The organism is Kitasatospora sp. NPDC033851, assembly GCF_055576085.1.
Genome location: NZ_JBVIRL010000024.1, coordinates 1 through 57,671 on the forward strand (window position 1 = coordinate 1; position 57,671 = coordinate 57,671).

A 57,671-nucleotide genomic window follows, 5' to 3' on the forward strand; every position below is an offset into this window, starting at 1 on the left:
CTCGACCGCGCGGGCCATCGCGGCCAGGGCCGCCTCCTGGCTCGCCTGCGGGGGGACGACGAGCAGGCTGAAGTGATCGCGGTCGCCCCGCGTGACGATCACGGTGTCGTCGCCGACCGGATACCGGTCGATGTGCACCGACCGGCCGTCGACGACCAGCCGGGCCGGCGCGTCGTCCCAGGCTTCCGCGTCCAGCCCGACGCTCGCCACGGGCCGGAGTGTTCAGTTAACGCCCTGACCAGACCGGGGAGTTCGGCGCCGACGTCCCGTGACCGCGGCCACCATGCGCCGTCGAGCACACCCTCGCGCGACTGTGTGGTCTCCAGACGCAGCAGCACGGTCCCCGGCTTCGCGGCCTGCCGGAACCGGTCCGGCAGAAGTCCCGGGAACACGGCACCGGTTTCGTCCGACATGGCGCGCCACCTGTCCGTGGACGCACGCCGGCCCCGCCGAGCGAGGGCCGACCAAGGGGAACGGCGGCCGGGCCGCCCCATGTCCCCACGGTACCCCGCCCGTACCCCGCCGACCCGGCCGGTGGGGACAGCCCGCGCGGGGTGCCGGCCTCTCAACGCCATTCGATCGCGAACAGGGCGGCATCGTCGCTCGTGCGACCCGCTGCTCGATGAGCGGTCCCGGAGACGTGAGCCCATATCCACGGCGAGGAGCGGAGCCCCGGCGTCTAGGAAGCAGGCTCGCCCCAGTTGACGCGTTCTACGGCATGAGGCGGGAACGACACCCGAGATCCGTCCGCCTGAGTGACGTGCACCCATCCGCGCTCGTCGATGCGAACTATGCCCTTGACCGACTCGCCCAGCGCGACGCCGGGGCTGACATATCCCGCCTCGTGGGCCAGATGCACCGTCCCGGGGTTCGCTTCGAGGCTTGCCATGACCCGATTGTCCAGGTCCGATCCCGGGTCCGCCACCGGAGCCCTGTCGTGCCGCGCACCCGTCCGACCCTCACGGCCCGCCCCCAGGGGACCCGGTGCCCACCCCCGTGCCCTGGTCAGGCCGGGCCGCCGTCCGGTGCGCCCGACCGCATCCGAGCGGAGCGCTGCGGATGCGTCGGTGCCGGTGCGGGCATTGGCCGGGTCGGGCGCCGCGGTCATCAGCCACTCGGCGGCGGCCGAGGCCTCGGCCTCGGGGGAATTACCAGGAGCTCCAGGCGGAGCGGGACGAAGGAGCACACCATCACCTCGTCCGCGTCCTGCTCCTGCTCGAACCATCCGACGTGGATGACGTGGCCTTCGACGGGACCCGCCGGGGGATGACCAGCCGATGTGTCGGATTCACGGTGACAGGTGTGATCTCCCCCCGTGTGGGGCCAGTGCTGCCGCCAGCGGGGGGAGTTCGTGCAGGAGGTCGTGCGAGCGGGGCCGCCGGGCGCCGTCCAGTCGTCCCGGGGTGGCTCCTTCCGGTGTCAGTGAGAGGCGCACCGGCGGTTCCGGCCCCGGTGGCTGGGCAGCGGTGGGATCGGAGGCCGCCCGGTCATACCGAACACCCGTCCTGGACTCGTTGTTGTGGACGGCCTGGTGCGGGCGCCTGGCACCGCAGGAATCCCGCAGGTCGTGGACGGTGAGTCCTTCCACCGTCGGCTCCCTGCCTTGCCTCAAGATGGACCGGCGAACGTCTCACCAGCACCTCCCCTGTCCCGGCATGGCGCCGGCCCTGACCCGCGGCACTTCAGCCAGGCAGGATCTTGCCGCTGTCGGGTGCGGCCCAAGGTATTTATCGGATGACGGTCAAACATGAGCGTGCGGTAATTTTTGAAAAAGAATTCATGTGCAAGAGGTGCTCGGATTCCAGCAGCGCGGAGTATTCTGGAAAGTGCCGGGAGAAGTAACCGGTGGGACGATCGCGAGGAGGCGAATATGTGGATCAATGAGGCAGGATTCCTGGATCCGCGACTCGTGATCTCGCGAGTGTCTGCCCTTTCGGCGGGAAGATCATAGGGTTGCGGGGGCGTGGATTCAGATCCTGTTGTCCCGGTCGGTGTTACGTTTGCGCAGGCCGGAAAGGTCACCTCCGCAGCAATGCGGGGGCGGCCTTTTTTGTGGGGCGGTCGAGTGTAGTGGTCTGCGTGGGAGGCCGGTGGCTCCCGTCACTACTGCCTGTCGGTGGACGATGCAGAATTCCTTGACCTGGAGGCCGACCGTCGCGGCCGCGCTGTTCCGAAGAGCGACATCGGGGGCTCTGGAGCGGAGGAAGTCTCATTGTCCTGGGTGAGCGGATCACTTTCGATCTCCCGCTCGCGTGCTGGCTCTCACGCGCTTCTCACGGATTGGGTGTCATGGGGTGGCATCAGGCGTAATTGAGGTTGGACGTGAAGGGCCCTGACCTGCGAGGCTTGGACTGGTGGACATTGGTCGGACATCCGTCCGACCGCTGGGGGTCAAGGGGTCGCAGGTTCAAATCCTGTCGTCCCGACTGTAAAGTCGCAGGTCAGAGGCGGTTTACTCGCGTAGAGTAAGCCGCCTTTTGGTGGTTTTCGGACGCGGCATATCGGGCAATTGCCGCTATTGCTATCCTTCGATTGCTGGGATGTATCGCTGTTTTTCCTGTGATGCGAAGGTGTCAATCCCTTTCTGGAACGAATGCATGAACTCGGGCGCTGTGGCGCACTTGACCGCCCGAAAAGCGGGGTCAAGTGGGTAACGCACCCCTGAATTGGGCACGTTGACGGTTGATCAGCTGGGGGTGCTTTGGCGAGCGAAGGCGTCTTCCCGAGGGACTTGGATGCGCTCCGTTACCAGTGGCCGGGGATCTTCCCGGCGGCGCCGAGCTGCTCGGCGAGGTGCTTGGTGAACGCTTCGCCAGCCTTGGTGAGTTCGCGGAGGTCGGGGTGGAGGTAGCGCTGGGTGGTGGTGCTGTCCTTGTGGCCGGCGATCTGCTGGAGCATCGAAGGCAGGATCCCGGCGTCGGCCATCCAGGTCAGGCCGGTGTGGCGCAGGTCGTGGCGGCTCAGGTGCTCGTAGCCGAGGTTGCGGGTGACGTCGTCCCGGTGGGTGGCGTCGCGCAGGACGGCGGTGCTGATGCGGCCACCGCGGGGGCCGGTGTAGAGGCGGGCGTTCGGATTGCCGGGTCGCTTCGAGGCGGCAGATGATCAGTGGGCGCAGTGGTTCGATGATCGGGATGTAGCGGGCGGTCTTGCCTTTGGTGTGTTTGTCGACGAGGCCGCCGGGTGCGGGGGTGGTCTGCCGTCGGCAGGTGAGGAGCCAGGTGCGGACGTTGATGTCGCAGGCTCGGACTCCTGAGACCTCGCCGATGCGGGTGGCGGTGCAGGCGCCGTGGATGACGACGTCGCCCCAGCCGCGGTAGTCGCCCCAGCCGCGGTAGTGGTTGTAGGAGGCGTCGATCAGGGCTTCGGCGAGTTCGGTGAGGGCATCCCAGTCCCGCAGGGCGAGAAGGCGGGGGTCCAGCAGTTCGTCCTCGGCCTGCTGGTACTTCTGCTGCCAGCCTTTGACGTGGGCGGGCGCGTGCTCGATGAGGCCGTCCATGACGGCCTGCCCGAGGATGCGGTAGAGCATGGCGAGGGTGTTCTTGATCGTTGAGCGGCCGCAGCCCTCCGAAATCCAGCTGTCGACCGCGTTGGCGATCGTGCTGGTGGTGACCAGGCTGACCGGAAGGTGCCCGAGGTCGGGCTCGATCCGGTGGTGCCATCCGGCCAGGTAGGGGATATGGGTCGTGGTCTCAAGGTCGGCCAGGATGGCCGGGAGGCGGCGGTCGACGTACTCCGCCAGCGGCATCGAGGACAGGGATGGGAGCAGCGGGCTGCCGGTGGCGTCGGCCAGAATGGTCAGCCATTGGGTGACCAGCGCCGGGTCGAGCCCGTTGCGGACGGCCTGCGCCAGGAAGTCGGCCCAGGCGTGCGTCTGGGCCGGGGCGACCGATGGCGGGGGCGTTGGCATCGGCCGGGGCATGGGTGCCTGGGTGAGGCGCGCGGTGCGCGACGGCCGGGCGGACTGCGGGGTCGGTTCTCGGGCGGGCGCCTTCGGTGGTGATGTCGATGTACTCATATGGCATAGTCGCGCTGAACCTGGCTTGACTGCTTGATGCCGTCATGGTGTCATCGCGGCATGCTGTACCAGACACCGGCGCTGCAGGAAGCCGATCAAGCCGTTCTGGACGAGATCGCGCAGATGCGCGACCGTCTGCGCCTGCACCTGCGCACACCCCGGCGCTGGGAAGGCCAGCTGAGGCGTAACCTCACGGCGCGGGCCATCGCCGGGTCGAACACGATCGAGGGCTACGCGGCGAGCGTGTCGGACGTCGAGGACATCATTGTCGGCGAGGCACCGATCGATGCGAACGACACCGTCGCGGTCGAGATCGAGGGCTGCCGCCAGGCGATGACCTACATCCAACGCCTGGCCGACGCCAGCGAGGACTTCGAGTACAGCAAGGGGTTGCTGAACGCGCTGCACTTCATGATGCAGGGCCACCACCTGCTCAAGCGGCCCGGCTGGTGGCGCACCGGCCCGGTCTACGTGACCTCGGCCGAGGACCCGACCATCGCCGCCTACACCGCACCTGGCGCCGATCAGGTGCCGGAGCTGACCGCCGAACTGGTGGACTGGCTCAACGAGGGCGACCTTGAGACCCCTGGTCTCGTGCGAGCGTCGATGGCACACCTGAACCTGGTCGCGATCCACCCATGGCCGGACGGCAACGGGCGGATGTCCCGCGCCCTGCACACCCTGGTCCTCGCCAGAGAAGGGATCATGGCGCCCGAGTTCTCCAGCATCGAGGAATGGCTCGGCCGCGCCCGCAACACCTACCGCTACTACGACGTCCTCGCTGAGGTCGGCGGCCCCGTCTGGACCCCCGACCGCGACACCCTGCCCTGGGTCAGGTTCTGCCTGCGCGCCCACCACCAGCAGGCCCAGAGCGTCGAGCGGCAGGTCAACACCACCCGAGACGTCTGGACCGCCCTCGACGAAGCGATCGAGCAGCGCGGCTGGCCCGACCGCATGCTCTACGCCCTCTACCCCGCTGCCATGGGCAACCGCCTGCGCCGCGCCACATACCAGGCCGATGCCGAAATCAGCGAACAGCAGGCCCAACGCGACATCCGTGAACTCGTCCGCGCCAGCTGGCTCACCGCCAAGGGCGAGGCCCAGGGCCGCTACTACACCGCCGGCCCGGACCTGCCCGAGGAAATCACGCGCGGAGTTCGTGAGCCCAGGCCGCTGCGTGACCCCTACGCGTGACTCAGCAGGTGCGGGGGACGCTCGAGCTCACCAGCGTCGGCCTCGGATCTTTCCGTTGCCGGGCCGGTACGCATCCTTAACGATCTGTGCGAGGTCGTCCTCGCTGAACATGCGGTGGCTGCCGATCTGCCGGTGAGGGATGCGGCCGGCGGCGGACTCCGAACGAAGCCAGGCGACGCCCACGCCCAGGCGCTTCGCGGCTTCCGTGACGGAGTGCAGCAGGGGTTCGTCGCTCTTGGGCGTGTCGTTGGCTGAGGGACCTGTGGGCTTGTGCTTGGGCTCGGGCAGTCCGGTGTGCACGTTGAGCGCGGCAGCCTCCGCGGCGGCGAGGAGCACGCCGAGTCCGCGCAGGCGAGCCGCGTCGCCGATTCCGTCGTTGGGCCCGGGCAGGCCCAGGGCGCGGCGGGCCTGTGTGGCCGGATCGTCGGAGGGCAGCAGAAGGGAGGCGAGTCGATAGTCCTCCTCGGTCATCGGAGCGTTGGCCTCGAATGCCTTGAAGAGTCGTAGTCGTTCGGTCTGCAGCGCGCCCTTGTCCAGGCTTCGGATACTCTCGCGCAGTTCTTCCCAGCCCGTGTGGGCCTGTACGGCGGCCAGAGCGTAAGAGGTCACATCCGTGCCCGGGTTGGCCTTCACCCGGCGGTGCTGGTAACAGACGTCCATCCCTGACTCGACCGGGACCTTGCATGGGAAGCCGTAGAACGAAGCGACCGGTTCGGGACAGCGCGGCCTGTCACGGGCGAGTGAACGGTCTGTTCCTGCCCGGATCTGGCGGATCTGCTCCGCCGCGTTCTTCAACGCCGGATTGGGGACACCCCACGCCTTCGCGGCCTCCAAGGGGCTGAGGTGATCCAGCCTGCGCATGCGCTCCATCGGCGTTCCTGCATCGCCCATGGGCCGTCCTCCGTGGTTGTCAGAGGTCGTATCGTTCCCGTCGCGTGATGCTGCCGTCCGGAGCTGACCGAGCTTGGTCGGCATATGCGTGAGGGCGCCTGCTCATAGTTCGTGTTGGTTCGTTCTCCAGCGAACCCTGCTCGTGGCGTGGGCAGCGGTGCACCGGCAACGACGCACTGGCCGAGCGATCACGTTCTGTGGCTGATGGGTGGTTGACCGTCGATGGCGTTGCGATAGCTCAGACGCATAGAGGGCCCCGCCTCCGCTTCCACGCTCAGGGCGCTACGGGTTCGGCCCACGCGCCCGTCGCCCAGCGCGCCGACGGCAACCACCGGTCGGTGACCGTCCATGTCTCGGACAACCAGGTCGACAGGCCGGTCCATGGTCCAGTTGTCGAGACCGATCCAGCGTTCGAAGCAGCGGACGCGAGTGCTGCCGTCGGGTACGGTGATCGGCAGAGCCGGGTCCGGGCCGCCGACAGCATTGGCGGAACCAGCCACGGTAGATACTTTCCCCGCCTTCCGGGGGCGCGTCAGTAGCGTGCCCACCAGCGGAACTCCACACCTGCCGCGAGCCCAAACGACCTTCTCCACTCCACGCTCAGGGTTCTCGCCAATGAGGCGCTGGCTCATGACCCGCCGACTCATCGGCGAGAGCACACCGACCTGGCACGGAAGATGAACCTCGGAATCAGGGTGAAACGCCCAGTGAGCCTCGCCGCCGTCGACGGTCCCACCACGTCGGCATCCGGCCCGGGGATGCTGCCGTTCATCACCAGAGGCTCTGCAGATCGGCCTGGAGCGACCCGCGTGCCGTTGTCCGGCGGGTGCCCGAGTGCGCCCGGAAAGCGACCCGAAGCCGCCCGGGCGGGGTGGTTGGATGGGAGGGCGGATCCAGCTTGTCGCCGCCGTCGGCGCGGTGCGATCCTCTCCGACATGCTGCACAGCGACCTGCCGGACCACGCGTCAGTTCTCAGGGAGGTGCGGGAATTGCGGCGAGTCGGCCTGGTGCGGCTGCGTGAGCTGGAGCTCCCGGCGCTGGCCCGGGCCGCAGACATGATTGACCTGCCGGCCGGGCGGGAGTCGCGGCCCGCCTCTGTGGAGCGGCTGCTGCGGCTGGCGGTGACGCGAATCGATCCCGGCAACCTTCACACGGCCGCCGAGTACAGCCTCGGCCTGGCCCAGGGCACTCGCGACTGGCCGCCCGCCGACCGTCGGAAGCATGCCGCGGGCGTGTACGGGGTGAGCGTGGAGCGATTCCGCAAGCACCACGAGGCGCTGGTGCTGGGTGAGGTCGCCGAGCAGGTGATTCGGATGGCCGCACGGGCGGGGCAGCCGGGTCGGGCAGCGCTGTCGCGCCAGGCGGACCAGGCGGGGGAGGCGGTGGACGTTGGGCCGCTCTCGCCCGCGTCGTCGGGTCACCGGTCGCTGCGGGTCCGGGTGGGCGATCGGACCGCGCTGGTGACGGTGCACGTCCACCCCGTCGATCTGTTGCGCGATGTGGACGTCGTTGTCTCGCCGACCAACACCTATCTGGCGCTGCCGGAGCCGTACAAGTCGTCGGTGTCGGCGTCGCTTCGGCGGGTGGGAGCGCTGCGCGGGTCGACCGGGGAGCTCGTCGAGGACCTGGTGCACGAGGAGTTGCGGAGGTGGGCCGTCCGGCACGGGGCGCCGGGCCGGGCGGTCCTGCCGGGAACCGTGGCGGCGGTCGGGGCGGGGGCGCTGGTGGAGCAGGGTGTTCGGCGGATCTATCACGCCGCGGTGGCGGTCCCGCGCCTCGGGACGAACGACTACGATGTGCTGCCGGCGGACGTGACCCGGGCGGTCGCCCGGGCGCTCGCCGTGCTTGCCGAGGAACACCGGCAGTTCGATCCTCCGCTGCGCTCGATCTGTCTTCCGTTGCTCGGTTCCGGCCGAGGCGGGCTGCCGTACGAGGTCAGTCTCGGCATGCTCTGGGCCGCGGTGGAGGCCGAACTGATCCGCGGTGCGAAGTGGGAGGTGCACCTCGTGGTGCGGCGGGCTGTCGCCGCAGATCTGATCGAACGTCAACTCATGGCCGTGAAGGCGGTCGACGGAAGGATCCGATGAACCCGTACCAGGTGCTTGCGGCCGCCGCCGCCGACTGGGACCGGTTGGCCGGCCTGCTGGAACCCGCGCCGGGCCGCCAACTGGAGTTGCGGCTGCAGGCGTTGAGATTTGCCGAGCAGAACGGGCCGGCCCGGCTGCAGGCGGCCGAGGAGGCGGCACGGCTGCTGCTGGAAGCGCTGCCGGACGCCGAGTCCGGACGGCTCGACGATGTGTCCGGTGCCCGGTTTGCCGGGGACCCGCAGGACCGGTCGTACCTCGGCTTCCATGCGGACGACCTAGCCGTGCTGGTGCTCGACGGCCACCGCATGGTCGGCCCGGTGCTCGGTCCGATCCGGGTGAGGATCCTGGCCGTACCGGCGCTCGACCCCGACGAGGTGCGGCTGCTGGGCGGTGATCCAGGCGCTGCCGGGCTGCTGAGGTTGACCGGGCCCGGCGGGAGGCTGCGGCTGCCCGGCTTCCAGTTCGGCGTCGCGGGCACGCCGTTGCCGACGGTGGTGGAGGTCAACACCGTTCTGGACGCCGAACGCGACCCGTGGGGCGTCGCGGACTGGTGGCTGTCGGCCAATGCGTGGCTGGGCGGCAACCCCGCCGACCTGCTCGGCGCCGGGCGGGACGGCCAGCTCGTGGACGCGGCACGGTACCTGTCGGAGGAGGAGTAACCGGATGGCGAACACCAGGCCCCCGCGGGTGCTGCCGGGTACGCCCGCCAAGCTGACCCTGCCGGCCGGCACCCCGCTGTACCGGCTGCACGCGGCCCGCCACCCGGCGACCGCGTTCAATCCCGTACCCGCCCACTGCCTCTACGGCGGCGGCCGTTTCGACGCGACCAGGTGCGACCCGTTCGGCTATCTCTACGCCGGGCTCACCGCGGAGTCGGCGGTGTGCGAGTCGCTGCTGCGGTCGGTTCCGTTCGATCCGGGCGGGACGCCGCGGCTGGTGCCGAGGGTCGCGATGCGCGGCCGCCGGCTGTCCTTCCTGCGGCTGGCCGCAGAGCTGGACGTGGTGTCCCTGGTGACCGGCCGGGAGCTGGCGAGTGTCGCCCAGGACTCCTGGCTTGTCCAGGCGGAGGCCAACGAGTACCCGTTCACCCGTGACTGGGGTCATTGGATCCGTGAGCACACCGACCTGTGGGCGCAGGGCTTCCTCTGGCCGTCCAAGCGTGAGCCCGGCGACCGGGTGGTGGTCCTGTTCGGTGACCGCTGCGTGCCGGACGTGATCGAGGAGACGGGCGTCCCGCCGGTCGACTTCGACACCGCCGAGGGGGAGAGGCGGCTCAACTCCTTGCTGGAGCCCTACCACGCGAGGATCGCCCCGTGACGCCGGAGCGGGCGATGGACCCGGACCCGGACCCGGACCCAGACGAGGTCTCCGACGACGAACTGCGCGCCGAGCGGGACGAGTTGCTGGAGCAGCTGGCAGGTCTGCGGGCGGACGACCCACAGGTGCCGACGGCGTGGGCGGTCGCCGGGGACTTCAGCTACCAGCTCTTCCTGCGGCAGGCACGCCCGGAGGACCTGGACCTGGCGGACGAGGCGTTCGAGCGGGCCTTCGCCCGGCCCGGCGACGAGGGGATCGACGACGAGGAGATCTGGGACGCCTGGCGGATCCTCCGCGCTCGCGTGCTGCTGTTCCGGTACGACGGCTGGCCGCAACCCGAACTGCTCGACCGGGCCTGGGCGTTGCTGGTCGACGGCCTGGCCGAACCGGTCGCCGGGTCGTCGTTCGAGCACCTCAGGATGCTCGGCAGGTACCTGGTGGCCCGGCTCGCCCGGTTGCGGTGGGTGCAGGCCGACGACCGGCCCGCCCCGCAACGGGCGGCTCTGCTCTCCGAGGCGCTGCGCCGGTACGACGCCGCGCTCGACGACCACGCACCCGGCAGCCCGGAGGCCGCCGAACTGCACGGGGAGGCCGGTGCACTGCACCACGAGCGGTACCGGACCGGCGGTGACCTGCCCGACGCGCAGGCCTCCGTCCGGCATTTCCGCGCGGCTCTCGAGGCGGCCACGCCGGACAGCGACGTCCCGCTGCTGCGCTACGGACTCGCCACCGCCCAGATGGTGCACGGCCAGCGCGCCCGGGACCGGGAAATGCTGACGGAGGCCCGGACCCAGTTCGGCCGAGCGCTGGTCGAGGCGGGCGAGCGATCCGCGGAGCGATCGTGGTGGGGCCGCGAGGCGATGGCCCGGATGGTCTACATCCGGGCGATGCTGTGGTGGCACTGGGACGACAGTACCCAGGTCGGGCCCGCCGAGGCGGAGTTGGCGCCACTGCTCGCCGAGCCCGATGCCGTCGACGAACTGCTGCCCACGTACCTGGACTGCTTCGGACGGCTGCTCTACCAGCGTGCCACCGAGCGCGACGACGACGCCGGACGAGACCGAGCGCTCCACCTGCTGCAGCGGGCTCTCGACTGCTGGCAGCCCGAACGCGACGGCGGCTCGGCCGCACCGCTGGGCCTGCTGGTGGCGTCTCTCCAGTGGGCCCGCTACCGGGCGGACGGCGACCCGGCGCGCCTGCCGGTGCTCGCCGCGGCCAGCGGGCGTGCCCTCGAAGACGAGAGTCAGGGCGCCGAGTTCCGGCGGATGGCCATCATGTGCCACGGCTGGGTCAGACACGAGCTGGTGCGCCAGGGCCTTGCCGAGGCGGGCCCCGAGGTCGACGCCCTCTTCCAGGAGGCCCACCGCGCCACCATGGGGACATTGGCGGATGCCAGACACGGCGGGGCCTTCCTGAACCTCAGCGATCAGGACTTCAACGGTCTCGCCAACGACATCGGCGGCGTCGACCGGCTGCCCGCGGAATTCGACCGGCTGTACCGGACCTGGCACGAGATGGACCCGGACAGCCGCGAGTCGGGTGAGTCGGCCGCGTTCTTGTACGGCCTGGTGCCGTTGCTCGATCCGCACGGCACGCACGTCACCGCCGAGCAGAAGACCGCGCTCCTGCAGGCCGCACTGCAGCACCGGAAGGGGGATGCCGCCGGGCTGAGCAACGTCCACGCCATCGCCGGCTTGATCGGCCTGAACGAGGCGACAGCCGGAGACGGGTCGGGCCTGGAAGGGGCGCTGGAGCACATCGATGCGGCCCGCGACCTGCGCACCGGCCAGGACGGGCGGGTGACCGACGGCATCGAGCTGCTGCGCTCGGCCGTCCAGGGCCAGCGAGGTCAACTGCGCGGCGGTCTCGACGAGGTGGAGACGGCCGCGAGCGCCATCGCCCGGTTGCGCGATCGGCCCGGCACCACCCCCTACCTCCGGTCGCTCATCGACGGCCAGGTCGCGGGTATCGAGGCCATTCGGTACGCGCGGCAGGGTGACCTGGCCGGCACCGACCGGGCCATCGCGCGGCTCGCCGAGGTCCACGGCGCGCTCGACCCGGACGACCCCGCCCGCGGGGAGCTGTGGACGCTGCTGGAGAACGCCCGGATGGGCCGCGACCAGCTCGCCAGGAGCCTGGGCCTGCCGACCGCCTCCATGGCGACCCACGGTGGTGCCACTCTCGACGAACTGCGCCGCCAAGCTGCACGGTTGCCGCGCGACCACCGTGCATGGGTGCTGGGGGACGCGGGTATCGCCCGCATCGCACGGGGGGTGGACCGGCCCGACCGCCGGCTTCTCGACGAAGGAATGACCCTGCTCCGGGAGGCCTTGGACCTGTCCGACGAGGGAAGCGACGACTGGCTGCGCTACGCCTTCGTGCTGGGCAGCACCCACTGCGCCAAGGCCTCCCGGAGCGGCGACCGCCGTGAGCTGGGGACCGGCATTGACCTGCTGGAGCGGGCCGCCCAGCTGGCCGGCGGCCCCGAGCACCGGCTCTGGGCGGTGTGCAGCCTGACCCTCGGCCGGGCCTACCGGCTGCGCGCCGACCCGGCCCGCGACGACCGCCGCCGGGGACGCCTCGCCGGGCTCGAGTCCCTGCGCGGACACTCCTGGATGGCGCTGCTCCAGTCCGGCACCGGGCACGCCGCCGAGGGCGCACCCGAGGCCACCGCCGCGGCCCTGGAGGTGGCCGCCTGGTGCCTGGCCGACGACGCCCCCGAGGCCGCCGTCCAGGCACTGGACGCCTGCCGCGGACTGGTGCTGCACGCCGCGAACACCGCGATGACGGTGCCCCAGCTGCTGACCGCCACCGGTCGGCCCGACCTGGCCGAGGAGTGGCGGGCCGCGGGCGGCGCCGAACCGCCTGGCGGAGCGGACGGCTCGACCGGGCCCGGCGGCGTCCCGAGCGAACTGCGCCGCCGCGTCCTGACCGCGCTGACCGCCGACGGCCCGTACGGCGGGCCGTCGGCCCGGCTGCTCGGCACCCCGGCCCCCGCGGAGATCGGTGCGGCGCTGCGCAGCTGCCGGGCGGACGCCCTGGTGTACCTGATGCCGGCCTCCGACGACCGCGGCGGGGCGGCGGTCCTGGTCACCGCGGATGGTGGCGCGCACTGGCTGCCGCTGCCGCTGCTGAAGGAGGACGCCGGGCCCCTGCGGGACTACACCCCGGCCGGCCGGTCCGTCCGGGACATGGGGCCGGCTCCGCACGCCGCCGCACCCGACTCGCCCTCGCTGCGCCGGCAACTGGACCGGCTGTGCTCCTGGGCCTGGTACGCGGCGGTCAAGCCACTGCTGGACATGCTCGTGCCGCCACCCGGCCGGACCCGCCCGCCGTCGCTGATCCTGGTGCCCATGGGCGCCCTCGGCGTGGTGCCGTGGCATGCGGCCTGGTCGGAGCCGGACGCCACCGGACGACGCCGGTACGCCGTCGAGCAGGCCGAGATCTCGTACGCCGCCTCGGCCCGGCTGCTGTGCGACGTGGCCGCCCGGCCGTCCACACCGCACACCGACGCCGCCCTGGTGGTCGGCAATCCGACCGGGGACCTGCGCTACGCCGGCGAGGAGGCGGACGCGGTGCAGCGGGCCTTCTACCCGCGGGGCACCTTCCTCGGGCGGCGCGCGGCGGGCGAGGCCGACGGCCCGGGCACGCCGGCCGAGGTGCTCGCCTGGCTGCGCCGCGGCGGTGGTGGCGTCCTGCACCTGGCCTGCCACGCCACCGTGGCCGCCAACCAGCGCTACAGCTCGTACCTCTCCTTCAGCGGCGGTGAGCTGGCCGCCGAGGAGCTGACCGAGGCGGCCGGGCGGGGCGGCGACGGGCTGGAGCTGGTGGTCCTGGCGGCCTGCTGGAGCCACGTGTCCGGGCGCGGCCACAACGAGGCGTACAGCCTTGCCACGGCGTTCCTGGTGGCCGGAGCCAGATCGGTGATCGGCTCGCTGTGGCCGGTGCCTGACGACGCCACCTCGGTCCTGATGTTCATGACGCACCATTTCCTGCGCCGGGAGCAGGAACAGGCGGGCCGGGCGCTGCGCAGGGCCCAGCTGTGGATGCTCGACCCGGACCGCCGGCTGCCGCCCGGTATGCCCGGCGCGCTGGCCGCCCGCGCCGCCGCGGTGGAGCCGGACGACCTCTCGGCCTGGGCCGGTTTCACCCACCTGGGGCAGTGACGGCGGATCAGTCCGGGACGACCGTGCAGAGCGGAAGAGTGAGCGCCGCCCAGCGGCCGGGGGAGGCCGCCGGGCGGCCGGGCAGCATGTCCCGGCTGCCGCCCGGGGCGAGCGGGCGGAACACGCCGTCCGTCGACCGGCCGGTCTGCCGGTCCGCGGGCAGCGTCGGATCCCAGGGCCCGAACTGGTAGGGCACGGTGTTCAGTTCGCCCTCCGCCACGATCAGCTTGAGCCAGTCGCGGACGTAGGCGCCGGGCCGGACCGGTCGGGTGGACGGGAGGCTGAGGTGAACCGGATCGCCGTCCAGCGCGTAGCCGGTGCAGCCGGAGGCGATGAAGGCCCCGGGGAAGAGGACCGATCGGCTGGCGTAGCTGTCCGTGAGGTTCAGCAGGACGCACCAGAGGGCCCTGCCCGTCGAACGATTGTGGATGCGCACGGACACTCTCGGCTCCTGCCAGCCGCCCGGCCCGCGACCGTAGCTGCAGACGATCTCACCGGAGCCCTCGGGCAGGATCGGGTCATCGCCGCCCCAGGGCGTCACCTCGACCCGGACGTGGGATCCGAGCGAGGGATCGGGGTTGGCGAGGTCGCGCAGCTGGTGCCAACCGGCCAGGTGGACAAGGCAGTCGACGATCCGCCGGGCGTCAGCCGAACCCGCCCACGGCAGCGCCGGGACGGCGGGGGACCCGTCCCGGAACAGCACCCGGGCCTCCGCCCGGTCCAGGACGACCCGCAGCAGTGTCCCGGGCGCGTCCCGCGGATCGTCCACGAGGCGAAGCAGCGGCGAGCGGGCGGTGCGCAGGGCGTCGGTCAACTCGGCATCTACCGCAGGACGTTCTAGTGCCTCGACCAGCACCGACACCGGCGGCAGGGCCAACGCGGAGAGCGTCACCGGGTAGCTGAGCGCCGGATCGGGTGACCAGCCGGACGGCTCCACCAGGGTCCGGTCGACCCGGACCTCCCAGGCGGTCAGCAGGTGTCGGTCCTGGCTGCCGGGCCCGGGCTCGACGCTGAACTCGGTACCGCCGGCGTCCGGGCCGCCGCGCAGCCCGTGGACGGTTCCACAGTCCACCTCCCAGCCCGAAGCACCGTGGCGGAGCAGGTGAGGGCTCGGGGCGCGAACGGCCCCGCCGAGGAACGGCCGGTCGGCAGGGCCACCGGCCTCCAGGGGGAGCAGGACCGGGTGCTGGCGTTCACCCGAGCCCTGCACCCGGCACTGCACGGCCGCCATCAACCGGCGGTAGCTCAGCTCCGGGCCGCCCTGCTCGCCGAGCGCGCCGAGGAGTGCGTGCGTGAACACGCCGTGCCTGCGTCCGTCGAACCAGTCCTCGAACGCGGGCTGGTTCAGCCGACTCGCGGCCAGCAGGACGTGACCCGGCTCGGCCGCGGGACCGGTGACGTCGCGGGCCGTCGCGAGCGCCCCCCAGGACGGATCCGGTGGAAGGAGGCGCGCGCTGCCCTCGGCGTCCCGGGTCGCGCCGCCCGAGAAACAGCAGTCGAGGACCGCGACGACATGGGCGCCGCGGGCGGCGACCTCGTCCAGCAGGGCCCCCAGCTCCTTGTCCAGCAATGGCCCGTCGGCGCAGACCAGGGCCTGGCAGCGGCCGGTGGATTCGACCTTCAGCTGCTCGGCCGTGGCGTCGAACTCGGTCCCGTGGCCGGAGAACCAGAGCAGTGCGGTGTCCTGCGGCCCCGCCTGCCCGAGATGCCCGCGGATGCCGTCGATGACCGCACGCACGGTGGCGTCGGTGTCGAGCAGCGTCCGCACAACCGGCTCCGTCACCTTCGCGTCCAGCCAATGCTCAGCAGCAGCCGTGTCATTGACGCACCCCCGGAGCGAAGCGCGGCCGAGCGCCGAGTAGTCGTTGATCCCCACCAGGAGTGCAAAAACCGTCCTCATGGTCAGAAGTGTTCCAGGCGGACACCGCCCCGGCGGTCCGGTCGACCGGGCGAATGGTGGGTGGAAACAGGTCGTCATCCGGCCATGCGCGTGCGATCACCTGCACGGCTTCGCAATATGGCAGTGCGATCACTATCCTTCCCTTCTCGACCGCGCGGTGTGAGCGCGGTGTCACTCCATGGTCATCGGGGGATTCATGGGTTTCATTGAGCAGCCCCGCCGCGTCGTGCGACCGGGCCAGGCGACCGGGCCCGGTCGGGCTGCGGCGAGCGGTCCGGCCACCGGCGGGCGACCGCCACAGACCCGCGTCGGGGCGGACCGGCTGCGCGAGAGGCCGGTGGGCTTCCTGAACGCCGTACGCCGACTCGACGCCGGACTCGACCCGGCCGCCTGCAACGAGCTGGCCGACTGGCTCAAGGAGCACTACACCACCGAGTTCGGCGACGTCCCACTCGGCTTCCTCGCCACCTGCTACCTCGGTGCACCGTACGTCGACCATCAGCTGAACCTCTTCCACTCGATCGTGGACCACTTCGCACCCGGGGATCCGATGCCCCACCCCTTCGCGGCCGCCCGGATGCTGGTGCGCACCGGCGCCTACGCCTTCGTCGAGGTGTACGACGGCGGCCTGGTGCTGCCGGTACTCCCGGACGGCAGCGTGGTACGCCCGTGAACCCGTCCCGCCGACTGCTCCACCGTGAACGGAGACCCGCATGACAGAGGTGGACTACGTCCTGCGCAACCAGGTGGCGCAGGTCGACAGACTCGTGAACCGGCTCTCCGAGCAGGTCGGCCAGGTGTCCGGTCAGGTCTCCGCCGTCGGCATCGCGCAGCAGCAGACCCAGAGCGAACTGCAGCAACTGCGCGCCGACTTCCTGGCCTTCGTCCACCAGTCCCAGCTGACCGCCAACGTGCAGCGGGCCGAGACCCGCATCGGTGTCATCCAGGACAAGGTCGACCACGAGTTCGGCCACCACAAGGTGGTCCGGCGCACCGCCGTCGGCATGTTGCAGGCATTCGACCTCGGCCTGGTGTCCGAGGCGACGGTGACCTCGGTGAGTGAGCAGCTGATGATCCAGACGCCGCGCTACTGGCTCGCGCCCGCCCTGGTCGCCCTCGCGGCCTGGTCCGCCGACGACCCGGCGCTGTGCGAGCGGGCGGTGGACGAGGCGTTCCGGCGCTCACCGGAGCGCACCTCGCTCCTCTTCGCGCTGGTGCTGCGCCGCCAGGGCCGCCAGCAGTCCGCGGTGCGGTGGCTGCGGCACTACCTGATCGCCCAGGACCCGGCCGCGCTCGGTCGGGAGTTCGCGGTCATCCTGGAGTCCATCTCGCAGGGGGCCTTCGGCGCGGGCGGCCGCGAGATGCTGCACGAGACGCTCGGGCGGTGGCGCGAGACCCTGCTCGGCGACGACGAGGCCCGGGCCGCCCAGGTACGCCGGTGGCGTGCGGAGCTCGACAGCCTGCGCGCGCCGTCGGCCGCCGGCGAGTTCCCCCGGCTCTCGCAGGTGTCCCCGCAGTGGCCGCAGTTGGACGCCGTACTCGCCTCGGCCCGGGCCCAGCAGGCGATCTTCGCCAAGTACACCGCGATGATGGCGGGCGAGTCCGTCCCGTCCGAGCGGCTCGAGGACGCCATCGACGACATCCTGGACCGGTTGGTCTCGGAGTACGACAACGAGGAGCTGCCGCTCCGCCGCGACCTGGCGTTCAACCAGGCGGTGGTGGCGTGCGACGGCGACCTGGACGCCGCGAGGCACGCCGTGGACGTGGACTCCGCTTCGCTGGAGGAGACGCTCGACTACCTCACCATCCAGTCCACCGCGGCGCTCAACCCCTCGGCCATTGGTGCTTCGGCCTCCACCCAGCGGCTCGCCGTCGCCGCCTGCCACGAGTGGTTCGCGCAGGCCCACGCCGGCTTCAGCCGGGACTACCGGATGGCCGAACCGCCGGACGTCCACGCGGTGTTCGCCACCAGCCACACCTTCGGGGCCCAGGTCTTCAACCTGCCGCAGTGGGCGGGTTCGTTCAACACCCCGCTCCCAGCCCTGGAACAGTCGCTCGCCCAGCACTGGGACCAGCACACTGCCCCCTTCCTGGCCTCGCTGGCCTACCCGCTGACGCGCCAACTGGTCATGCTCGGCGGCGCGATCGCGCTGCTGCTGTTCGTCGTCGGCCCGATGAGCATCGCGGTCGCCCTCGGCCTGGCCGTCCTGGCCGGCAGTATCTGCGGACTGGTGCTGTACACCCGCTCCCAGGCCGCCCGGAAGGCCATGGAATCGGCCAAGCAGCTGCTGGCGCGCGCCAAGAACGACTCCATCCACCAACTGCGCGGCGCCTGCGCCGAGTACACGGACTGGAAGACCGCCTACCGGAACGCGGACCAGGTGGAGACCCGGACCCGCGAGTTCATCGGCTCACTGGCCGCCGCCGGCCACGCCCACAGCCCGTTCGACGGGCGCACCGTCCGACCCGCCGCCGCCACGCCGCAGTCCGGAGGAACGCCATGACCACGCCCTACCCCGCCCCGCCACCACCGCGTCGCCCCGCCGCCTCCCCGTGGGCGGCCAGCTCCAAGCCCACCACGGAGCGGGCCACCAGTCGGCTGCGCCGGATCGTCGAGGGCCTGCCGGACTGGGAACCGCTGCCGCCCGGCGAGGTGACGGTGCGTCGCCCCGGAAGCGGGCTGTGACACCGGCCTGGCGGCGGCGCGTGACACTGGCCAGGCAGCAGGCAGTGCGAACACCCGGACCACTCGGCGGCCCGTACCACGCCTGGGCCGAGTTCCTGGAACGCTGGTCGGCGGGCGAGCCGGTCGACGACACCGGCCTGCCCGCACTCACGCCCACCGACTTCCCCGAGGACACCTGGCAGCGGCTCGGGGCGCGGATCAGGGAAGCGCTCCAACAGCGCCTCCAGGCATGGGCGGACGCGCTCGTCGCGGCTGTCAACGCGGCCGACGACGAGTTCGCCGCGGGCCGCGCCCTCACCCAGGCACGCACCGGGCTGCACCGGATCCGGGTGCTCGCCGGCCACCCGCAGCTCCCGGCCGACCTGAAGGAGAAGCTGACCGCGATCATCGACGAGCAGACCCGCCGGGCCCAGCAGGACTTGGAACGCGAGCTGGAGCGCCGGGCGTCGCGCGAGCACGACCGACAGGCCGTCGACGCCCGCCGCCGCACCCTGCGCGACAACCCGCTCACCGCCGTCATCACCGCCACGCCCCCGGCCGACCCGGGCGGCTGGTCCTACGACCCCGCCGACGGGCCGCGCCGCCGCATCGTGCCGGGCTGACCGCGTCTTCGACCCGCCGTCCTACCGCCGTCCCGCCGAACCGAGACCCGAGGCCCAGATGTCCAACTACGCCGAGAGCCGAGACGACCTCGACAACTACCTCACTGCCCGAGTACCGGTGATCGGCCTGCGTACCATCGAGCAGCAGCGGGCGCTGCGGCTGGTGAAGGAGGTGGCGACCCGGTCGCGCCGTAGCAGCCAGCCGTTCTGGATCTACACCAGGGCCACCGGCCTGCGCGACCTGCGCTCCAACGCCACCGTCCAGGACGACCGCTCCCTGACCGGTGCCATGGAGTTCGCCGCCGCCCAGTTCACCAGCCGCCCGCAGGCCACCCTGATCCTGGTCGACCCGGACGGGCTGGAGACCGACACCCACTTCACCCGGCACGTCGCCGAACTCGCCCGGCTGGCCGACGCCAACGCCGGCAGCATCGTCTTGATCACCGACAGCCCGATCTGGAGCGGACTGCAACGGCTCGGCATGAGCCTGCAGCTCGAACTGCCGGACGCAGACGAGATGTACGGCACCATCAAGAGCTTCCTCGACGACCACCACGGCGTGGTGCCGATCGAATGGAACGAGGACGACGCGCGCCGCGCCTCGGAGTTTCTGCTCGGCGTGACCGAGGCCGAAGCGGTCAACCTGATGGCCACCATCGTCGCCAAGGGATCGGTCCAGCGCGACGACGTCCTCGCGCTGGCCCGGGCCAAGGACCGGATCTTCAGCGACCTCGCCGGCCTCGAGCGGGTCCAGCTCAAGGCATCGGACTACTCCGTCGGGGGCCTGAGCAGCCTGCGGGGATGGCTCCAGCGCAAGCACGAACTGATGCACGCTGATCTGCGCGGCACCGACCTGCGGCCGCCGCGCGGCGTGCTGCTGGTCGGCGTGCCCGGCTGCGGCAAGTCGCTGTCCGCCAAGGCCATCGCCTCGCAGTGGCAACTTCCGCTCTACCGACTCGACATGGCGAGCATCCACGGCAAGTACCTCGGCGAGTCCGAGGGCCGGATGCGGGAAGCGCTGGAGACCGCCGACCGGGTGGCGCCGTGCATCCTGTGGATCGACGAGATCGAGAAGGGGCTGGCCGGCAGCCACGACATGTCCGGCGTGCCGCAGCGCATCATCGGCCAGTTCCTTTTCTGGCTCCAGGAGTCGGACTCCCGCGCGTTCGTCGTCGCCACCGCAAACGACGTCCGCAGCCTCCCGCCCGAGCTCCTCCGCAAGGGTCGCTTCGACGAACTCTTCTTCGTCGACCTCCCCGACGCAAAGGACCGCAAGGAGATCATCGATCTCTACTACCGCAAGTACGTCAAGGTCGAGCCCGACCCGAACCAGGTGGACCGCCTCGTCGACCTCTCCGAGGGATTCGCCGGCTCCGACATCGAAGCCGCCCTCCACGAGGTCGGCGCCGAGGTACACCTCAACGGCGGAGCCGCCAAGCTGCTCCCGTCGTTCGTGCTCGACACCTTCGCCAACACCACGCCGCTCAGCCGGACCAACCCCGAACAGATCGAGGAGATCCGCACCTGGGGCCGCGACCGAGCCGTCCCGGCCGGCCGCACCACGACCACCACGACGTCCGGCACCTCCGGTACACCCCGCCGCGTCGTCTTCATGGGCGAGTAACCGACCGCCCATGCGTGCGCCAGGGGTCTGTACTTTGAAAGGCTCCGTCTCGTAATCGGTGGTAACCGTTTGTGATTCAGGCGAGGAGGATGCGGTGTCATAGCCAGGAAGTGGCCTTGTCGCTGCGCACCGCCCGCAGCGTGCCGATGAAGGCACCGGCGCCGGCTGCGAGGAACTTCTGGGCCCATCCCGTCATCTGGGGTGAAGTCCGGGGAGGCTCCCGAGGAACGGCAGGCGGCGAGCAAGGCCAGCGGGTTGCTGCGGGCCAGACTGCGCTGGGCGCCTGCACCGTTGAGCAACTTTACGGACCGACGCTCCTCGGCCCCGGCTTGGTTTCCGTCAGCCGTCGGGGCCCGACGGGAACGGCGGGGGCGCGACCCGCTGTACAGGTCCATGTAGAACATGTACTGCATCAGCTGTTGGAGCGTGTGGAAGGTACGGGCGAAGACGCCCTCACCGACCGTGACGGGCGGGGTGCATGACCTCGAACAGGTCGCTCAGCCAGTCGGCCGAAGGCGAGGATGAGATCCCGCTCGACGCAGTCCTCGTACCCGGCGTGGGTCGTCAGCGCGAGCTCCTCCTTCCTCGCCACCAGCCACTCCCGCAGGAACTCGCCACCGTGATGCGCCGGTCTTCGTACACCCCGCGCGGCTCACCGTCCAGCACCGCCTTCATCTCCCGGGCCGCCTCGGCGCGGGTGGCGACCCCCGCGCCGGCGGGTCTTCCGGTTCCCGTCCTCGGGGGCAAGTTCGGCACAGTACGTCCACTTGCCGTGCTTCAGATCCCCGGCCAGCCTCGGACACCACGGCCTCAACTGCCTCCCGGATCCGCCCGTACAACCACACCGCTGGTACACCCGACCACGCTGCGCACGCTGTCCCATGAGTTTCCCCTTCTCTCGGACTGAGTGGTGCCTCCGGGCAACAGCGGCTGTCGTGTCGGGTGTGGCGGCAGAGCGCGTTGGGCGGTGCGCGAAGCACATCAGAATCAACCGGCGAAGACACGCTCAAGACGCGCTCGGAAGATCACCATCCATGACCAGTGGGCAGGCGACCATGATCCGCCCGCAGGCCCGGCCCCGTGGGCCAGTGGGCGGCACCGGCGCAGGGGCAGTCGGGCTGGCGTGACGCCGCCTTCTGAAAGCCCGACAGATTTCGGTTACAGGCAGTACCTGCGGCGGGGTGGGCGGCCTGGGGACCATTTTGGGACCACGCCAGATGAGCGCCCATGGACGCTGATGATCCGAAACGGACACTTATGCGCAAAGTAAACGCTGAGCCACGGTCAGCAGCTCGCGGCGCCGCTTCCATTGAGAAGTCACAACTCACATGTATCTCATGGTAGTTGAATAACAAGAAAGACCGACACCTCAGGGTCTCGGCTTTCGAAGCTAAGTCGACCCCTTGGCTTGGGGGTCAAGGGGTCGCAGGTTCAAATCCTGTCGTCCCGACAGTGATGTCGGAGCCCCGCTGACTGGACGAAGGTCCAGGCCAGCGGGGCTTTTGCCGTTTCTGAGAGCAGGTCAGCGCACGACCCTCAGGTGGCGACCGGGGGTCTCCGGCGGGTGCGGGGGCCGATAGATCATCCGGCCTGCTCACGCGGCATGTTGGTACTCCTGCAGGGTTCCTCCGGGTCGGTCTCGTCGGCGGATTTCAAGGTGCCTGATCTGCGCTGGCACGTCGATCGGGTCGGGTAGGGGACGGAGCGGCGCGGCTTGCTTCAGTGCTCGGTGGGGCCGGTGCTCGTTGTCGTGGGTCTCGAACTCGCGGAGCGCGTGGAGGAGGTGGCGTTGGTGCCAGATCGAAGTGCGGTCCAGGAGCTCCCTGCGGCAGGTCTGTATCCGGCGCTCCATGACGGAGTTCATTCGCGGTATCCGGATGCCGGTGGTGACAACAGTGAGTCCGGCGTCGGTCAGCAGGGCGTCGAAGGCGGCGGTGAACTTGACGTCGCGGTCGCGGATCAGGAATCTGGCCCTGGCGCGGATGGAGCGGACGGTGGGCGGGCGCCCGCGACGCCTCGGTGCGCAGGTCGCGGCATGGCGTCGCTTGAGCAGGTCGCGGTGCCACCGCGGGACCGTGTCCGGGCGGACCAGCAGTAAGAGGCGCCGTAGCTGGCCAGACGCGGCAGCACGACAGATCATGATGCCGCTGGTGCCCTGTGCAGGTGAAGATGCCGGGGAAGCGCCGAGCGGATCCGAACATCGACGATCAAGGCCGCGACCTGCGCGGATGATGTGTCGGCACCCGCAGTGTCGGGCGTGATGACCAGCGGACGTCGTGTCAGATGAGGTCTCCGGCAGGGCGATACCGCTCGTGATGTCCAGTCAACTCCGGTGCTGCGGCGGATGCCGGCGGTGGGCTCCGGGCCCCTGGCGGGCGCCGTCGGCGCGGTGGGGGCCGGTGCGAAGACTTTCGGACAGTTCCCGGTGGCGCGATGCCCCTCCGCGGGGGGCGTTTGGGGCGGAATCGGGGGTGTGATCCACCGGATTTCCGCCGATTTTCCGGGAATTTCGCGCACTTTCTCGGCAAGGGAATGTTTGGCATGCCGGATTTCTGGGTAATGGCGATCTTGTCGCGTGTGTCTGAAACCCTCCCCCCTGGCTCAAAGTCGCGTAAGGCGCATCATGATCAGGCGTGATTGGTCTTGATCGATTGATGTGGACAGGATGATCAGCTGGATCTAGTATCCGGGGTGGCCCGGGCCGGTGAGGCCTCGTCAGGCCCGTGAAAATTACCCGGCAACTCATCGTTGACAATCGGGGGAGTCAATATGCCCAACCCTGCCGTGTGGAACGTCGTCTTCGACGCCGGAAGTGACGCCGATATCGTGCTCGCCGCCGATTTCCCGGTGACCGGCCGCAACGAGGGCGGGTTCGCCGAGCTGGCGCCCGGTCTGAATCCGGACTTCTCGCTCTGGCAGACGGTCGCGCCGGTCCGCGCCCCCGAGACCGGCGCCTCGCCGGACGAGTACCTGGAGGGCTGGCTCTCCGAGATCGAGGCGTCCGGACGGACGGTCCGGGCGGTCATGGGCTACTGCGCGGGCTCGGTGTTCGCGGGCGCCCTGGCCGAGAAGGTCGCCGAGCGCCAGGCCGTCGCCCCCGCGGTGATCGTGTTCGACCCCGAGCTGGTCGACGTGCCCACCGCCCACCTCCAGTTCGGGCGGGTGGTCGGCAACATGACGACCATCCTGACCGAGGAGGAGATCGCCAACCTGTCCGGGACGGCGGAACTGCTCGCCGCCAAGCCCGGCATCGAGCCGGCCGAGTTCGCGGCTGAGCTGTACTCGGTGTTCACGCCGATCGGCCGGGGCGCCCTGCTCCGGGCCGGGCTGGCCGAGGACTACGCCGACGAACTGGTCGCCATGGTCGGCTCGTTCATGGCCTACCTGTGCGCCGCCTCCGGCCTCGACCCGCGGCCGGGCTGGGCTCGCGCCACGGTGGTCACCTCCGGCAGCGAGCGCAGCGGCCTGAACCGGATGCGCACCACGCCGGGCGTGGCGCCCATCGTCATCGCGGACGAGCACCGCTTCGAGGTCGAGCACCGCGACCTCCTGCGCACCCCCGCCGTCGCCGAGACCGTGGCCGGCCTGCTGGCCGCCCGGCCGGAGGGCGGCGCGTGAGCCCCGACATACCGGGCGGGGCCGTTCGCGCGTCCCGCAAGGAGACCACCCTGTGGCTGCTCGACGAGCTGGTCCCGGGCAGTGGTGCCAACAACCTGTCGCTCGGCCTGCGGGTGCACGGCCGCCTCGACGCCGCCGCGGCGGCGAAGGCCACCCAGCTCCTGCTGGAGCGCTTCGAGGTGCTGCGGACGGTCTTCCACCGCAAGGACGCCGAGCTCACCAGGTCCGTCCCGGCCTCCCTGGCCGTCGACCTGGAGGAGGCCGACCTCGGTGAGGGCGAGGAACTCGCCGCCCTGACCGCCTTCGTCGCCCGCCCCTTCCTCGCGGACGGCAGCCCGCTGGTGCGGGCCCTGCTGCTGCACGGCCCGGACCACGACGTGTACTGCCTGGCCCTGCACCACGCCGTGTCGGACGTCCAGTCCACGGCGATCCTGCGCGCCGAGTTCGTCACCCTGTACGAGGCGGTGCTCGCCGGCGGGCACCCCGAGCCCGTCGAGGTGCCCGCCTGGCACGAGCCCGAGGCGTCGGAGAAGAGCCGCCGCTACTGGGCGCAGACCATGGCCGGGTTCCGGTCCTCCGGGCTGGAGCTGTGGTGCGAGCGTGCCGAGCAGCCGGTCACCACGCTGCGGGGCGACGAGGTCACCCACGTGCTGTCGCCCGAGGCCCACGCGGTGGTGCGCCGCCTGCAGCGGGAGCTGCGGGCCCCGGAGTCGGTGGTCCTGCTCACCGCCTACGCGGTGCTCCTCGCCGCGCACGGCGCCGGCCCGGACCTGACCATCGGTTCGCCGGTGAACTCCCGCACCCGGGAGGCGATGGACGCGATCGGCTACCACAGCAACCTGGTCACGCTGCGCCTGATGCTCGACCGGGAGGCGAGTTTCCGGGATCTCGCGGCACTGGCCCGTCGCACCTTCCTGGAGGCGATGGCCCACCAGGACGTGTCCGCCGACGATCTGCTCGACGTCGTCGAACGGGACGGTTCCGGTTGGCGCAACGTGCTGTTCAAGCACGTTTTCAACTACGTTCCCTACGTCGAGGACCAGCGCGCTTTCACGATTGCCGGAACCGACGCCGAGCTCGTCGTCGTGGAGAACGGCTTCAGCCAGTTCGACCTCGAATTCTTCGTTTCCGCCAGCAAGGACAAGGCCACCGTGCGCGCGGTGTTCTACACCGGTGTGCTGGATCGATCCGACGTCGAACTGATGGTCAGCCGGTACGACGCCCTGCTGGTCGCGGTGGGCGCCGAACCGGACGCGCCGATCGCCTCGCTGCCGACCTGGTCGGAGCGGGACCACGCGGTCATCGACGCCGCCAACGCGACCGACCGCGCCGTCGAACCGCCGTCGGTGCTCGCGGGCTTCGCCCGGCGCGCCGCCGCCGAGCCGAAGGCCCTGGCCGTCCGGGACGGCGACAGCGCGGTGACGTACGGCGCGCTGTGGTCGGCCGCCGTCGACACGGCCGCCCGGCTGACCGAGGCCGGCGTGCGGCGCGGCGACGTCGTCGCCCTGCTGCTGCCGCGCGGCGCGGCCCTCGCGGCCGCGGTGTTCGGCACCTGGCTCGCGGGCGCGGCCTACCTGCCGCTCGACCCGAACCACCCCGAGGAGCGGCTGGCCCACCAGCTCGACGACGCGGGCGCCCGCACCGTGATCGTCGGCGCGGGGATCACCGCGCCGGACGGCCCCCGCGCGGTGGCCGCGCCCGACTGCGCCACGGCCCCCGAGGTGCCGGTCGACCCGGCCGCGGTGACCGTCGGGCCCGACGACCTGGCCTACCTGATCTACACCTCGGGCTCGACCGGCCGCCCCAAGGGCATCCCGATCCCGCACCGCAGCCTGGTCAACCACATCGTCGACTACGCCGAGCGGTTCGGCGTGGCCGGATCCCCCCGGCCGACCGGCTGGCTGAGCACGTACAGCTTCGACACGTCCTCGCTGGAACTGATGATGCCGCTGCTGCACGGCGGCCACACCGTGGTGCTCCCCGACGAGGCGCGCACCGACGGCGCCCTCCTCGCGGCGGCCGTCACCGCCCACGACATCGGCTTCCTCCAGGCCACCCCGACCACCTGGCGGCTGGTCGTACGGGAGGACGCCGACCTGACGGCCGGCCGGACCATCCTGACCGGCGGCGAGCCGCTGCCCGCCGAACTGGCCGACACGCTGCTCGCGGCCGGCGCCGACCTCTGGAACGTCTACGGCCCGACCGAGAGCACGATCTGGGCGACGGCCGGCCGGATGACCGCCGACCGCACCGGCCGGGTGGACGTCGGCGCGCCCGTCGCCAACACCCGGATCTTCATCGCCGACCCGCACGGCCGCCCGCTGCCGATCGGTCTGCGTGGCGAGCTCTGCGTGGCCGGGATCGGCGTCGCCGAGGGCTACCACCGGCGGTCCGAGCTGACCGGCGAGCGCTTCGGCGAGAACGCCGAGTACGGCCGCTTCCACCGCTCCGGGGACGTCGGCCGCTGGCGCCCGGACGGCCGGATCGACCTGTACGGCCGGACCGACCGCCAGGTCAAGCTGCGCGGCAACCGCGTGGAACTGGCCGAGGTGGAGGCCGTGCTGGTCGGCCATCCCGACGTCGAGGCGGCGGCCGTGGTCGTCGTCGGAGACCCCGGGGCGGACGGCTCGCTGGCGGCGTTCGTCCGGGTGCCCAACCGGCCCGAGGCCGTCGACGAACTCTGGGACCACGCACACAAGTTGCTCCCGCGCTCGGTGATCCCGCACCGGTTCGTCGCGGTGGACGCCTTCCCGCGCACCGGCAGCGACAAGGTCGACTACCTGGCCCTCGCGGCCCTCGCGGCGCAGGACCAGGGCCCGGCCGCCGCCGGCCCCGCCGCGGCCACGGACGACGAGCTGACCGGGACGATCACCGCGCTCTTCGCCGAGCTGCTGGAGCGTCAGGACCTGCACGCCGGGGCGAACTTCTTCGCCAACGGCGGGCACTCGCTGCTGGCGGTCGTGCTCGCCCAGCGGATCCGGGACCTCACCGGCGTCCGGCTCGCCCTCACCGACATGTTCGAAAACCCGACCCCCTCCGCGCTGGTCGACCGGCTGCGCCGGACCGCCTGACCGGACCTCGAAGGAGCCACAAACCCATGGAGATCCTCAAGCTGGCCGTCAGCGGCTGGTTCGCCCGCGCGCTGGCCGTCGCCGCCCGACTGGAGATCGCGGACATCCTCGCCGACGGGTCGATGACCGCGGCCGAGCTGGCCGAGCGCACCGAGACCGACCCCGACGTGCTGTACCGCCTGCTGCAGATGCTCACCGTGCCGGGCATCCTGGAGCGCGACGGCGAGAAGTTCAGGCTCGCCGAGGCCTACGCGCCGCTGCGGGCCGACCACCCGTTCACCCAGCGCCACTTCGCGATCCTCTCCGCCGAGCTGTACGACGACGCCTTCGCCGGCCTGATGCACACCGTCAAGACCGGCCGCTCCGGCTTCCAGGAGGTGTTCGGGGAGTCGCTGTACGAGTACCTGGAGACCCACCCGGAGACCGCCGAGCTGTTCGACCAGGGCATGATCGACCTGGCCGCGCCGGTCGCCCACTGCCTGGTCCAGCAGCACGACTTCACCGGTGCCAAGACCGTCGTCGACGTCGGCGGCGGCAGCGGCGGCCTGCTCCCGGGCATCCTCGCCGCCAACCCCGGGCTCAACGGCGTCGTCGCCGACCGGGCCAGCGTCTGCAGCCGCGGCACGGCCGCCCTCGGCCGGGTCCGCGACCAGGAGGTGCTCGACCGGATCAGCTACGTGCCGAGCGACTTCTTCGCGTCCGTCCCCGCCGGGGCCGACCGCTACCTGCTGAAGAACGTGCTGCACGACTGGACGTACGACAACTGCGTGCGCATCCTGCGGACCATCGCCACCGCGATGGCCGAGAGCCCGGCCGACGCCCGGCTGCTCGTGCTGGAGCCGCTGGTGGAGAACGACATCGACGGCTGGCGCGCGATGTTCCAGGCGGTGGCGTGCGACGAGGGCACCCTCGGCCTGGACGAGCCGGCGATGCGCCGGGCCCTGGAGGAGGGCGGCTTCACCGTCGAGTCGGTGACCCAGCTGCCCACCGGTCACAAGGTCCTCGAAGCCGCCCTGCGCGCCTCCTGACCATGCTCACACCGGTCTTCCTCTTCGCGGGTCAGGGCTCCCAGTACCACGGCATGGGCAAGTGGCTCTACGGGGCCGACGCCGTGTTCCGGGACACCCTCGACTCCCTGGACGCCGTCGTCCGCGACACCCGGGGCGACTCCGTGGTCGCCGCCATCCACGGCGGCGACCACGGGCCCGAGCGGCCGATGACGCGGCTGTCGCTGACCCAGCCGGCCATCTTCATGGTCGAGTACGCCCTGGCGCGGATGCTGCGCTCGTACGGCTTCGAGCCGGCGGCGGTGCTAGGCGCCAGTCTGGGCGAGGTCGCGGCGGCCGCGGTGGCCGGCATCGTCGACCCCGAGGAGTGCCTGACCTCCCTGCTGCGGCAGGTGGAGCTCTTCGAGGCGGAGTGCCCCCGCGGGGGCATGCTCGCGGTGCTCGCCGACGTCGGCCTCGCCCGACGGGACCCCGTCCTCGCCCGGGCGCACGTGGCCGCGGTGAACTCGCCGGAGAACTTCGTCCTCGCCTCGACGGCCGGGGAGCTGGACCGGATCGAGCGCCACCTCCAGGCCTCCGGCACGCTCTGCCAGCGGCTGCCCGTGCTCTACCCCTTCCACTCACCGCTGATCGACCCGATGGAGGGCGCCTTCAAGGACCTGGTCGGCTCGCTGACCACCAGGCCCGCGACGACGCCGCTGATCTCCGGAACCACCGGGACGGCCGTGCAGATGATCGACCCGACCCACCTGTGGCGGGTGCTGCGCGACCCGTTCGACCTGACGAGGGCGCTCGGCCCGCTGCTGGCCCGGGACGACCTGCTCTTCCTGGACCTCGGTCCGTCCGGCTCGATGGCCAACCTGGTGCGCGCGGCCCTGCCGAAGGGCAGCTCGTCCCGGGTCATGCCGCTGCTGTCCCCGTACGCCCGCGAGGAGGTGCTCCACCGGGCCGTGCTCGACACACGCCCCGCGCTCGCCACCCCCGCACGACGAACCGAGGTGACACCCGTGACCGCTCCGACGGCAGTGCCCGCCCGACCCGCCGGCGACGCGAAGCCGCTCGACGCCGACCCGGGGACACTCGACGTCTGGGTCTTCCCCGGACAGGGAGCGCAGGCCAAGGGCATGGGCCGGGAGGTGTTCGACCGGTTCCCCGACCTGGTGGCCCGGGCCGACGCCGTGCTCGGCTACTCCGTCCGTGAACTGTGCCTGGAGGACCCGGGCCGCAACCTGCGCGACACCCGCTACACCCAGCCCGCGCTGTACGTCGTCAACGCGCTCACCTGGCTGGCGGCCGTGCAGGAGGGCGGCCGGCTGCCCGACTACGTCCTCGGCCACAGCCTCGGGGAGTTCGTCGCCCTGTTCGCCGCGGGGGTGTACGACTTCGAGACCGGGCTGCGACTGGTCGCCGAGCGCGGCCGGCTGATGGGCGAGGTCACCGGCGGCACGATGGCCGCGGTCTCCGGCGTCGACGCCGGGCTCGTCCGGCAGGTGCTCCGGGACCACGCCCTCGACGAACTCGACCTCGCCAACGACAACGCGCCCACCCAGACGGTGATCGCCGGCCCGGTGGAGGCCGTCAACCGGGCGCTGCCGCTGCTGAAGGAGGCGGGCGCCCGCTGCGCACCGCTCAACGTCAGCGCGCCGTTCCACAGCCGCTACATGGCGCGGGCCGCCGAGGAGTTCGGACGGCTGCTGGACGCCACCACCTTCGCCGCGCCCAAGATCCCGGTGATCGGCAACGTCGAGGCCAGGCCCTACCGGGCGGGCGAGGTGGCCGCCACGCTCCGCCGGCAGATCGTCTCGCCGGTCCGCTGGACGGACAGCATCCGGCTGCTCATGGCTCTGGGCGGGTTCCGGGTGCGGGAGCTCGGCCCCGGGCAGGTGCTGACCAAGCTGATCGACCGGATCCGGACCGAGGCCACCCCGCTCCCGGCCGCGGAGCTCTCGGCCGCGGGGTTCCCGGCGGCAGGGCTCCCGAGCACGGGGTTCCCGGCCGCGGGGCTTCCGACCGCGGACGACCGGGCCGCAGGGCTGCCGGCCGCGACGGCGCAGGCCGTCCGGGGCCCCGGGGAGCTGGGGTCGGCGGCCTTCCGCCGTGACTACGGGGTCCGCCTCGCCTACGCCGCGGGCGGGATGCGCCTCGGCATCGGCTCGGTGGACCTGGTCGCCCGGATGGCGCGGGCCGGCCTGCTCTCCTTCTTCGGCGCCGCCGGACTCCCCGCGGCCGAGGTGGGCGCGGCGGTGGCCCGGATCCGGGACCTCACCCCGGCCGGCGCGCCGTTCGGCGTCAACGTCACGCACGACCCCTTCGACCCGGGAGCGGAGGACGAGCTGGTCGACGTGCTGATCCGGCACGACGTCCGGTTCGTGGAGGCCGCGACGCACGTCGAGGTGACGCCCGCCCTGGTGCGGCACCGCCTCACCGGCGCCCGGGTGCTGCCGGACGGCACCGTCCACGTGCCCCGCAAGCTACTGGCCAAGGTGACCCGCCCGGACGCGGCGCGCCTGTTCCTCTCGCCGCCGCCCGCCGCGCTCGCGCGGCAGCTGGTGGCCGAGGGGCTGCTCACCGCCGAGGAGGCGGCGGCCGGCGAGCGCGTCGCGCTGGCGGACGACGTCTGCGCGGTCGGCGACGCCGGCGACCACTCCGACCTGGCGGCGCTGTGGGCGCTGCTGCCCTCGCTGCGCCGACTGCGCTCGGAACTCGGGGGAGTCGCGCGGGCCGTGCGGATCGGCGCCGGCGGCGGCATCGGCGCACCGGAGTCGGCGGCCGCGGCCTTCGTCCTCGGCGCCGACTTCGTCCTCACCGGCTCGGTCAACCTGTGCACGGCCGAGAGCGGGATCAGCCCGGCGGCCAAGGACCTGCTGCAGCAGGCCGACGTGCACGACACGGCGTTCGCGCCGTACGGCGGCCTGTTCGAACTCGGCGGCCGTGCCCGGGTGTTCCGCCGCGGCGTGCTGTTCCACGCCAGGGCGACCAAGCTCTACGACCTGTGGCGCAACCACGACTCCTGGGACGCCGTGCCCGCCGCGGTGCGCGCCAAGGTGGAGCGCGACTACCTCGGCGCCCCGTTCGACGAGGTGTACGCGCGGCTCGGCCGCGCCGCCGAACCCGGGACCGACCCCAAGCGGCGGATGGCGCTGGTCTTCCGCTGGTACTGCGCGCAGGCCAGTGCCTGGGCCATCGAGGGCGCACCGGACCGGGTCGCCGACTACCAGATCCCCTGCGGCCCGGCGCTGGGCGCGTGCAACCGCTGGCTGGAGCACACCCCGCTGCGCGACTGGCGGGACCGCCACGCCGACGAACTGGCCGACCGCCTGATGGCCGAGGCCGCCGCCGTCGGCACCGACACCGCCGCGGCCGCCTGACCGGCCGCCATCCACCGCGCCGCGCCGGTCGTCCGACCTGCCGGGCCGCCCCGGCCGCCTGCCCCGGCCCGATCGAAACGCTGAACGAGGAGCGAGCTGACCCCATGACCGACACCGCCGTGCCCGAGCACCCGCACGACGCCGACGAACCCGCCGGTACCAGCGGACCGGACCCGCTCGCCAGCGAGTTCGACCTGTCCGACCCGGCGTTCATCACCGACCCCGCGGCGGGGGAGCGCTGGCTCTCGGCCCCCCGCCCGGTCTGCCGCGGCAAGTTCGCCGACGGCAGCGACATCTGGGTGGCCACCGGCTACCAGGACGTCAGGAACGTCCTGGGCGAGCCGACCCTGCGCAGCCGCCCGCCGGGCGACTCGCACCGGCAGAGCATGCTCAGCCGGGGCGTCCCCGAGGACATCGTCGACATGTTCGACTCGACCCTGCTGACCATGGACGGCGCCGACCACATGCGGGTGCGCCGGCTCGTCACCCGGGCGCTGTCCGCGCGCCGGATGCAGGCGCTGTCCCCGGCGATCGCCCGCGTGGCCGAGCGCCTGCTGGACGGCCTGGCGGCCGAGCCCGAGCCCGACCTGATCGCGCACTACGCCCACCCGCTGGCCATCATCGTCATCTGCGAACTGCTCGGCGTGGACGAGGAGTACCGCGAGCAGTGGCGCGAGTGGAGCGAGACGCTGGCCCAGGCCCTGCGGCCCAACCCGGAGCAGTTCGCCCCGGCCGTGCGCGGCATGGCCGACGTGACCCGCAAGCTGATCGACGCCCGCCGGGCCGAGCCCAGGGACGACCTGATCTCCGAGCTCGTCGAGGCGCAGGAGGACGACAGCGAGCGGCTGAACGACGACGAGCTGGTGGCGCTGGCCATGGTCCTGGTGCAGGCCGGCCACGAGACCGTCCGCAACCTCATCGCGCTCGGCGCCCTCACCCTCCTCCAGCACCCCGACCAGCTGCGGCTGTTCAAGGAGAACCCCGGGATCGGCGACCGCGCGGTGGCCGAACTGGTGCGCCACACCGCGCCGGTGAAGCACACCTTCCGCCGCTTCGCCACCGAGCCGGTCGAGATCGGCGGGGTGACGGTGCAGCCGGGCGAGGCCATCCAGGTGGTGCTGGCGGCCGCCAACCGCGACCCGGAGGAGTTCGAGCACCCGGAGCGCCTGGACCTCACCCGCGAGCACAACCCGCACCTGGGCTTCGGCCGCGGTGCCCACTACTGCCTGGGGGGCAGCCTCGCCCTCATCGAGGGTGAGATCGCCCTGACCAGCCTGTTCGACCGGTTCCCCGATCTGCGGCCGGCCGTCGACCCGGCGGAGATCGCGCCGCGCTACCTGCTGGCCATGCAACGGTTCCCGGTGCTGCTGTCACCGGAGGAAGAGAAGTGATGAGCGACGCCACCCCCACCCCCATCCCCACCGTCGACGGCCATCCGATGCGCCGAGGCAGTTGTCCCTTCGACCCGGCCGTGGGGCTCGCGGAACTGCGCGCGGAGCACCCGATCGCCCGGATGGTGTTCCCGGACGGGCACATCGGCTGGCTGGTCACCGGCTACGACGAGGTCCGCCGACTGCTGACGGAGCGCCGGATGAGCTCGCGCGGGGAGATCCTGCGCTCGCCCATCCCGCTGCCGATGGCCTCCTCCCGCATGGCGATCCCGCCGGGCATGTTCACCGCGATGGACCCGCCGGAGCACACCCGCTACCGGCGCCAGGTCGCCTCGTGGTTCTCGGCCCGCCGCACCCGGACGCTGGAACCGTGGATGACCGAGCTGGTGGACCACCACCTCGACGCGATGGTCGCCCACGGGGGGCCGGTCGACCTGGTCGAGGCGTTCGCCGAGCCGGTGGCCGTCGCCGCGATCTGCGAGCTGCTCGGCGTGCCGGCCGACCAGCGCGAGGAGTTCGGCAAGGCCATCCAGGCGCTGTTCACCGTGCACTCCAGCGCCGAGGAGGCGATCGCGGGCTGGCAGAACATCGGCGCCGCGCTGGCCCGGCTGGTCCAGACGAAGCGCGCCGAGCCCGCCGACGACATGCTCGGCACGCTCGTCGCGGGGGGCGAGCTCAACGACGAGGAACTCGCCACGATCGGCAGCGTGCTGCTCGTCGCCGGTTACGACACCAGCCTCAACATGATCGGCCTGGGGACCTTCGCGCTGCTCGAACACCCGGAGCAGTACGCCGCGCTGGCCGCCGACCCGGAGGGGCTGGCCCCGAAGGCCGTCGAGGAACTGCTGCGCTACCTGACGGTCGTTCACGGGGGCTCGATCCGCGCGGCCGGCGAGGACCTGGAGTTCGACGGGCACCGGATGGCGGCCGGCGACGCGGTCTCGATGTCGCTCGCCGCGGCCAACCGCGACCCCGCGCTCTGCGCCGACCCGGACCGGCTGGACATCACCCGGGAGTCGGTGCCGCACCTGGCCTTCGGCTACGGCATCCACCAGTGTGTCGGGCAGCAGTTCGCCCGGCTGGAGCTGCGGATCGCCTTCGAGCGCCTCGCCGCCCGACTGCCGGAGCTGCGCCTCGCCGTCCCGGCCGAGGAGATCCGCACCCGCGCGGAGATGATCATCTACGGCGTCCACGAGCTGCCGGTGACCTGGTGAACGGGGAGACCATGCTGTTCCGCGAAATGCTCAAGTCCAAGATCCACCGAGCGACGGTGCGACAGGCGGACCTGCACTACGTCGGCTCGATCACCATCGACGCCACCCTGATGAAGGCCGCGAACCTCTGGCCCGGGGAGAAGGTCGACGTCGTCGACGTCGACAACGGCGCCCGCCTGAGCACCTACGTCATCGAGGGCGAGGCGGACAGCGGGATCATCGGCATCAACGGCGCCGCCGCCCGGCTCATCAGCCCCGGCGACACGGTCATCATCATCGCCTACGCCTCGATGACCGAGGAGCGCGCCCGCTCGTACGAACCCAGCGTCGTGTTCGTCGACGCGGACAACCGGCCCCTCACCACCGGCGGCGACCCGGCCGACGTGCCCGAGGGCTTCGGCCTGGTCCGCGGCGACACCGTCAGCGCGTGAGCGCCCCCGACCCGGCTCCCGGAGAACGCACATGACTGCCACTCCCGAGATCATGACCGCCTTCACCAGCGGCCTCAAGGACATCAACCTCGACGAGTCCAGCGCGCCCCGCCAGGGCGAGAAGGCCGCCGGGATGAAGAAGGCCAGCGCCACCATCTACGACATGGCCGCCACCCTCTCCGGTGAGGGCGACCTGTGGAACTGGGGCATGTACGACGCCAGGATCGCCGAGGAGATCCGGGCCCTGCTGCCCGGGTTCGGCGAGCCGTGGACCGACGGCTTCAGCGAGCAGCTGTACTTCCTCGCCCTGCGCGACCTCCCGGTCGAGCTCGACGACCTGGCCGGCCGGGACGTCCTGGAGGTCGGCTGCGGCATCGGGGCGGGCCTGAACTTCCTCTCCAGGATCGTCCCCGAGGCCCGGATGACCGGCCTCGACCTGTCGCCCAGGGCGATCACCCGGGCCAACGCCACCCTCGCCCGGGGGAGCGGCCTGCGGTTCGTCCACGGCGACGCCGAGGAACTCCCCTTCGAGGACGCCTCGGTGGACGTGCTCGTCAACATCGAGAGCTCGCACACCTACCCCGACCTCGGCAAGTTCCTGCGCGAGGTCGAGCGGGTGCTGCGCCCGGGCGGTCACCTCAGCCACATCGACGTGTTCACCCGCCAGCGGTACACGGCGATGCGCAAGACCGCCGCGGAGATCGACGGGCTGGAGTGGACCACCGACCACGACATCTCCGCCGAGGTCCGCGCGGCGGTGCGGCGGCGGATGGCGCAGGGCAGCCACTTCCGCAAGAAGCTGGAGCGCCAGCGGCTCAACCCGCTGATGCGCCAGATCGTGGCGCACAGCCAGATCCTGATGTTCGGCGGCATGTTCGCCGGCTACCAGCCGAACTCCACGATCCGGGCGCTCAGCCGGATCGGCGTGGTCCCGTGGATGAGCGGGCTGCCGATGGAGAGCTACCGCCACCAGATCGCCGTCCGCCGATGACACCGTCCGGCGGGGCGCCGGCTCCCGGCGCCCCGCCACCCGGACCGAGAGAGGGAGACGTGAACGCACGGCTGTTCGCCGTCGCCGCCGACACCGGGGACCGGCTCCGGGCGGTGCTGTTCGCCCACCGGGCCCGGATCCTGGACGGGCGCGACCTGCCACCGCTGGCCCACTACTGCCGGGACGCCGCGACCGGCTCCGCCGGCCCGTACCGGGTCGCCTTCGCCGTCGAGTCGTACGAGGAACTCGCCGGGCAGCTCTCCGAGCGGCTCGACGGGTCGAGCACGGCGGAGGGCGGCGGGAGCCTCCCGGAGGCCGCCCCCGACCGGCCCTCCGGGCTGGTGTTCGTCTTCGCCGGCCAGGGCGCCCAGTGGTACGGGATGGGGTGCGAACTGCTCGCCACCGAACCGGTGTTCCGCGAGGCCCTGCACCGCTGCGACCGGGAGGTCCGGGAGTTCGCGGGCTTCTCCGTCGTGGAGCAGATCGGCCTGGACAACACGGCGTCCAGGCTGGGGGAGATCGACGTCCTGCAGCCGACCATGGTGTCCCTGCAGATCGCCCTGGTGGCGCTCTGGCGCAGCTGGGGCGTGACGCCGGACGCGGTGGTCGGCCACAGCATGGGGGAGATCGCCGCCGCGTACACCGCCGGGGCGCTGTCCCTGCGGGACACCCTGATGATCGCCTGCCGGCGCAGCGGACTGCTGCGGCGGATCGTCGGCAAGGGGGCGCTGGCGACCACCGAGCTGCCGCCCGCCGAGGCCCACGCGGTGGCCGCGGCCAGCGGCGGCCGGATCAGCGTCGCCGGGGAGAACAGCCCCCGCTCGACGGTCCTGGCCGGTGACGCGGACTCACTCGCCGCGCTGGTCGAGGAGTTGGAGCGGCGGGACGTCTACTGCCGGGTGATCAAGGGCACGGTGGCCTCGCACAGCCACTACGTCGACGAGCTGCGGGACGACCTGAGGGCCGCGCTGCGCTCGCTGCGGCCGGTTCCGACGCGGGTGCCGATGTACTCGACGGTCACGGCCGAGCCGGTGCCCGGCACCGAACTCGGCGCCGGCTACTGGATGCGCAACCTGCGGGAGCCGGTCCGGCTCGCCGCCGCGGTGGAGGGGCTCCACGCGGCCGGCCACGAGGTGTTCGTCGAGGTCAGCACCCACCCGGTGCTGCTCAGCCCGATCCGGCAGACGCTGGAGCACGGGGAGCGGGCCGGTCGCCTGCTGCCCTCCGGCCGTCGGCGGGCCGAGCGCCGCTCGGTGCTCGACTCGCTGGGCGCGCTCCACCAGTGCGGGTTCCGGCCGGACTGGTCGGCGCTGTTCCCGCCCGCCGGGTCCGCGTCGGCGCTGACGCCGTACCAGGCGGCCGTGCTGGATGCGGTGCGCCGGCCGAGGCCGGTGCCGGCCGGGATCTGAGGGGCCGGGCCCGCTCGACGGGCCCGGAGGGGAAAGAGGCGGAAGGCCCCGCGTTCCGGGTGCGGGGCCTTCCGCCGGTCTTCATCCGGCGCTGCCCACGGGGGCGGCGAGCCGGTAGCGGTTGGACTCACGGGCCAGCAGCCCGTCGTCGACGAGGGCGCGCCGCAGCGAGACGGCGTCCAGCACGCCACCCTCGCACCAGGGCTGCAGGCGGTCGGTCACCGCGCGCTCGTCGTAGTCGTCGCCGGCGGCGAAGGTGCTCCCGGCGATGTGCCCGAGCACCGCGAGCCTCGCGTCGTCCTGCTCCGGCACGTCGACCAGGATGCCGCCGCGGATGTGCCCGCGCAGCTGCGGGTCGGGCTGGTCGGCCGCCATCTCCTCGGCCACCCGCCGGGCGGCGGTCTCCGCGGCCTCGGCGAGGGAGGCCTCGTCCAGGGCCAGCGAGCCGCGGCCCTGGACGAGCAGCCCGCTGCGGACCAGCTGTCCGATGGCCTTGGCGGCCTGCGGTGCGGCGAGCCCCGAGGCGGAGAGGATCTCCGAGGAGGTCGTCGCGCCGAGGGCGAGCGCCGAGAACACCCGGCGCAGAACCGGATCGCCCAGGTCGATGGCGAGTTGTTCGGGTGTCATGAGAGAACGCATCCTTTCCGAAGCCTGCCGGCCCGTGCGCCCGGCACGGGCCGGTTCCCATCCGGGGGTCAGCGGCCCTTGCGCTTGACCTTGATCTTGGACAGGTCGGTGGAGACCGACCGGAGGTCCCGGTAGGTGCCCCCGAGCTTGTGGATGGCGGCCGCGGCCAGCTCCTCGGCCTGGCCCAGCACGAGGTCCTCGGTGTCGTCGTCGGTCGCCGGGATGAGGACGCGGAACGTGAAGGTGAGCAGGGCGGGCTCGTACGTGACGGTGCCCTCCTCGGTGAACCGGGCCTTGAACAGGTCGTGCTCGCCGGCCTGGGCGACCAGGGAAGCCCGCTGTTCGTCCGTGAGCTCGGCGAACTTGCCGTGGGTGATGACCTGGTAGGTCGTACCGCTCATAACTGTGCTTCTCCAGGTGTGGGTTCGGTCACCGGCCCGCGTTCCACGGGCCCGCGCGGTGGAGTTGATTGCGCGTCAGTCGGTGACAGGGCAGCAGGTCAGCCTAGCAGTCGGGGGCGAACACCCCTTCGGTCGCCGAGGCTCACGCCTGCTGCTTCTCCGGCCGGTGGGTCCGGTGCGGCAGCAGGAACAGCAGGCCGGTGACCAGCACCAGACCGCCGGCCGCCCAGTACAGCGCCTCGCTGTAGGTGGCGATGAAGGTCTTGGAGCGGATCTCGTTCAGGGTGCTGCCGACCGTCTTGGCGTCGGCGCCGGAACCGGCGTCCTGGCTGCTGCCCGAGCTGCTCGCGAGCAGCGTGGTGCAGCTCTCGGGCACCTTGGTCAGGTCGGGCTGGCCGAGCGAGTCGGTCGCGCAGGCGCGGATCGCCCCGGCCTGGGCCGGTGCCACCGCCTGGACGGTCGGGATGACCTTGTCGGCCTGCGGGCCCGCGTTGCTCGCCAGGGCGGAGAAGAAGACACCGCCGATGATCGCCACGCCGAGGGCCGCGCCGAGCTGGCCGGTCGCGTTGATGATGCCGGACGCCGCGCCGGCCTCCTGCGGCTTGACCTCGCGCAGGATCAGACCGGTCAGCGGGGCCATCAGCAGACCCATGCCGGAGCCGAGCAGGAGCATGGACGGGACGGCGTGCCAGGAGGTGATGCCGTCCCCGGCGTGGTTCGCGACCCAGGCGTAGGAGCCGACGCCGAGCATCATCGCCACGGCGCCCGCCACCAGGGTGTACCGGCCGTACCGGGGGTAGAGCGTGCGCACCGCGATGGTGCCGACGATCGGGACCCCGAGCGAGAACGGGATCGCGGTCAGACCGGTGTGCAGCGCCGACCAGCCCAGGCCGCCCTGGAGGTAGAGCGTCCAGCTGAGGAAGAAGCCCGCCGGCACGGCGCTGAAGAGCATCTGCGCCGCGACGCCGGCGCCGAACGCGCGGACCTGGAACAGCGAGAGGATCACCAGCGGGGACCCGTCCTTGCGGGTCTTGTACCGCTCGTAGAAGACGAAGCCGACGAGGACGGGCGCGGCGCCGAACAGGCAGGTGATGCTCCAGGCGGGCCAGTCGAGCTCACGGCCGAGCATGAGCGGCAGCATCAGCAGGAGCAGGCCGACGATCGCGAGCAGCATGCCGATCAGGTCCAGCCGCATCGCGTGCGGGGACTTCGACTCCCTCATCCACTTCGAGGCCCCGACCAGGGCGGCGATGCCGACCGGCAGGTTGACCACGAAGATGGCGCGCCATCCGAGGTCGAACGGGCTCCAGTCGACCAGGGCGCCGCCGAGGATCGGGGCGGCGACGATGGCCAGGCCGATCATGCCCGCGTACAGGCTGACGACGCGGCCGATCTCCTTCGGGTCGAAGGTGACGTGGATGACCGCCAGGACCTGCGGAACCATGATCGCGGCGGTCATGCCCTGGAGGATGCGGGCGACGACCAGCATCTCGGAGTTCTGCGCGGCCGCGCAGAGGGCGGAGGACACCACGAACCCGGCGACGCCGGTCATGAACATCCGCTTGCGGCCGAAGATGTCGCCGAGCCTGCCACCGGTGATCAGGATGGCCGCGAACGCCAGGGTGTAGCCGGCGGTCACCGCCTGGACGACGACGGCCGACGCGCCGAGGTCGCCCTGGATGGTCGGGATCGCCACGGTGACGATGTTGACGTCCAGCAGGTCCATGAAGGTGGCGACCAGCAGGACGGCCAGCGCGAGCCACCGCTTCGGGTCCGGCGCGGGGGCGTCGGAGGCGACAGGCGGTTCGGCGGTCGGCTGCGCCGCCTGCCCAGCCTTGCTGCTCATGGGTTCTTCTCCGGCTTCTCGATCGGTGGCGTCCGGCCCTTGTCGGTCGGACGCCCGGGGGACGGGCGGGAGGCTTCGTTGGCGGGCGCGGGGTTCCGGGCGAGCGCGCTCCACGAGCGCATCAGCAGTTCGATGGCGTTCGCGACGGTGTCGATGTCGCTGTCCTCGGGGGAGATCACGCGCTGGATGGACAGTCCGTCGCCCAACGAGTGCACGACGAGGGCCAGGAACTCGACCGGGGCCGGGGGGGCCACCGAGCGGTCGGCGAAGCCCTGTTCCAGCGCCTGGGCGAGCGCGGCGCGCGAACGCCGCTCGCGGTCGGCGAGCACCGGCAGGAGCTTCGGGTCGCGCAGGCCGTAGAGCCAGAGCTCGGTGCGCAGGGCGAGCCAGCTGCCGAGGGTCTCGTCGCGCCGGCGGTACCAGGAGCGCATGTGGTCCATCAGGTCGTCGAACGACCCGGCGTCGCGGCTGAGCTCCTGTATCTCCTCGAGCTCGCGCTGGGTGCGCTGCTCCAGCAGGGCCAGGACGAGCTCGTGCTTGCCCTCGAAGTTGCCGTAGAACGCGCCGCGGGTGTAGCCGGCGCGCTCGACGATCTGTTCGACCGAGGTGCCGCTGACACCGTGCTCGGCGAAGAGTTCGGCCGCGGCCTGCAGCAGCTGCTCGCGGGTGAGTTCCCGGCTCTGCTGCCGGGTGAGCCGCCTGGTGATGGTGATCGCCTCCTGATGCGCCGTCGGATACAAGACTGTATCCCAATACGGCTCTGTATCTGAAATGGATTCCGGAACGACGAAGGGCTGCCGTCGCCTCCCGGGGGAGGCGACGGCAGCCCGAGGGCGACCGGTGGGGCGAATCCCGAGGTCAGTGCACGAAACGGCGCATCAGCCGGTCCAGTTCCGCGGCCGGGTCGGCGGTGATGCCGCCGTGCACCGGGCTGGGCTGGACGATCGCGCTGCGCGGCGCGGTGAGCCAGCCGAAGCGGGTCCGGGCGGTGCCGCCGGCGGCGGGGCCGGCGGCCCGGTCGCCGGTGCAGATCGCGCGGATCGCCTCCAGGGCCCCCGCGACGGCCACGACGTCGACCTCGGGGTCGAGGGCGCGCAGCCGCGCCTCGTCGAGGTGGATCGCGGCGCCGAGGTAGTCGGCCTCCTTGCAGTACAGCAGCGCGCCGACGTTGATCCGCTCGCCGCGGTCGACGCGGGGAACGGCGTACAGCAGCGCGTAGTCGAATCCGATGGACGGGGTCGTCTCAGTGCTCATGCCGGCCACCAGCCGCGCTCGCCGGCGCAACGGGCCGTGAGGTAGTCGCAGTAGCGCTCCCGCAGCACGTCGGGTTCGAGGCCGTTCGCGGAGTTCATGCCCAGGAGGAAGTGGTCGGGCACCATCCCGACGACCTCCTCGACGGTCTCGCGGGTCACCAGGGCCGCCAGTTCTGCGTCCAGGTCCCGGAGCTTCGCGTCGGAGACCTCGGACACCGGCTCGCTCAGGACGTGCGAGTCCATCGGGTACTTGCGGTTGGCCCAGGCGTCCACGGCCGGCCACGAGTGCTGGAAGATCAGCGCGGCGCCGTGGTCGATCGCCCACAACTGCCGGTGCCAGATCAGCAGGTTGGGGTTGGACCAGGTGCGGTCCACGTTGGCCGTCAGCGCGTCCAGCCAGTAGATCCGGGCGGCCTCCTCGGCTGGCGGCTGCCACTTGATGCCGTCGTAGTTCACCGAGCCGGGCAGGAAGTCCATGCCCAGGTTCTGGCCGGTGCTCGCCAGCAACAGGGCCTGGACCTCCTGGTCCGCCTCGCGGCGGGCCAGTTCGGGGTCTATGTCGAGGAGGACCAGCTCGGGAACCCGGATGCCCAGGCGCCGTCCGAGCTCGCCGCACACGACCTCCGCGACCAGGGCCGCGCTGCCCTGACCGGCCCCCCTGAACTTGACCACATAGGTGCCGTCGTTGTCGGCCTCGACGATGCCGGGTAGTGAGCCGCCCTCGCGCAGGGCGGTCACATACTGCGTGCCTTTCACGTTCCGTAACATGCTGGGCACCCTACTGGGGGCGGTGGTGTGCTCCAAAGTGCCGGCCGAATCCTCGCCGTCGGCCCGGGAGTTCGCGGTCGCGGCGGCCGACCGGCCGACCCGTTCCCCGGTGAATTCCCGAGCCGGCGGGCGTGGCTGGATTGTTGTCCCCGTCGATGGTTTTCGGCCGATCTCCGGGCAGGGCCGGACGGACCCCTCCGACGACGGTGGCCGGGTGATCCGTTCCGACCGACACCGCGATCGGTCGTAAGGCGGGGTGAAATGACCGTGCATCAGCTGGTCAGCCATCAGAAACGCCTGGTGGGGGCCCTGATGGAGAAAGATCGAAATAACCGGAATGAAATCCGCCGATGTGGGGAAGGCCTTGTCCGGTCCACCTGTCGAACGGGTGTCCGTTCGGCGTGGCGTGCGGGCGCGTCGCCGACGACTCCCGTCGTGAACGAACTGACACCCCTTGCGGGTCGTGGACATGATCGTTCATGATGATCGGCGTCGGGGGGGCGAGACCACGGGGACGTGGGAGGCGCGATACGCCTCTACAGCCGCCGACTGTTCTTCTTCGACGGGTTCCACGAATCGTGCGCGGGCGGTTTGCCGCGCAGCCTCGGAGCCCGCGCGACGACACATCAGGGACGGGGGATGTGGTGAACCGGCGCTGCCGAGAGATGTCATGCGCATGTCCGGAGGTGGGAGTCGGCGGTACGGAGCCGGACCCCCTCCTGCCGCCCGTCCCGGCCACCGGGAGGCCGGCGTGCTGAGCCGGTCGGTCGTCCTGGGGCTCCCCTCGCTGTCCGTCGGCGGACTGTCGGAGAACTGGCTGCTGCGCGAGGCCGGCGACCTCCACTGGGAGCTGATCGGCAATCACTTCGGCAGCAAGGTCGCCGACCTGGCGGACGGCGACGGCACCAGACTGCTGCCCGCCTTCGTCCGGGTCCGGCTCACCGCCGCCGACTCCCTGCGGTTCTTCGCCGAGCACGACCGGGGGCAGCTCGACGGCACCCTCGCCAGGCTGGACGACCAGGCCTTCGTCAGCGACGTCCGGTTCGCCACCGCCACCTCGCACGTCGAGGCCCGGCTGCTCACCTCCTTCGTCCGCAGGGGCGCGGGCAACTGGCTCTCGCCCGGCGCCCCGCGCAACCCGGGGCGGGCGCCGGTGGCCCAGCCGACCGCCGAACACCTGGAGTTCCAGGCCGAGTTCCGCGCCAGGAACGGGCTCGGCCCCGGTGCCGGCCCCGGGTTGTTCCAGGACACCTACGAGCTCAACCCGTTCGCCGACGTCAACGCGGCCGGACTGCTCTACTTCGCCTCGTACCCGCACATCAACGACCGGGGCGAGCGCAAGTACCTGCAGTCGCTCGCGCCGGGAGGGGAGTGGGCCGTCGAGGCCTGCACCCTCAGCCGGGACATCCTCTACCTGGGCAACTGCGGCATCGAGGACTCGGTGCGCTACCGGCTGGACGAGTGCCGCTTCGAGTCGGACCACCGCGCCGTGCTCACCTCGACCCTGCTTCGGGAACGCGACGGCCGGCCGCTCGCCCGGATCGAGACCGTCAAGCGCCTCGTCCACCCCGGTGTCTTCGCCGGCCTCTGGGACGGCGGGACGGCCTGGACCGGGACCGCCGCACCGGCGCCGGCGCCGGCCCCGGCTCCGGCTCCGGCGCCCGCCGCGTCCGTCCCCGACGACCTGGAGGCCGACCTCCTGCCGCTGCTGGAGGACGTGCTCGCCCGGCCCGCCGGCTCGCTGACCGCCGAGGACGACCTGCGCCCGTTCGGGCTGGACAGCCTGGCGCTGTCGGAGCTCGCCGCCCGGGCCGAGGACGACCTCGGGCTCGAACTCGACCCCAGCACCATGTTCCAGGCGTTCACGGCCGCCGCCATGGCCCGCGTGCTGCGCGGCGAGCGACCGGCGGCCGCGACCGGCCCGGTGACCACCGCGCCCCGCGACCCGTCGGCGCCGATCGCCGTGGTCGGCATGGCCGGCCGGTTCCCCGGCGCGGAGAGCGTCACCGAGCTGTGGGACCTGCTCGGCCGGGACGTGGACGCCGTCCGCGACATCCCGCTCGACCGGTGGGACACCGCCGCCCACCCCGACGTGGTGGGCAGGGCGGCCCTGCTCGACGACATCCGCCGCTTCGACCACGAGTTCTTCGGCATCAGCCCGCGCGAGGCGGCGCTGATGGACCCCCAGCAGCGGCTGCTCCTGGAAACCGCCTGGGCCACCGCCGAGGACGCCGGCTGGGACCCGACCGCACTGGCCGGCACCCGCACCGGCGTCTACGCGGGCGTCTGCCACTCGGACTACGCCGCCGTCCTCGCCGAGCACGCCGGCCGCGACGAACCGCACCTGAGCGTCGCCGTGTCGCCGTCCCTGGTGGCCAACCGCGTCTCGTACGCCCTCGGGCTGCGCGGCCCCAGCGTCGCCGTGGACACCCTCTGCTCCTCCTCCCTGGTCGCCGTCGCCCAGGCCGTCGCCGCGCTGCGCGCCGGCGAGTGCGACCAGGCCTTCGTCGGCGGCGTCAACGTGCTGTGCGACCCGGCCCGGCAGAACGCCTACCAGCGCACCGGCGTGCTGAGCCCGCGCGGCCGCTGCCACACCTTCGACGACGACGCGGACGGCTACGTCCGGGGCGAGGGCGTGTGCGCCCTGCTGCTCAAGCCGCTGGACCGGGCCCTGGCCGACGGGGACCGCGTGCACGCGGTGATCCGCGGCGTGGCCGTCAACCACGGCGGACAGGCCCAGTCCTTCACCGCGCCCAACCCGGAGGCCCAGGCCGACCTGCTGGTCGCCGCGCACACCGAGGCGGGCGTCGACCCGGCGACGATCGGCTACCTGGAGGCGCACGGCACCGGCACGCGCCTCGGCGACCCGATCGAGGTCTCCGGGATGGTCGCCGCGTTCGAGCGCCTCTACGACGCCTGGGGTCACCCGGGCCCGGAGCGGCCGCACTGCGGCGTCGGCTCGCTCAAGACCAACATCGGCCACCTGGAGGCCGCCGCCGGGATCGCGGGCATGATCAAGGTGATCCTGGCCATGCGCCACCGCACGATTCCGGCCACCCGCAACATCACCCGGCCGAACCGGATGATCAAGGTCGAGGGTTCCCCGCTGCGGCTCCAGCGGGAGCGCGGCCCCTGGGAGGAGCCGACCGGCGGCGGCCCCCGCCGGGCCGGCGTCAGCTCCTTCGGCATGGGCGGCACCAACGCGCACGTCGTGCTGGAGGAGGCCCCCGCGGCGCCGGCCGACCGGCCGCTCGACGGCCCGGTGGTCGTCCCCGTCTCGGCCCGCACCCCGCAGGCGCTGCGCGCCGCCGTGGCCGCGCTGCTCGCCGTGGTGCGCTCGCCGGACGCCCCGCCGCTCGCCTCCATCGCCCGGACGATGCGCACCGGGCGTGCCGCCCTGGCGCACCGCGTCGCCGTGGAGGCCACCGACCTCGCCGGACTCGCCGAGGGGCTCGCCACCGTCTTCGACCGCGAGCCCGCCGCGGAGCGGGAGTCGACCACCCCGGACGCCCCGCCGGTCTCGCTGCCGACCTACCCGTTCAGCCGCGACCGGCACTGGGTGGCGCCCACGGCCGGCGCCGAGTTCCTCACCACCACCTGGGAGGACGCGCCCGCCCCGCCGACCGTCCCCGCCGGTCGCCTCCTGGCGGTGACCGCCGACCGGGAGCTCGCCCGCCGGGTGCTCGGCGAGCAGGCCGTCGTGCACGTCCCGGGGGAGCCGCTGACCGACCCGGCGGGCCTGGCCGGGATCGTCGACCTGGTCGACTGGAGCGAGCCCGGCACCCGGGTGACCGAACGGATCGCGCTGCTCCAGCAGGTACTCGCCGCCAACACCCGGTCCGGACTGCGCTGCGTCCACGTGAGCGGCGCCGAGCGGTCCGTCCTCGCCGGGTTCTACCGGGCCCTGTCCGGCGAGTTCCCGGCCGTCCACTCACGGACCGTCCGGGTGGACGGCGACGACGACGCCCTCGCCGCCGCCCTGGCCACCGAGACGGCCGCGGTCGACCGCGAGACCGAGCTGCGCCACACCGGCGGCCGGCGCCGCCGCCCGGTGGCCGGGTTCGCGCCGGCCGCCACCGGCGCCGACCCGCTCACCGGGCTGGACCGCGGCGCGACGGTGATCACCGGCGGCCTCGGCGGGATCGGCCTGCGCCTGGCGGCCCACCTGGCCGACCGCGGCGCCCGGCACCTCGTGCTGCTCGGCCGCTCCCGGATGCCCGCCCGCAACCGGTGGGCGTCCCTGCTCGCGGACCCGGCCACCGACCCGGTGCTGCGCGCCCGGCTCACCGCGCTGACCGCGCTGGTCGAGCGCGGGGTGACGCTGACCGTGCGCACCGACGCGCTCGACGACGCGGCCCGGCTGCGCCGGCTGTTCGGCCAGGTCAGGAAGCAGTCCGGGGAGATCGTCGCCGCCTTCCACTGCGCCGGCGTGATGGACCGTCCGACCTCCTTCCTGGCCCGCGGGGCCGAGGAGATCGCCCGGGTGCTGCGGCCCAAGACCGACGGACTGCGGGTGCTCCGGTCCGCCTTCGGCGGGCAGCCGCCGAAGCTCCTGGTGCTGTTCTCCTCGGTGGCGGCCGCCTCGCCGCGGCTGGCGGCGGGCTACCTGGACTACGCGGCGGCGAACACCGCGCTGGACGACTTCGCCGAGGCCCGGGCCGACGAGCCCGGCTGGGTGGTGCGCTCGCTGCGCTGGCCGCTGTGGCGCGAGGTGGGGATGGGGGCCGACCGCACCAGTGCCAGCGCCGCGCTCGGCGTCCCCGACGTGGACGGGACGGACGCGCTGCGGCTGTTCGACCTCGCCCTGCGGGTGCCCGACGGGGCGGTGCTGCTGCCGTGCCTCGTGGAGCGCTCGTCGGTGGCCACGGCGGAGCTGTACCTGGCGCCGCAGCCGGCCGCCCCCGCGCAGCCGGCCCAGGCCACGCCGGTCACCCCGGCGGCCCCTGCGGCCGCGCCGGACCTCGGCTGGCTGTTCGCCGTCGTGGCCCGGACGACCAGGGTCGACCCCGCGCTGCTGGGGCCCGACACGACGCTCGGCGACGTCGGCGTGGACTCGCTGCTGATGGCCGAACTGGTGCGGGCGCTCGAAGCCGAGCTCGGCGACGTGGTCGACCCGAGCCTGCTGCAGGAGCACCCGACCCTCGGCGGGCTCGCCGCCGCCCTCGGCGCTCCGGCCGCCGCTCCCGCCGCTGTCGCTCCGTCACCCGCCGCTGCCGCCCCGAGCGCGACCCTCGCGCTCGCCCCCGCTCCCGCTGTCGCTGCCGCACCCGTTCCCGCTGCGGCCACCGGGCGTCCGACGCCCATCGCCGTGATCGGCATGGGCTGCCGCCTGCCCGGCGCGAGCGACCCGGACGGGCTCTGGCAGGCCCTGCTGGCCGGCCGTGACCTCGTCACCGACGTCCCGGCCGACCGCTGGGACACCACCGGGCTCTACCACCCGGACGGCGGCCACGGGCGCAGCCAGAGCAAGTGGGGCGGGTTCCTCGACGACGCCGACCTGTTCGACCCCGGCTACTTCGGTTTCGACGACGAGACCGCACGGCACCTGGACCCGCTGGTGCGCAAGACCCTCGAGGTCTCGGTGGAGGCCGTCCGGGACGCCGGGTACACCGACGCCGAGCTGCGCGGGCGTCCGGTCGGCGTGTTCGTGGGCGCCCGCACCGGCAACCACCGCCTGCACCTCCAGCCGCCGAAGCGCGAGTACATCGTCGGCGTGAACCAGAACTTCGTGGCCGCGCACGTCTCGCACTTCCTCGACCTCACCGGCCCCAACCTCGTGGTCGACAGCGCCTGTTCGTCCTCGCTGGTGAGCATCCACCTGGCGGCCCAGAGCCTGGCCTCGGGCGAGTCGTCGATGGCCCTGGCCGGCGGGGTCGACCTCCTCTTCGACGAGGAGCCGTACCTCATGCTCAGCGCCGGCAAGGCGCTGTCCCCCAGCGGCCGCTGCCGCACCTTCGACGAGTCCGCCGACGGGCTGGTGCCCGGCGAGGGCGCCGGGATGGTGCTGCTGAAGCGGCTGGACGACGCGCTGCGCGACGGCGACCGGGTGCTCGCGGTGCTGGAGTCCTCGGGCGTCAACAACGACGGCCGGACGATGGGGTACACCACACCGAACGGCCGCGCCCAGCGCTCCCTGGTCTCCGACGTGCTCACCCGCGGCGGAATCGACGCCCGGACGATCGGGTACGTCGAGGCCCACGGCACCGGCACGATGATCGGTGACCCGATCGAGCTCCAGGCGCTCACCGCCGTCCACCGCGCCCACACCCAGGACCGCGGCTACTGCGGGATCGGCAGCATCAAGAGCTCGATGGGACACCTGCTCAGCGCCGCCGGCGTCGCCGGGTTCATCAAGGCCGTGCAGACCCTGCGGCACGGCACGCTCGTGCCCACCCTGCACTGCCACCGCCCGAACCCGCGGTTCGCCTTCGCCGAGTCGCCGTTCTTCCCGGTGACCGAGGTCGCGGACCTGCCCGCCGGAAGCCGGGTCGCGGTGAGCGCCTTCGGCTTCGGCGGGACCAACGCCCACGCCGTCCTCGGCGCCGGCACGCCCGGAGAGCCCGGGCGCCCCCCGCTGCCGCCCCCCGCCTACCGTCGCCGCCGGTTCTGGCACCGGCCCGCCGCCGCCGTGACCACCCCGGCCCCGCGCAGGTCTGCCCGGCTCGACCTGACGCTCACCTAATCCGGCGCGCCCGCCCGCCGCCCGCCGAGCCGAACCGCCGATCACCAGGAGAGAACACGTGGACCGACGGTCCGTACGCTGTGCCTTACACCTGAACAGGGACAACCCGATCGTCGACGACCACCGTGTGCACGGGGTGCGCACCCTGCCGGGAGTGACGTTCCTCGACATCGTCCAACGGCTGCTCGCGGCACACGACTTCCCGCTGGAGCGCACCGGCCTGAGCGACGTGCTGTTCGTCGAGCCCGTGGTGACCACCGAGGCCTTCGACCGGGAGCTGACCGTCGAGGCCGAACCCGACGGCGGCGTCTACCGGGTGACGGCGACCAGCCGGCGCACCCACGACGGCGGCCCGGTCGACGACACCGTGACCACCCACCTGCACGCCACCCTGCACACCGACCTGCCGCCGCTCACCGGCGCGCCCGACCCGGCGCCGGCCGGCGCCGCGCGCGACGTCGCCGAGGTGTACGCGACCGGGCGTTCGGCGGGCATCGAGCACCGGGCGTTCATGCGGGTCACCGGCACCCTGCGGGCCTCGGCGGACCGGGTCCGGTCCGAGATCGCGCTCGGCGAGGAGGCCCGCGCCACGGCCGAGGACTTCCTGCTCCACCCCGCCCTGCTCGACGGCTCCACCATGCAGGCGTACGCGCTCGCCTTCGCGGGCGAGGACGCCGACGGGCGCCCGCTGATCCCGCTGCACATCGGCGGGTTCCGGGCGGTCCGTCCGCTCGGCGAGGCCTGCACGGTGGACCTGCGGTTCACCCGGGTGGCGGCCGGCGCCGACGTGGTGAAGGCCGACATCGACCTGTACGACGGCTCTGGCGCGCCCGCCGCCCGGTTCACCGGCCTCACCTTCAAGCGGATCCGCTCCACGGCGTCGATCACCCGGCTCACCACGGTGGCCGCGGAGCCGGTGGCCGCCGCGCCGGAAGCCCTGCCGGCCCCCTCCGCCCCCTCCGCCCCCTCCGCCCCGCCCGTCCGGTCCGCTCCGTCCGCCCCGGCGGCCGCCGGTGACGGGCTGGGCGACCTCCGGGCGGAGGTCGCCGGGCTGGTCCGCCAGGCCGCCGGGGATCCCGCCCTGGCGGTCGACGGCGACCTCGGCTTCTACGACCTCGGGCTGGACTCGACCCACCTGCTCTCGCTGGTCCGCGCCTTCGAGGAGCGGTGGGACATCTCGCTGTACCCGACCCTGCTGTTCGAGTACCCCACGGTCGACGCGGTCGCCGCCCACCTGCTCGGCCTGCTGCCCGCCGACCGGCGCGCCCCGGCCGCCCCCGCGGTGGACGAGCCGGAGCCCGACGCCCCCGCCCGCACGCACTGCCTGACCGGCGTCTGGCAGTCGGCGCCCCGCCCGGCCGCGCCGGAGCAGGGCCCGCTGCTGGTGATCGGCGACCTCCGGGTTCACCCCGGGCAGATCACCGTCCGGCGCGGCGCGGCCTTCCGCCGGCTGGGGCCCGACGCGTACGAGCTCCGCGCCGACGAGGCCGGCGACCTCCGGCGGCTCCTGGCCGAGCTCGGCACCGCGCCCGAGCGGGTGCTGCACCTGGCCGCGCCCGCCGACGACCTCCCGGAGGCCGTCGAGACGGCCTGCCGCGAGCTGCTCGCCCTGGTGCAGGCGCTCGCGCCGCAACCGGTGTCCGTGGTGCACGCCGGGCCGGGGCCGGTCGCGGCCGCGGTGGCGGGGCTGGCCCGGACCGTCCGCCTGGAGCAGCCCAAGCTCGCCGTGACCGCCGTCGAGTGCGACGGCGACGCCGACCCGCGGGCCCTGCTCGCGGAGTTCGGCAACGGAGCCGAGACCTGGGTGCGGCACTCCCGGGGGCGCCGCGAGGTGCGCCGCTACCGCGACACGCCGCTCGACGCCGGGCAGCGGATCCGCCCCGGCGGCGTCTACCTGGTCACCGGCGGCGCGGGCGGCATCGGCCGGGAACTCGCCGCGCTGCTGGCCGAGCGGGGTGCCACGGCCGTGCTGGCCGGGCGGACGCCCCCGGCGGAGCCGGTCGCCGGCCGGTTCGTCCGCGCCGACGTGACGGTGCCCGCCGACGTAACGGCCCTGGTCGCCGACATCCTCGACCGGCACGGCCGGCTGGACGGCGTCGTGCACGCGGCCGGGGTGCTGCGGGACGCCATGCTGCCCGGAAAGTCCGCCGTGGACCTCGCCGCGGTGCTGGCACCCAAGGTGCGCGGCACGGTGCTGCTCCACCGGGCGACCCGTCATCTGAGCCTCGACTTCTTCGCGCTGTTCTCCTCGGTGACGGGCGTCGCCGGGAACGTCGGGCAGGTGGACTACGCCGCGGCCAGCGCCTTCCAGGACGCCTACGCCCGCGAGCACGGGCTGGTCTCCTTCGGCTGGCCGCTGTGGGCCGAGGGAGGGATGCGCACCGACGACGCGGCGCGTGCGCTGTTCCGCCGGCAGGGGCAGGTCCCGCTGCCGACTGCGGAGGGCCTGGCCGTGTTCGAGCGGGCGCTGTCGCTCACCGGCGCGGAGGTCGTGGTGCTGCACGGCGACCCCGAGCGCGCCCGTGAGGCGCTGGCCCTGGCCCCCGCCGACATCGCCGCCGACGCCCCCGCAGACGTCGCCGCGGTGACCGAGCCGGCCTGGGCCGAGGAGGCCGCGCCCGACCCGACCGGGGACATCGCGGTGATCGGCGTCGCCGGCCGCTACCCCATGGCCGAGGACCTCGACCGGTTCTGGACCAACCTGCGGACCGGACGCGACTGCGTCACCGAGATCCCCAAGGACCGCTGGGGGCCGGACGGCTTCTACGAGCCGCAGCGCGCCCCCGGTCGGTCGACCAGCAAGTGGGGCGGCTTCCTCGACGGCATCGACGAGTTCGACCCCGGCTTCTTCCGGATCACGCCGCGCGAGGCCGAGGGCATGGACCCGCAGGAGCGGCTGTTCCTGCAGACCTCCTGGCACGCCCTGGAGGACGCCGGCCTCACCCGCGCGGACGTCGCCGGGCGCCCGGTGGGCGTCTTCGCCGGGGTGATGTTCACCCAGTACCAGATGCTCGGCCTGGGCGCCGAGGAGCGGCTGCCGGTCCTGCCGACGTCCTTCGCCTCGGCCGTCGCCAACCGGGTCTCCTACTTCCTCGACCTGCGCGGGCCCAGCCTCGCGCTCGACACCATGTGCTCGTCGTCCCTCACCGCGCTGCACCTGGCGTGCGAGAGCCTGCGCTCCGGGGAGTGCGAGGTGGCGCTCGCCGGCGGCGTGAACGCGATCGTCCACCCGTACAAGTACCTGCACCTCAGCCAGGTCGGCTTCGTCTCCTCCGACGGACGCTGCCGGGCCTTCGGCAACGGAGGGGACGGCTACGTGCCCGGCGAGGGCGTCGGCGTCGTCGTGCTCAAGCCGCTGGCCCGCGCGCTGGAGGACGGCGACCGCGTCCTCGGCGTGATCAAGGGCAGCGCCGTCAACCACGGCGGGCGGGCGGGCGGCTTCTTCGTGCCCAACCCGGCCGCCCAGGCCGACGTGGTGCGCCGGGCGCTCGCGCGGGCGAACGTCGACCCGGCCTCGATCGGCTACGTCGAGGCGCACGGCACCGGGACCTCGCTCGGCGACCCGATCGAGATCTCCGCCCTGGACCGGGTCTTCGGCGGGACGACGACCCGGATCGGGTCCGTGAAGTCGTCGATCGGCCACCTGGAGTCCGCGGCCGGGATCGCCGGCCTGACCAAGATCCTCCTTCAGCTGCGCCACCGCACCCTCGCGCCCTCCCTGCACGCCGACCCGGCGAACCCCGCCATCGACTGGGACACCGTCGGGCTGAACGTGCAGCGCCGGGCCGAGCCGTGGCCGGCCGGGGTCGGCACCCCGCGCCGGGCCGGACTGAGCGCGTTCGGCGCGGGCGGGGCCAACGCCCACGTCGTCGTCGAGGAGTTCCCGGAGCCGCCCGGACCGGACACCGGCCTCTGCGGGCCGCAGGCCGTCCTGCTCTCCGCCCGCACGGAGGAGGCGCTGCGCGAACTGGCGTACCGCTACACCGACCTGCCGGGCGCCGACCGGACCGCCGAGGTGGCGGAGCTGGCCGGGCTGGCGGGCGCCGACCCGGACACCGCCCTCGACGAACTCGGCCTGGACGCGGAGGACCTGCGCCGGCTGGCGCTGACGCTCGGCGAGCGCTTCCCCGGCCGGACCCCGCACGTCGACGCGCGCTCGACGCTGGCCGACCTCGCCGCGGCCGTGCCGGCCGGCACCGGAGCCGGCGTCCCGCTGGCGGACCTCGCCTACACCACGCAGACCGGGCGGGAGGCCATGGCCGAGCGGCTCGCCGTGGTCGTCTCCGGGCCGGACGAACTCCGCTCCGCCCTCCAGGCCTACCTGAACGGCTCGGCGCCGGCCAACTGCTATCGGGGCACCGCCGCCGGACCGGGCGGCGTCACCGCCCCGGACTCCCTCGACCCGCACGAGCTGGCCCGGGCCTGGGTGGCCGGCGCCGCCCCCGACTGGCGGGCGCTGCACCGGGACCGCAAGCCGCGCAAGGTGCGGCTTCCCGGCTACCCGTTCGCGCGGGTCCGCTGCTGGGTCGACAACACCCCGGCCGCCCCGGCCACCCGCCCGGCGGCGGCCCCGGCCCCGGTGGCGCTCCCGGCGGACGTCCCCGCGCAGGCCGCCGCGGACGTCCCGATGGACCTCCCGGTCTGGGAGCCGTGCGCGGTCCCCGCCGGGCGGCCGGCCCCCGACGGCCCGGTCGTGGTGCTGCACGACCCCTCCCGGGCGGGCCTGGCGGCCGAGCTGGCGGGCCGTCATGAGGGCGCCCTGGTCGTCGAGTTGGGTGGCCCGGTGACGGTCAGGCCGCGCCTGGTCTACGTCCTGACCGGCGCGACGGAGGCCGCCCCGAACGAGGTGGACCGGGTCGCCCGGGCCGAGGCGTCCGGCGTCCGGGCCCTGGCCCGGTACGCGCGGGAGTGGTCCCGGATCCGGGAGCTCGACTGGGTGATCGTCACCGCCGGTGCCGCCGCCGCCCCCGGGCGCGGTGTCACCGACCCGTACGCCGCCGGGGTCGTCGGCTTCGCCCGGGTGCTGGAGAACGAGCACCGCGGCTGGTCGGTCGCGACCGTCGACCTCGACCCGGCCCACCCGTCCGCCGCCCTGGTGGCACCGGCCCCCCGGGGCACCCGCCTCGCCTACACCGGCACGGTCTGCCACACCCAGGTGCTGCGCCCCGCCCCGGCGGGCGGCGGAGCCGTCCCGCTGCGCCGCGGCGGCCGGTACCTGGTCGTCGGCGGCGCGCAGGGGATCGGCCTGGCGCTCGCCCGCCGGCTGGTCGCCGAGTGGGACGCGCGGGTCGTGCTGGTCGGCCGCAGCGAACGGCCGGCCGACGGGCTCGGGGACGGCATCCGCTACGTCCGGGCCGACGCGACCGACGCCCGCCGGGTGGCGGCCCTCCTCGACGAGGCGGGGCCGGTGCACGGCGTCCTGCACGCCGCCCTGGTCCGCCGCGACCGGCTGACCCACCACCTCTCGGACACCGACCTGACCGAGAGCCTGGCCGCCAAGTCCGGCGTCGCGGCGGTCCTGGTCGACGCCCTGCGCGGACGGCACCTCGATTTCCTGGTGTTCTTCTCGTCCGCGCAGTCCTTCCTGGGCGACCCCGGCCTGGCCAACTACGCGGCCGGATCGACCTTCCTGGACGCCTACGCCCACGCCCTCGACGCCCGCCTGCCGTACCCGGTGCGGGCCGTCGACTGGGGCTACTGGGGCACCGTCGGAGCGGTGGCCGACGACACCCACCGCGACCGTCTGACCGCCGCCGGCTTCGCGTCCATCGAGCCCGGGAGCGGCTTCGCCGCGCTCGCCCGGGCCCTCGGACAGCCGGCGCCCCAGGTCGTCGTGGTACCCGGCAGCGCAGCCCTGCGCGATCGGATGGGAGCAGCGAGAACGGAGACGACGCAGATGGTGCCCACCGGCCGCCCACTGACCGCCGGAGACCGCCGGGTGGTGGACGACTTCCACGCCCTCGACCGCCGCATGACGACGATCGCGAGCGGCGCCCTGCTCGCCGTCCTCGACGACCTCGGCGCGTGGCACGGCTCCGACCCGGATGCCGACGAGGTCGCCCGCCGGGTGGGGGTCGTCCCCCGCTACGACCGGCTGCTGCGCACCCTGCTGACCATGATCATCGAGGAGGGCCTGGTCGAGCTCCGCGACGGGCGCCACCGGCCGGTGCCGGGCGCCCTGGCCGCGGCCCGGGCCGACGGACACCTGCGGCAGCTGGAGGACCTCGCCGCCGAGCACCCCGAGCACGCGGTGTTCGTCCGGCTGCTCGCGCACTGCCTGGCGCACTACGGCGAACTGCTGCGCGGCGAACTCCTCGCCACCGAGCTGCTGTTCCCCTCCTCCGGCACCTCGCTGATGGAGGGCATCTACCGGGGCAACCCGATCAGCGACCTCTACAACGACCTGCTGACGGACCGCCTCATGGCGCACGTCGAGCGGCGGGCGGCCGAGCTGCCGGCCGGCGGGACGGTCCGCGTCCTGGAGGTCGGCTCGGGCACCGGCGGCACCTCCGCCGGCCTGCTCCGCGCGCTGGACCGGTACGGCGACCGGGTGGAGTACTGGTACACCGACCTGTCCGTCACCTTCCTCGCGCACGGCCGGCGGGAGTTCGGCGGACGCCACCCGTTCACCCGGTTCAAGCGCCTCGACCTGGACACCGACCCGGTCACCCAGGGGTTCCCCGCGGGCGGCTTCGACCTGGTGGTCGGCGCGAACGTCCTGCACGCCACCTCCGACCTGGGCCGCGCCGTCCGCCACCTGCGCGCCGTGCTGCGCACCGGGGGCGAGCTGCTGCTCAACGAGCTGACGACGGTCACCCTGTGCGGGACCGTCACCTACGGCCTGTTCGACGGCTGGTGGACGCACCACGACACCGCGCTGCGCCTGCCCGGCTCGCCGCTGCTGGACGTGCCGGGCTGGACGGCGCTGCTCACCGGGGCCGGCTACGGCCCGGTGGCCGCGCTGCCGGGCACCGCGGAGACCGGCCGCAACTTCCAGCACGTCGTCGTCGCCACGGCGGCGCCCGGCACCGCCCAGGACGGCGTCGCCGCGCCGGCCGGCGCCACCGCCACGGCGGCCGCCGGCACCGCCACCGCCCCGACCGGGTACGACCCCGCCGCCGCGTTCACCGACGAGCTGCTGGCGCTCACCTCCGACGCCTCGGGCATCCCGCGCGAGGAGCTGGACCTCGACCGGGCGATCGGGGACTACGGCTTCGACTCCGTCAGCTACAGCCTGCTCGCCACCCGGCTGAACGACGAGTTCGGCTTCGACGTGACCCCCGCGCTGTTCTACGAGACGGCCACCCTGCGCGCCCTGGCCGAGCGCCTGGTCCGCGACCACGGGGACCGGCTGCGCACCCGGTACGCCGGGCCGGCCGGGAACACCGCGCCGGCCGGGAACACCGCGGTCGAACACCGACCGGAGCCGGCCGCCGAGCCCGCCGCCCCGGCCCCGCGGGACGCCGCCCGCCCCGCCGGCCCGGGCCCGATCGCGATCATCGGCCTGTCCGGGCGGATGCCCGGCAGCCGGGACCTGGACGACTTCTGGCGTCACCTCGCGGCCGGCGACGACCTCATCGGCGAGGTGCCGGCCGACCGCTGGGACTGGCGCACCCTCCCGGAGGGCGTGCACGCCCGGCGCGGCGGATTCGTCCACGACGTCGACATGTTCGACCCGCTGTTCTTCGGCATCTCGCCGCACGAGGCCGCCGGGATGGACCCGCAGCAGCGACTGGTGCTGCAGGGGGTGTGGACGGCGCTGGAGGACGCCGGCCTGGCACCCGGCACGCTCGCCGGATCCGACGTCGGCCTGTTCATCGGCGCCGGGTCGAACGACTACGACGAGATCCGGCAGGCCGCAGGCCACCCGGTCGACGCCCACGCCGCCACCGCCACCACCCACTCCATCCTGGTCAACCGCGTCTCCTACCTGCTCGACCTGCACGGGCCGAGCGAGCCGGTCAACACCGGCTGCTCCAGCTCCCTGGTCGCGATCCACCGGGCCGCCGAGGCGATCCGGTCGGGGGAGTGCGACCTCGCGGTGGCCGGTGGCATCAACCTCATCCTGACGCCGCACAACCACGTGCTGCTGAGCAGCACCGGCATGCTCAGCCCCACCGGGCGGTGCCGCTCCTTCGACGCGGACGCGGACGGCTTCGTCCGCAGCGAGGGCTTCGGCCTGGTCGTGCTGACCAGCGCCGACCGGGCGCGCCGGCACACCGTCCGGGCCTGGCTGCGGGGCAGCGCCGTCAACCACGGCGGCCGGGCCCGCTCGCTGACCGCGCCCAACCCGGCCGCCCAGGCGGCGATGATCGTCCGGGCGCACGAGCGCGCGGACGTCGACCCGACCACGATCGGCTACCTGGAGACCCACGGCACCGGCACCGAACTCGGCGACCCGGTCGAGATCAACGGCCTGCGGATGGCCTTCGACGAACTGCGCCGTGGCCGGGGCCTTCCCCAGCCGGCCGAGCCCCACTGCGGGGTCGGCGCGGTGAAGGCCAACGCCGGCCACCTGGAGTCCGCCGCCGGCGCCGCCGGGGTGATCAAGGTGCTGTTGGCGATGGAGCACGGCGTGCTGCCGCCGGTGGCCGGCCTCACCGAGCCCAACCCGCACCTGCGGTTCGACGGGAGCCCGTTCCACCTGGTGCGGTCGGCGACCGCCTGGCCGCGCCCGGCCGGCCACCCGCGCCGCGCGGGCGTCAGCTCCTTCGGCTACGGCGGGGTCAACGCCCACGTCGTGCTGGAGGAGGCGCAGCCGGGCCCGGCGCCGCGGCGTCCGGCCGGCCCCTGGGTCTTCCCGCTGTCGGCGCGCACGCCGCAGGCGCTGCGCCGCTACGCCGCCGCCCTGCGCGACGGCCTGGACCGGATCGCCGACCTGGCGGACGCGGCCCACACGCTGCAGCACGGCCGCGACGCGATGGCCGAGCGACTGGCCGTCACCGCCGCCGACCGCCGGACCCTCGCCGCCGCGCTCGCCGCCGCGGCCGAGGGAGCGGACCACCCCGCGCTGGCCCGGCCCGGTGGCACGGCCCCGGCCGACCGCTGGGTCGCCGGGGAGCCGGTGGAGTGGCCGGACGGCGGCGTGCTGGTGGCGCTGCCCACCTATCCG

The 57,671-nt window shown here is 72.9% G+C and carries 35 protein-coding genes and 1 pseudogene (1 of these 36 running past the window's edge); 22 read left to right on the top strand and 14 right to left on the bottom strand.

Translation table 11 applies throughout. The annotated features are described in order from the left end of the window. The 4 genes and pseudogenes from ACZ51D_RS33670 to ACZ51D_RS33685 form a co-directional block, all read right to left on the bottom strand. A pseudogene (locus tag ACZ51D_RS33670) lies at positions 1 to 413 on the bottom strand (DUF5994 family protein); the annotation flags it as partial. A 266-nt stretch (positions 414 to 679) separates the two neighbouring features. Beyond that, a complete protein-coding gene (locus tag ACZ51D_RS33675) occupies positions 680 to 889 on the bottom strand; it encodes a hypothetical protein (protein ID WP_143685673.1) in 210 nt (69 codons plus the stop codon). A gap of 399 nt (positions 890 to 1,288) precedes the next feature. Then, positions 1,289 to 1,588 (bottom strand): DUF5994 family protein, encoded by a 300-nt coding sequence (locus ACZ51D_RS33680; protein ID WP_465664385.1) that lies wholly within the window; start codon positions 1,586 to 1,588, stop codon positions 1,289 to 1,291. A gap of 1,157 nt (positions 1,589 to 2,745) precedes the next feature. Beyond that, positions 2,746 to 3,033 carry a tyrosine-type recombinase/integrase gene (locus ACZ51D_RS33685; RefSeq protein WP_465664406.1) on the bottom strand — a complete coding sequence of 96 codons (288 nt, stop codon included), beginning with the start codon at positions 3,031 to 3,033 and terminating at the stop codon, positions 2,746 to 2,748. Between the two features lie 253 nt (positions 3,034 to 3,286). On the opposite strand from ACZ51D_RS33685, the gene ACZ51D_RS33690 reads away from it, so the two are divergent. Together ACZ51D_RS33690 and ACZ51D_RS33695 are read left to right on the top strand one after the other, a co-directional pair. Further along, a complete protein-coding gene (locus ACZ51D_RS33690; RefSeq protein ID WP_465626278.1) occupies positions 3,287 to 3,550 on the top strand; it encodes a hypothetical protein in 264 nt (87 codons plus the stop codon). A gap of 525 nt (positions 3,551 to 4,075) precedes the next feature. Next, complete coding sequence (locus tag ACZ51D_RS33695; RefSeq protein ID WP_465664386.1) at positions 4,076 to 5,209, top strand: Fic family protein; 1,134 nt, start codon at positions 4,076 to 4,078, stop codon at positions 5,207 to 5,209. Positions 5,210 to 5,236: 27 nt separating this feature from the next. Here ACZ51D_RS33695 and ACZ51D_RS33700 read toward each other — a convergent pair whose 3' ends face one another. Further along, positions 5,237 to 6,100: a helix-turn-helix domain-containing protein gene (locus ACZ51D_RS33700; protein ID WP_465626281.1), complete on the bottom strand. Its 864-nt coding sequence runs from the start codon at positions 6,098 to 6,100 to the stop codon at positions 5,237 to 5,239. Positions 6,101 to 6,288: 188 nt separating this feature from the next. Continuing rightward, positions 6,289 to 6,600, bottom strand: a complete 312-nt coding sequence (locus ACZ51D_RS33705; RefSeq protein WP_465626283.1) for a hypothetical protein — start codon at positions 6,598 to 6,600, stop codon at positions 6,289 to 6,291. 435 nt (positions 6,601 to 7,035) lie between these two features. Here ACZ51D_RS33705 and ACZ51D_RS33710 point away from each other — a divergent pair, with 435 nt between their 5' ends. From ACZ51D_RS33710 to ACZ51D_RS33725, 4 genes are read left to right on the top strand one after another with little or no spacing between them, the layout of a single operon-like run. Continuing rightward, entirely contained in the window at positions 7,036 to 8,187 is a 1,152-nt protein-coding gene (locus ACZ51D_RS33710) for a macro domain-containing protein (protein WP_465626285.1), read from the top strand. Beyond that, positions 8,184 to 8,846: a hypothetical protein gene (locus ACZ51D_RS33715; protein ID WP_465626287.1), complete on the top strand. Its 663-nt coding sequence runs from the start codon at positions 8,184 to 8,186 to the stop codon at positions 8,844 to 8,846. The genes ACZ51D_RS33710 and ACZ51D_RS33715 overlap by 4 nt, the downstream gene beginning before the upstream one ends. A gap of 4 nt (positions 8,847 to 8,850) precedes the next feature. Next, a complete protein-coding gene (locus ACZ51D_RS33720; protein ID WP_465664387.1) occupies positions 8,851 to 9,504 on the top strand; it encodes an RES family NAD+ phosphorylase in 654 nt (217 codons plus the stop codon). Further along, entirely contained in the window at positions 9,501 to 13,670 is a 4,170-nt protein-coding gene (locus ACZ51D_RS33725) for a CHAT domain-containing protein (protein WP_465624064.1), read from the top strand. The genes ACZ51D_RS33720 and ACZ51D_RS33725 overlap by 4 nt, the downstream gene beginning before the upstream one ends. Before the next feature lie 7 nt (positions 13,671 to 13,677). Here the strand turns inward: ACZ51D_RS33725 and ACZ51D_RS33730 are convergent, their stop codons facing one another. Continuing rightward, positions 13,678 to 15,570, bottom strand: coding sequence for a caspase family protein (locus tag ACZ51D_RS33730; protein WP_465624062.1), 1,893 nt, complete (start codon positions 15,568 to 15,570; stop codon positions 13,678 to 13,680). 337 nt (positions 15,571 to 15,907) lie between these two features. Between ACZ51D_RS33730 and ACZ51D_RS33735 the strand changes: the two genes are divergently transcribed. Genes ACZ51D_RS33735 through ACZ51D_RS33755 form a run of 5 tightly spaced genes read left to right on the top strand, consistent with a single transcriptional unit; the run spans position 15,908 to position 20,482 of the window. Further along, positions 15,908 to 16,243 carry a hypothetical protein gene (locus ACZ51D_RS33735; RefSeq protein WP_465624060.1) on the top strand — a complete coding sequence of 112 codons (336 nt, stop codon included), beginning with the start codon at positions 15,908 to 15,910 and terminating at the stop codon, positions 16,241 to 16,243. A gap of 40 nt (positions 16,244 to 16,283) precedes the next feature. Further along, positions 16,284 to 18,074, top strand: coding sequence for a hypothetical protein (locus ACZ51D_RS33740; RefSeq protein WP_465624058.1), 1,791 nt, complete (start codon positions 16,284 to 16,286; stop codon positions 18,072 to 18,074). Beyond that, positions 18,071 to 18,256, top strand: a complete 186-nt coding sequence (locus ACZ51D_RS33745; protein ID WP_465664388.1) for a hypothetical protein — start codon at positions 18,071 to 18,073, stop codon at positions 18,254 to 18,256. The genes ACZ51D_RS33740 and ACZ51D_RS33745 overlap by 4 nt, the downstream gene beginning before the upstream one ends. A gap of 44 nt (positions 18,257 to 18,300) precedes the next feature. Beyond that, positions 18,301 to 18,858, top strand: a complete 558-nt coding sequence (locus ACZ51D_RS33750) for a hypothetical protein (RefSeq protein ID WP_465624055.1) — start codon at positions 18,301 to 18,303, stop codon at positions 18,856 to 18,858. Positions 18,859 to 18,916: 58 nt separating this feature from the next. Next, positions 18,917 to 20,482, top strand: coding sequence for an AAA family ATPase (locus tag ACZ51D_RS33755; RefSeq protein ID WP_465664389.1), 1,566 nt, complete (start codon positions 18,917 to 18,919; stop codon positions 20,480 to 20,482). 1,594 nt (positions 20,483 to 22,076) lie between these two features. On the opposite strand, the gene ACZ51D_RS33760 is transcribed toward ACZ51D_RS33755, so the two are convergent. Further along, positions 22,077 to 22,622: an integrase core domain-containing protein gene (locus tag ACZ51D_RS33760; RefSeq protein WP_465664390.1), complete on the bottom strand. Its 546-nt coding sequence runs from the start codon at positions 22,620 to 22,622 to the stop codon at positions 22,077 to 22,079. Positions 22,623 to 23,251: 629 nt separating this feature from the next. Between ACZ51D_RS33760 and ACZ51D_RS33765 the strand changes: the two genes are divergently transcribed. The 9 genes from ACZ51D_RS33765 (at position 23,252) to ACZ51D_RS33805 (ending at position 36,982) form a co-directional block, all read left to right on the top strand. Beyond that, entirely contained in the window at positions 23,252 to 24,100 is an 849-nt protein-coding gene (locus tag ACZ51D_RS33765; protein WP_360493112.1) for a carbohydrate kinase family protein, read from the top strand. Further along, positions 24,097 to 27,171, top strand: a complete 3,075-nt coding sequence (locus ACZ51D_RS33770) for a non-ribosomal peptide synthetase (protein ID WP_465664391.1) — start codon at positions 24,097 to 24,099, stop codon at positions 27,169 to 27,171. The genes ACZ51D_RS33765 and ACZ51D_RS33770 overlap by 4 nt, the downstream gene beginning before the upstream one ends. 26 nt (positions 27,172 to 27,197) lie before the next feature. Then, positions 27,198 to 28,199, top strand: coding sequence for a methyltransferase (locus ACZ51D_RS33775; protein WP_360493106.1), 1,002 nt, complete (start codon positions 27,198 to 27,200; stop codon positions 28,197 to 28,199). A 2-nt stretch (positions 28,200 to 28,201) separates the two neighbouring features. After that, positions 28,202 to 31,546 carry an ACP S-malonyltransferase gene (gene fabD, locus ACZ51D_RS33780; protein ID WP_465664392.1) on the top strand — a complete coding sequence of 1,115 codons (3,345 nt, stop codon included), beginning with the start codon at positions 28,202 to 28,204 and terminating at the stop codon, positions 31,544 to 31,546. 104 nt (positions 31,547 to 31,650) lie between these two features. Continuing rightward, positions 31,651 to 32,937: a cytochrome P450 family protein gene (locus tag ACZ51D_RS33785; RefSeq protein ID WP_391492864.1), complete on the top strand. Its 1,287-nt coding sequence runs from the start codon at positions 31,651 to 31,653 to the stop codon at positions 32,935 to 32,937. Further along, entirely contained in the window at positions 32,937 to 34,151 is a 1,215-nt protein-coding gene (locus tag ACZ51D_RS33790) for a cytochrome P450 (RefSeq protein WP_360493098.1), read from the top strand. Before ACZ51D_RS33785 ends, ACZ51D_RS33790 begins: the two co-directional genes overlap by 1 nt. 14 nt (positions 34,152 to 34,165) lie before the next feature. Then, positions 34,166 to 34,582: an aspartate 1-decarboxylase gene (panD, locus tag ACZ51D_RS33795; RefSeq protein ID WP_360493574.1), complete on the top strand. Its 417-nt coding sequence runs from the start codon at positions 34,166 to 34,168 to the stop codon at positions 34,580 to 34,582. A 31-nt stretch (positions 34,583 to 34,613) separates the two neighbouring features. Beyond that, on the top strand, positions 34,614 to 35,573 hold the full coding sequence (locus ACZ51D_RS33800; protein WP_360493096.1) for a class I SAM-dependent methyltransferase: 960 nt from the start codon (positions 34,614 to 34,616) through the stop codon (positions 35,571 to 35,573). A 59-nt stretch (positions 35,574 to 35,632) separates the two neighbouring features. Next, positions 35,633 to 36,982: an acyltransferase domain-containing protein gene (locus ACZ51D_RS33805; RefSeq protein ID WP_465624044.1), complete on the top strand. Its 1,350-nt coding sequence runs from the start codon at positions 35,633 to 35,635 to the stop codon at positions 36,980 to 36,982. Positions 36,983 to 37,063: 81 nt separating this feature from the next. Here the strand turns inward: ACZ51D_RS33805 and ACZ51D_RS33810 are convergent, their stop codons facing one another. The 6 genes from ACZ51D_RS33810 to ACZ51D_RS33835 form a co-directional block, all read right to left on the bottom strand. Next, positions 37,064 to 37,609: a DUF2087 domain-containing protein gene (locus tag ACZ51D_RS33810; RefSeq protein WP_360493090.1), complete on the bottom strand. Its 546-nt coding sequence runs from the start codon at positions 37,607 to 37,609 to the stop codon at positions 37,064 to 37,066. Between the two features lie 68 nt (positions 37,610 to 37,677). Next, a complete protein-coding gene (locus tag ACZ51D_RS33815) occupies positions 37,678 to 38,010 on the bottom strand; it encodes a DUF6204 family protein (protein WP_360493087.1) in 333 nt (110 codons plus the stop codon). Between the two features lie 142 nt (positions 38,011 to 38,152). Then, positions 38,153 to 39,856 carry an MFS transporter gene (locus ACZ51D_RS33820; RefSeq protein WP_465664393.1) on the bottom strand — a complete coding sequence of 568 codons (1,704 nt, stop codon included), beginning with the start codon at positions 39,854 to 39,856 and terminating at the stop codon, positions 38,153 to 38,155. After that, positions 39,853 to 40,596 (bottom strand): TetR/AcrR family transcriptional regulator, encoded by a 744-nt coding sequence (locus ACZ51D_RS33825; protein ID WP_465624040.1) that lies wholly within the window; start codon positions 40,594 to 40,596, stop codon positions 39,853 to 39,855. Before ACZ51D_RS33825 ends, ACZ51D_RS33820 begins: the two co-directional genes overlap by 4 nt. A 118-nt stretch (positions 40,597 to 40,714) precedes the next feature. After that, a complete protein-coding gene (locus ACZ51D_RS33830; protein WP_391492856.1) occupies positions 40,715 to 41,110 on the bottom strand; it encodes a DUF3037 domain-containing protein in 396 nt (131 codons plus the stop codon). Further along, a complete protein-coding gene (locus tag ACZ51D_RS33835) occupies positions 41,107 to 41,865 on the bottom strand; it encodes a HipA family kinase (protein ID WP_465624036.1) in 759 nt (252 codons plus the stop codon). The genes ACZ51D_RS33830 and ACZ51D_RS33835 overlap by 4 nt, the downstream gene beginning before the upstream one ends. Before the next feature lie 763 nt (positions 41,866 to 42,628). Here ACZ51D_RS33835 and ACZ51D_RS33840 point away from each other — a divergent pair. Next, positions 42,629 to 48,559 (top strand): beta-ketoacyl synthase N-terminal-like domain-containing protein, encoded by a 5,931-nt coding sequence (locus tag ACZ51D_RS33840; RefSeq protein WP_465664394.1) that lies wholly within the window; start codon positions 42,629 to 42,631, stop codon positions 48,557 to 48,559. A gap of 58 nt (positions 48,560 to 48,617) precedes the next feature. After that, positions 48,618 to 57,671, top strand: partial view of an SDR family NAD(P)-dependent oxidoreductase gene (locus ACZ51D_RS33845; protein WP_465664395.1) — the 5' portion only. It continues 3,426 nt past the right edge of the window; only the first 9,054 of its 12,480 coding nucleotides appear in the window; its start codon is at positions 48,618 to 48,620; the stop codon falls past the right edge of the window.

Coding starts and splice junctions, on each gene's coding strand:
- ACZ51D_RS33745 (WP_465664388.1), top strand. CDS start 18,071: ATGACCACGCCCTACCCCGCCCCGCCACCACCGCGTCGCCCCGCCGCC.
- ACZ51D_RS33830 (WP_391492856.1), bottom strand. CDS start 41,110: ATGAGCACTGAGACGACCCCGTCCATCGGATTCGACTACGCGCTGCTG.
- fabD (WP_465664392.1), top strand. CDS start 28,202: ATGCTCACACCGGTCTTCCTCTTCGCGGGTCAGGGCTCCCAGTACCAC.
- ACZ51D_RS33765 (WP_360493112.1), top strand. CDS start 23,252: ATGCCCAACCCTGCCGTGTGGAACGTCGTCTTCGACGCCGGAAGTGAC.
- ACZ51D_RS33710 (WP_465626285.1), top strand. CDS start 7,036: ATGCTGCACAGCGACCTGCCGGACCACGCGTCAGTTCTCAGGGAGGTG.
- ACZ51D_RS33785 (WP_391492864.1), top strand. CDS start 31,651: ATGACCGACACCGCCGTGCCCGAGCACCCGCACGACGCCGACGAACCC.
- ACZ51D_RS33700 (WP_465626281.1), bottom strand. CDS start 6,100: ATGGGCGATGCAGGAACGCCGATGGAGCGCATGCGCAGGCTGGATCAC.
- ACZ51D_RS33800 (WP_360493096.1), top strand. CDS start 34,614: ATGACTGCCACTCCCGAGATCATGACCGCCTTCACCAGCGGCCTCAAG.
- ACZ51D_RS33760 (WP_465664390.1), bottom strand. CDS start 22,622: ATGATCTGTCGTGCTGCCGCGTCTGGCCAGCTACGGCGCCTCTTACTG.
- ACZ51D_RS33715 (WP_465626287.1), top strand. CDS start 8,184: ATGAACCCGTACCAGGTGCTTGCGGCCGCCGCCGCCGACTGGGACCGG.
- ACZ51D_RS33720 (WP_465664387.1), top strand. CDS start 8,851: ATGGCGAACACCAGGCCCCCGCGGGTGCTGCCGGGTACGCCCGCCAAG.
- ACZ51D_RS33815 (WP_360493087.1), bottom strand. CDS start 38,010: ATGAGCGGTACGACCTACCAGGTCATCACCCACGGCAAGTTCGCCGAG.
- ACZ51D_RS33695 (WP_465664386.1), top strand. CDS start 4,076: ATGCTGTACCAGACACCGGCGCTGCAGGAAGCCGATCAAGCCGTTCTG.
- ACZ51D_RS33730 (WP_465624062.1), bottom strand. CDS start 15,570: ATGAGGACGGTTTTTGCACTCCTGGTGGGGATCAACGACTACTCGGCG.
- ACZ51D_RS33810 (WP_360493090.1), bottom strand. CDS start 37,609: ATGACACCCGAACAACTCGCCATCGACCTGGGCGATCCGGTTCTGCGC.
- ACZ51D_RS33790 (WP_360493098.1), top strand. CDS start 32,937: ATGAGCGACGCCACCCCCACCCCCATCCCCACCGTCGACGGCCATCCG.
- ACZ51D_RS33820 (WP_465664393.1), bottom strand. CDS start 39,856: ATGAGCAGCAAGGCTGGGCAGGCGGCGCAGCCGACCGCCGAACCGCCT.
- ACZ51D_RS33755 (WP_465664389.1), top strand. CDS start 18,917: ATGTCCAACTACGCCGAGAGCCGAGACGACCTCGACAACTACCTCACT.
- ACZ51D_RS33775 (WP_360493106.1), top strand. CDS start 27,198: ATGGAGATCCTCAAGCTGGCCGTCAGCGGCTGGTTCGCCCGCGCGCTG.
- ACZ51D_RS33675 (WP_143685673.1), bottom strand. CDS start 889: ATGGCAAGCCTCGAAGCGAACCCCGGGACGGTGCATCTGGCCCACGAG.
- ACZ51D_RS33740 (WP_465624058.1), top strand. CDS start 16,284: ATGACAGAGGTGGACTACGTCCTGCGCAACCAGGTGGCGCAGGTCGAC.